At 41.1% G+C, this 57,671-nt stretch carries 40 protein-coding genes and 1 pseudogene (2 of these 41 cut by a window edge); 10 read left to right on the top strand and 31 right to left on the bottom strand.

The features are described 5' to 3' along the window. The 6 genes from HUN01_RS08660 to HUN01_RS08635 all read right to left on the bottom strand — a co-directional run. Window positions 1-646 carry the beginning of a right-handed parallel beta-helix repeat-containing protein gene (locus HUN01_RS08660; protein ID WP_181930925.1) on the bottom strand. 770 nt of this gene lie to the left of the window's left edge, so the window shows 646 of its 1,416 coding nt (coding positions 1-646); its start codon is at window positions 644-646; its stop codon lies beyond the left edge, outside the window. A 100-nt stretch (window positions 647-746) separates the two neighbouring features. Next, the gene (locus HUN01_RS08655) at window positions 747-1,376 is read right to left on the bottom strand and encodes a precorrin-8X methylmutase (protein WP_181930924.1); all 630 of its coding nucleotides are present in this window, start codon (window positions 1,374-1,376) and stop codon (window positions 747-749) included. A gap of 97 nt (window positions 1,377-1,473) precedes the next feature. Beyond that, on the bottom strand, window positions 1,474-2,283 hold the full coding sequence (locus HUN01_RS08650; RefSeq protein ID WP_069071856.1) for a TPM domain-containing protein: 810 nt from the start codon (window positions 2,281-2,283) through the stop codon (window positions 1,474-1,476). Window positions 2,284-2,471: 188 nt separating this feature from the next. Continuing rightward, window positions 2,472-3,011 (bottom strand): DUF948 domain-containing protein, encoded by a 540-nt coding sequence (locus tag HUN01_RS08645; protein ID WP_181930923.1) that lies wholly within the window; start codon window positions 3,009-3,011, stop codon window positions 2,472-2,474. A gap of 11 nt (window positions 3,012-3,022) precedes the next feature. Next, entirely contained in the window at window positions 3,023-3,373 is a 351-nt protein-coding gene (locus tag HUN01_RS08640) for a YtxH domain-containing protein (RefSeq protein ID WP_181930922.1), read from the bottom strand. A 317-nt stretch (window positions 3,374-3,690) separates the two neighbouring features. Continuing rightward, entirely contained in the window at window positions 3,691-4,026 is a 336-nt protein-coding gene (locus HUN01_RS08635; protein ID WP_181930921.1) for a hypothetical protein, read from the bottom strand. Window positions 4,027-4,698: 672 nt separating this feature from the next. On the opposite strand from HUN01_RS08635, the gene HUN01_RS08630 reads away from it, so the two are divergent. After that, window positions 4,699-5,691: a metal ABC transporter solute-binding protein, Zn/Mn family gene (locus HUN01_RS08630; protein WP_181930920.1), complete on the top strand. Its 993-nt coding sequence runs from the start codon at window positions 4,699-4,701 to the stop codon at window positions 5,689-5,691. Between the two features lie 320 nt (window positions 5,692-6,011). Continuing rightward, window positions 6,012-7,038, top strand: a pseudogene (locus tag HUN01_RS08625) (IS4 family transposase). A gap of 537 nt (window positions 7,039-7,575) precedes the next feature. Here the strand turns inward: HUN01_RS08625 and HUN01_RS08620 are convergent. From HUN01_RS08620 to HUN01_RS36005, 12 genes are all read right to left on the bottom strand, one after another. Further along, entirely contained in the window at window positions 7,576-8,076 is a 501-nt protein-coding gene (locus tag HUN01_RS08620) for a GrpB family protein (protein ID WP_181930919.1), read from the bottom strand. Between the two features lie 65 nt (window positions 8,077-8,141). Further along, window positions 8,142-8,639 (bottom strand): DUF427 domain-containing protein, encoded by a 498-nt coding sequence (locus tag HUN01_RS08615; protein WP_181930918.1) that lies wholly within the window; start codon window positions 8,637-8,639, stop codon window positions 8,142-8,144. 103 nt (window positions 8,640-8,742) lie between these two features. After that, a complete protein-coding gene (locus tag HUN01_RS08610) occupies window positions 8,743-10,326 on the bottom strand; it encodes a beta-barrel domain-containing protein (protein WP_181930917.1) in 1,584 nt (527 codons plus the stop codon). A 96-nt stretch (window positions 10,327-10,422) separates the two neighbouring features. Further along, complete coding sequence (locus HUN01_RS08605; protein ID WP_181930916.1) at window positions 10,423-13,431, bottom strand: peptidase domain-containing ABC transporter; 3,009 nt, start codon at window positions 13,429-13,431, stop codon at window positions 10,423-10,425. 824 nt (window positions 13,432-14,255) lie between these two features. Then, the gene (locus HUN01_RS08600) at window positions 14,256-16,718 is read right to left on the bottom strand and encodes a beta-propeller fold lactonase family protein (protein ID WP_181930915.1); all 2,463 of its coding nucleotides are present in this window, start codon (window positions 16,716-16,718) and stop codon (window positions 14,256-14,258) included. Window positions 16,719-17,262: 544 nt separating this feature from the next. Further along, window positions 17,263-21,552: a non-ribosomal peptide synthetase gene (locus HUN01_RS08595; protein ID WP_181930914.1), complete on the bottom strand. Its 4,290-nt coding sequence runs from the start codon at window positions 21,550-21,552 to the stop codon at window positions 17,263-17,265. After that, complete coding sequence (locus HUN01_RS08590) at window positions 21,549-24,830, bottom strand: non-ribosomal peptide synthetase (RefSeq protein WP_181930913.1); 3,282 nt, start codon at window positions 24,828-24,830, stop codon at window positions 21,549-21,551. Before HUN01_RS08590 ends, HUN01_RS08595 begins: the two co-directional genes overlap by 4 nt. Window positions 24,831-24,905: 75 nt before the next feature. Then, the gene (locus HUN01_RS08585) at window positions 24,906-26,042 is read right to left on the bottom strand and encodes an acyltransferase family protein (protein WP_181930912.1); all 1,137 of its coding nucleotides are present in this window, start codon (window positions 26,040-26,042) and stop codon (window positions 24,906-24,908) included. Between the two features lie 278 nt (window positions 26,043-26,320). Further along, a complete protein-coding gene (locus HUN01_RS08580) occupies window positions 26,321-31,252 on the bottom strand; it encodes a type I polyketide synthase (RefSeq protein WP_181930911.1) in 4,932 nt (1,643 codons plus the stop codon). After that, window positions 31,246-33,282, bottom strand: coding sequence for a non-ribosomal peptide synthetase (locus tag HUN01_RS08575; protein WP_181930910.1), 2,037 nt, complete (start codon window positions 33,280-33,282; stop codon window positions 31,246-31,248). The genes HUN01_RS08580 and HUN01_RS08575 overlap by 7 nt, the downstream gene beginning before the upstream one ends. A gap of 564 nt (window positions 33,283-33,846) precedes the next feature. Next, entirely contained in the window at window positions 33,847-34,014 is a 168-nt protein-coding gene (locus HUN01_RS36010) for a hypothetical protein (protein WP_257798586.1), read from the bottom strand. 10 nt (window positions 34,015-34,024) lie between these two features. Then, window positions 34,025-34,213: a CHAT domain-containing protein gene (locus HUN01_RS36005; RefSeq protein ID WP_203219530.1), complete on the bottom strand. Its 189-nt coding sequence runs from the start codon at window positions 34,211-34,213 to the stop codon at window positions 34,025-34,027. 338 nt (window positions 34,214-34,551) lie between these two features. Between HUN01_RS36005 and HUN01_RS08565 the strand changes: the two genes are divergently transcribed. After that, window positions 34,552-37,560, top strand: coding sequence for a UPF0182 family protein (locus tag HUN01_RS08565; RefSeq protein ID WP_181930909.1), 3,009 nt, complete (start codon window positions 34,552-34,554; stop codon window positions 37,558-37,560). Between the two features lie 118 nt (window positions 37,561-37,678). Continuing rightward, a complete protein-coding gene (locus HUN01_RS08560) occupies window positions 37,679-37,861 on the top strand; it encodes a hypothetical protein (protein WP_069071843.1) in 183 nt (60 codons plus the stop codon). A 170-nt stretch (window positions 37,862-38,031) separates the two neighbouring features. Here HUN01_RS08560 and HUN01_RS08555 read toward each other — a convergent pair whose 3' ends face one another. The 7 genes from HUN01_RS08555 to HUN01_RS08525 form a co-directional block, all read right to left on the bottom strand. Then, window positions 38,032-38,499, bottom strand: coding sequence for a hypothetical protein (locus HUN01_RS08555; protein WP_181930908.1), 468 nt, complete (start codon window positions 38,497-38,499; stop codon window positions 38,032-38,034). A 104-nt stretch (window positions 38,500-38,603) separates the two neighbouring features. After that, complete coding sequence (locus tag HUN01_RS08550; RefSeq protein ID WP_181930907.1) at window positions 38,604-38,906, bottom strand: hypothetical protein; 303 nt, start codon at window positions 38,904-38,906, stop codon at window positions 38,604-38,606. Between the two features lie 260 nt (window positions 38,907-39,166). Next, window positions 39,167-40,570: a glycoside hydrolase 100 family protein gene (locus tag HUN01_RS08545; RefSeq protein WP_181930906.1), complete on the bottom strand. Its 1,404-nt coding sequence runs from the start codon at window positions 40,568-40,570 to the stop codon at window positions 39,167-39,169. A gap of 63 nt (window positions 40,571-40,633) precedes the next feature. Beyond that, a complete protein-coding gene (locus tag HUN01_RS08540; protein ID WP_181930905.1) occupies window positions 40,634-41,443 on the bottom strand; it encodes an SDR family oxidoreductase in 810 nt (269 codons plus the stop codon). A 271-nt stretch (window positions 41,444-41,714) separates the two neighbouring features. Continuing rightward, window positions 41,715-42,374, bottom strand: a complete 660-nt coding sequence (locus HUN01_RS08535; RefSeq protein WP_181930904.1) for an SAM-dependent methyltransferase — start codon at window positions 42,372-42,374, stop codon at window positions 41,715-41,717. A 121-nt stretch (window positions 42,375-42,495) separates the two neighbouring features. Beyond that, window positions 42,496-43,854: an APC family permease gene (locus tag HUN01_RS08530; protein WP_181930903.1), complete on the bottom strand. Its 1,359-nt coding sequence runs from the start codon at window positions 43,852-43,854 to the stop codon at window positions 42,496-42,498. 616 nt (window positions 43,855-44,470) lie between these two features. Continuing rightward, window positions 44,471-44,899 (bottom strand): hypothetical protein, encoded by a 429-nt coding sequence (locus HUN01_RS08525; RefSeq protein WP_181930902.1) that lies wholly within the window; start codon window positions 44,897-44,899, stop codon window positions 44,471-44,473. 1,099 nt (window positions 44,900-45,998) lie between these two features. Between HUN01_RS08525 and HUN01_RS08520 the strand changes: the two genes are divergently transcribed. Both HUN01_RS08520 and HUN01_RS08515 read left to right on the top strand, forming a co-directional pair. Then, window positions 45,999-46,640, top strand: a complete 642-nt coding sequence (locus HUN01_RS08520; protein ID WP_181930901.1) for a type 1 periplasmic-binding domain-containing protein — start codon at window positions 45,999-46,001, stop codon at window positions 46,638-46,640. A 146-nt stretch (window positions 46,641-46,786) separates the two neighbouring features. Next, window positions 46,787-48,106, top strand: a complete 1,320-nt coding sequence (locus HUN01_RS08515) for a hypothetical protein (protein WP_238846093.1) — start codon at window positions 46,787-46,789, stop codon at window positions 48,104-48,106. A 307-nt stretch (window positions 48,107-48,413) separates the two neighbouring features. Here HUN01_RS08515 and HUN01_RS08510 read toward each other — a convergent pair whose 3' ends face one another. Together HUN01_RS08510 and HUN01_RS08505 are read right to left on the bottom strand one after the other, a co-directional pair. Beyond that, entirely contained in the window at window positions 48,414-49,217 is an 804-nt protein-coding gene (locus HUN01_RS08510; RefSeq protein WP_275944580.1) for a superoxide dismutase, read from the bottom strand. Between the two features lie 101 nt (window positions 49,218-49,318). After that, window positions 49,319-49,588 (bottom strand): phage holin family protein, encoded by a 270-nt coding sequence (locus HUN01_RS08505; protein ID WP_338044551.1) that lies wholly within the window; start codon window positions 49,586-49,588, stop codon window positions 49,319-49,321. A gap of 688 nt (window positions 49,589-50,276) precedes the next feature. On the opposite strand from HUN01_RS08505, the gene HUN01_RS08500 reads away from it, so the two are divergent. After that, a complete protein-coding gene (locus HUN01_RS08500) occupies window positions 50,277-50,666 on the top strand; it encodes a hypothetical protein (protein ID WP_181930900.1) in 390 nt (129 codons plus the stop codon). A gap of 89 nt (window positions 50,667-50,755) precedes the next feature. Here the strand turns inward: HUN01_RS08500 and HUN01_RS08495 are convergent, their stop codons facing one another. From HUN01_RS08495 to HUN01_RS08480, 4 genes are all read right to left on the bottom strand, one after another. Then, window positions 50,756-51,886, bottom strand: a complete 1,131-nt coding sequence (locus HUN01_RS08495) for a site-2 protease family protein (protein ID WP_181930899.1) — start codon at window positions 51,884-51,886, stop codon at window positions 50,756-50,758. 475 nt (window positions 51,887-52,361) lie between these two features. Then, on the bottom strand, window positions 52,362-52,835 hold the full coding sequence (locus tag HUN01_RS08490) for a TspO/MBR family protein (RefSeq protein ID WP_181930898.1): 474 nt from the start codon (window positions 52,833-52,835) through the stop codon (window positions 52,362-52,364). Between the two features lie 102 nt (window positions 52,836-52,937). After that, on the bottom strand, window positions 52,938-53,501 hold the full coding sequence (locus tag HUN01_RS08485; protein ID WP_181930897.1) for a 3'-5' exonuclease: 564 nt from the start codon (window positions 53,499-53,501) through the stop codon (window positions 52,938-52,940). Between the two features lie 151 nt (window positions 53,502-53,652). Further along, window positions 53,653-54,087 carry a hypothetical protein gene (locus HUN01_RS08480; protein WP_181932615.1) on the bottom strand — a complete coding sequence of 145 codons (435 nt, stop codon included), beginning with the start codon at window positions 54,085-54,087 and terminating at the stop codon, window positions 53,653-53,655. 149 nt (window positions 54,088-54,236) lie between these two features. On the opposite strand from HUN01_RS08480, the gene petN reads away from it, so the two are divergent. The 3 genes from petN to HUN01_RS08465 all read left to right on the top strand — a co-directional run. Further along, a complete protein-coding gene (gene petN / locus HUN01_RS08475; protein WP_012408302.1) occupies window positions 54,237-54,326 on the top strand; it encodes a cytochrome b6-f complex subunit PetN in 90 nt (29 codons plus the stop codon). Window positions 54,327-54,333: 7 nt separating this feature from the next. After that, window positions 54,334-54,495 carry a hypothetical protein gene (locus HUN01_RS08470; protein ID WP_094350864.1) on the top strand — a complete coding sequence of 54 codons (162 nt, stop codon included), beginning with the start codon at window positions 54,334-54,336 and terminating at the stop codon, window positions 54,493-54,495. A 155-nt stretch (window positions 54,496-54,650) separates the two neighbouring features. Then, a protein-coding gene (locus HUN01_RS08465) for a GAF domain-containing protein (protein ID WP_181930896.1) crosses the window boundary here: on the top strand, window positions 54,651-57,671 show its 5' portion. The gene runs 132 nt beyond the window's last position; only the first 3,021 of its 3,153 coding nucleotides appear in the window; it begins with the start codon at window positions 54,651-54,653; its stop codon lies beyond the right edge, outside the window.

Raw genomic sequence — 57,671 nt, 5'->3', positions numbered from 1 at the left:
CTCCTCCACACTTGTGTACCTTGTTATTGACAATACGTATATGGCGGCTATGACCATTTGTTCGTCCATCTACATTGATGCAATTTCCATTCGTCAGCGGGTTTAGTTTGTTAGTTTTCTGACTCATCGCATAATCAAGGGTTATATTGGCATTGTTTCCTATGACTTCTAGCCCGTTGATCTCGATATATGAAGCTCCATTTGAAACTAAGATACCGTTCCATGTATTGTGCTGAATTTTTGGTAAATGCCCAGGATATGCTTTATATTTAATCCATGCTTTTGCAGTTCCAGAACGTTTAATATGTACTACACTCCCAGCCTTTGCTGAATTTGTGTATACTCCATTCATAATCAATACTGTATCGCCAGGATTAGTTAGATTTGCTGCCCTTTGAATAGTTCTAAAAGCGGATGAAGTAGAGAGTCCGCTATTTTGGTCGTTTCCAGCACCACTCACATAGTATGTTTTCGGTGTTGCTTGAGCGCTGATTAGCTCACGGCTGGATAGGAGCATTTCCTTCTTAGTGGATATCTGATGGACGTTTTCAACTAAAGGTACTTTTATACTTTCTCCCTCAGCTAAAAGACTTAATAATACAGGAATTGCAAGATATGCGCTTAAACTGAAACCTTGAATTACCACAACAAAAGGCTCCTTGATATGCACTACTTAACAAAAATATCAGGATATCCAGTGATTTTGAATACTCTTTTGGATACAGAATACAATTGAGCCGACCTGACTAGCTTCCCCGATTTCCATCTTGTCCATAGGCTTGCCAAGCCAAGTCTACCAATCCATCAACGATCGCAGCTGCTACAACTGCATTCCCTTTGCGACTGTCAATTGTAATATGAGGCACTAGAGAGTCTTGTAAACGCTCCTTAGCTTCATCAGCATTTGCAAATCCGACTGGAGTCGCAATTATTAAAGCAGGTCTAATTTCCTCAGCTTCAATTAAATCTACCAGTGCAGTCAGTGCCGTTTGTGCTTGACCCACCACAAAAATACCCTCTGGATAACGCTTTGCTAAGGTTTCTATTCCCCATGCTGCGCGAGTTTTTTCTTTTTGGGGGCGTGTTAAAGCTTCCATGCTGCAATACAGCGGATTAGCAAAGGTGTTTTGAATATCAGATGCAATACCTACTTGTACCATCGGCACATCTACCACAATCGTGGTACGCGCGGCTAGTGCTGCGGCTCCAGCTTGCAAGGCACGCTCAGAAAAGCGAATCAAAGACTTATACTCAAAGTCAGCCGTGGCATAGATTACCCGACGCACAATCTCATACTCTGCGGGTGAAAAGACATGATCACCAATTTCACTATCAATAATTGCTAAACTTTGAGCATCAGTTACGTGCCATTCCATTTTTGTTGAGCTTCTCAAATATTAGCTTTCAGCTTATCAGCTTCAGAGAGTTAAGAGTTAGGAGTTATAAGTTAATTAAAAACTCCTAACTGCTCACTCATAACTCATTACTGGAAGAAGGCCGACTGAAAATAGGAGATAAGTAGGCAACCAAGACGCCAATGAGAAACCCAGAGATATTGCGAACTAGAGGTAACCAGTCACTTGTGCGTGTCACCACTGGCCCAATGCCAAAGGCAATAAACAAGATTCCCCACAAAGGTGAGAAAATTAAAGCCCATTGCCAAGCAAAAACTTGTCCTTTCTCGCGGGGTTGAGCTGCAAATCCACAAATCACCCCACCAATAACTGAGGTAATCAAGGTGAGAATCCACTGTTCTCGTGGCAGTCCGGGGACAACATTGCAACCACCCTTAATTAAACAGCCTTTAACCGATTCTAAAGCTTGCAGAATGGCTTGGTCTTCGCCTTGTTCGCGGACAAAGTACAAATTACCAAAACGGGTTTGCAATTCTATCCAGAAAGTCCGTGGTAAAAGCTTATAAACAGCATCGCCGACACTAAAACTGAGAATGTTACCGCCACGAGAATCGGCAACTAGTAAAATACTTTTGTCATCCAAGCCCCAATATTTTATAACTGCGCGACCTGGGGTGCGATCGTACTGAGTCAATACTCGCAGTTTCCAGCCCGTATCGGCTTCAAACTGCTCTAAATCTTTGACAAGCTTTTCTTCTTGCAGCACAGGCAGAGATTTAGCTAAGTCTACAACTGGCGTAAAGGTGTTAGGAAGTAACTCAGGATTGTCATAAGCCAGTGCTGGGGGAGAATGCATGACCCAAATTGACCCAGCCAGGAAAAATATTGCAATAGATACGAGAATTCGTCGCCAAAAACAAGATTGCATGGACGTTTTTATACAAATATCAACGGTAAAAGCGAACAGGTTGTTTTAAAAGAGTACTAGAAAAATGATAGTTCTTTACACTTGTTTACTTTACTCTAATCTAGGGGATCAAAGCAAAGGGTTTTTGGGGAGTGGGGAAGATGAGGGAACAAGGAGAATAACCAATGCCCCATGCCCCATCCCCTAATTCAATCTTTATCATCGAAATTGGTTTCCCAGCTAACAGCGTCGTTATAACCGTCATTAGCACGGTACACTTCTGTGTTTATCCGGCGATTTTCTTGCCTGGGCACTTCTCGTTCTCGCAACGTTAGTGGTGGTTTTTCATTGCTTGATAAGCGATCGCCTGTTCGCCTCGCAGCTTTTTGGCGCGTGAAATTTCTCCAAGCAGCTTTCACGCCAACAAAAATAGTACGTGTACCTACTTGCAGATTTTGAGCCTGTTTTCTGGCACTATCAAGACTTTGGTCAACTTGTTTCACTACTTGACTAGCACTTTTTACACCTTCGCCCACATCATCCGTTAAGTCAGTGATTTCTAAGCCAGTTACGCGGATGGCTTCTAGGGTGGGCGGTAATTCCCGTGAGAGGGTATCAAATAGCTTTTCTGCACTGCGAGCAGCGCGTGCTAACTCCTGCAAAGCCGGTATTGCCGCCACTAAAACCGCAGTCAAGCTTGTGGCGACTAAAAGTAAGGAAAGTCCCAACCAAAACAGGGGTTCAATCACGGTTGTATCATTTATGAGCGTTCTAATTCCTGGGGAAGCGAATCTGAGTCTTCAACAGATGTTTGTCGCTTCAAGACTTGGCTTTCTCGCTGACTGGCATCTACACCTGCTGCGATCGCTTCCCGTAATCTATCTAAAGTCTCATCCCAGTTTCGTAGTGCGCTAGCAGAAAGACGATCTGCCTGGATTTGCACACTCGTTGATAAATCTTCTGCCAATTCTGGGATAGCATTAGCAGATTTTTTCAAAATTTTACGCGTTTCGCGCCCTGTGCGTGGAGCGGCAAGCAAACCGGTCAAAGCACCGATAGTAGCCCCCAGCATCAAACCGCCAATAAATACTCCAGAACGGTTATTAGACATCTTGTTATTTCTCTCCTTACACCCATTTTAGGTGGGTTGTCTCCCCTTGCAAGACTCAACCGGTTTTATCCAGTTAATCTATCGTGACAAAATATCAGCCAGAAATGTTGCTTTTACTCATTAGTTCTGTAACCTTCTGCTGACGGAGACGCTCTTGCTAGCAAACTTAAAGAGTAAGGTATGAGAAGGGGGAGCGACGCCTGCGGCAGGCTATGCCTACACCAGAAGCTAATGCACCCTATGGGATCTTACTACGGACTTCTCTCAGTGTCCTTCGTCAGCCCTAATTATAAATGTTCATGTGAACCTGACATAACTCATTTTGCAACTGTTTTTTTCCCGGTTATTAACTCTAGCTTCGGAAAATAACGCTGCCAGATTTGCTTTCCTAGCAAAAGTAGACTGATAATTTGCCGCACTTGTTGAATTTGTATTTGTAGCGCTTGATTTCTCTGCCGTAAGTTATGGATATTCTGCTGACTGAGATAAATATTTTCGGGTGCTTTATTCAGTGCTGTATGGGTACAACTTTCATAGGCGGTTAATCTATCTGCTATGTATGCTAACTGCTGCTTGAGTTGCCACACCCGCCAAGCCACATACAGTAGTGTCATCGAAATGAGGGTGTTAATTATGACAACTAAAATTACCATTGTTTATCTTCAATATTAGCTTTGAGGAATTGTTATATATACTTTATTTGGCTCTTATTTAATGATTAAGAAACTAGATGGTGAAAATTTAGTGTAACAAAGGCTGATGGCTAAAAAAACGCCAATTTGCCAATTTTGCAACAACTATATGTCCACACCTCGCAAAACCACAGCTACAATTACTTTAGATTCACGACTCGGTTTGCGAAATCAACCCGTATGCTCAATAAGCCTCATCATTACTACGTCCCACTCCTTAGCCTGATAACCCTATTCAATTTGCGATCTTTGTGGTGTGTAAGCACAATGGTATAGCCCCTTCAACAGACGGTGATAACTACACTACACTCCTTGAAGGCTTACCAGCATCGTCTTTATTATTGTGCTCCTACCTCTACCAGTTTTCCAGCCTATTGCGTGAAGTTAACTAAATATTTTGCCTGTAAAAACCTCACTAATGGTTCACCAACCAAAAATTGCTGGGTGTGGGCTGAGGAAAAGGGAAAAGAGAGAGTCTATTAATTCCTCCTCCCTTAAGCTTTACCCTTTTCTCAGCCGAAGGCTTACCTGTCTCCCCTTAACCTCTTCCCTGCTGAAGACTTCCTCTTGCTATTTCACTAATACTTTACCGATAATGATTATCTTTTTTTATACATCCAGTAGGAGTTGAGGATGTCAAAAAAATCACCATTGAATAATTTCTTCCGAGCTATTTTTGTTACTTTGACAATTGGATTTGTTGGGTGTGGAAATCAAGCTGCAAGAACCACATTCACTCAGACTACCACCCAGGTAGACGAGAATCTTCCTCAAGTCGTAGCGACTACAAGCGTACTATGTGACTTGACCAGACAGGTTGCCGGAAATACAGTTAACCTCACCTGCTTAATTCCTCCTGCTGCCAACCCCAAATTTTATAAACCAAAACCGGAAGATCGTAAAGCCATTGAGCAAGCTAATCTTATTCTTTATACTGGTTATAATTTTGAACCAAATCTGATCAAATTAATTAAAGCGACTAAAAACCCTGCACCAAAAATAGCCGTTGGTCAACTGGCAGTGCCTAAGCCACAAAAACTTCAGACAGCCTCTAAGACTGTCACAGATCCTCATCTTTGGCACAATGCCAAAAGTGCTATCAAAATGGTGGAGGTAATTAATAGTAACTTGAGAAAATTAGAATCTAGTGATGCAGAGGCTTATACTAGCAATACCAAAAAAATTACCAATGAACTCACTCAACTAGATAGCTGGATTAAGTCAAGAATTGCCAGTATTCCTGCCAAACAACGCAAGTTAGTTACAACCTATGATGGACTGGGTTATTACGCCAAAGCATACGGTATTCCATTAGCAGGGGGATTACAAAGTATTAGTACTAACGAAAAACTGACAGCCGCACGAGTCAAAAATTTAGCTACAAATATTAAACGGGCTAGAGTACCAACAGTTTTTGCTAAGGTAGAAATTAATCCTAATTTGATTGAATCTGTAGCCACAGAAGCTGAAGTGAAAGTTTCTAACAGAAACCTGTATTCTGAGGGACTTGGAGAAGCAGGAAGCGACGGGGACACTTATCAAAAAATGATGATTGCCAATACACGCACAATTGTGGAAGGTCTTGGAGGGACATATTTGATGTTTCAAGCGAAAGCTACTAGATAGCAATAACATCAATTTAGTAATCCTATAAACCAATACAGTTCAGATAAGACCAAAACACTTGTAGAGACGGCGATTTATCGCATCTCGAAAACCCACAATTTTGTACACTTAGCCCTTAACTGAACCGTATTGGTTTTTAAATCTATTTTTGAAGATAAAATTCGGATTTTAAACGTTAAAAAAGATTGTTTTATTTAGACTTATCAAGTTTACATCACAATACTTCTCGGTCAGAAGTGTTGAACGGTAAGAAAAATCCGATAAAAATAGCCCAAAATATGGTATTTTTGGGCGAAGGCTTAAACTATATTAGTTTGATTGTGATTATAAATTCATTTCCCAAAATTGTCAAAGATATCTTGAAAAGCCTGCCAAAAAATGATTATCCAGTATTGAATAGTCGTCTATTCTTTGAGTGCTGGCTATCCTATGCTCTGGATAATAGCTTAACAAGTATGCGAGATTTATTTAAGAGATTAAACAATACAGGATTTGAGGTAGATATTTCTACTTTTTCTAAAGCAAATTTACATCGAAGCCAAAAAACAATTTCAAGGAATTTACCAAAAATTAAATGAATTAGTACAGAAGAAAATTCACAAAAAAATTACACGATAAATATGCTATTTGTCCTATTGATTCAACAATTATTACCCTGACAAGTAAATTGTTATGGGTTTTGGGTCATCATCAAGTCAAACTTTTTAGTTCTTTGAATTTAGCTACAGGTAGCCCAGAAGATAACTTGATCAATTTTGGACATGATCATGATTATAAATTTGGTTCCAAGATGATGTCTAGTCTCCCAACTAATGCTGTAGGGGTAATGGATAGAGGCTTTGCGGGATTAAAATTCATTCAAGAATTGGTACAAGAAAACAAATATTTTGTTTTGCGGATTAAAAAACAATTTCGTTACTAGAATTTGAGGATGCAACTGGATTAGTCAAAGTAGGTGCATCTGATGAGGCTATTGCCTATAGAGTCATTAATTTTTGTGATTTAGAAACGAAAACTGAGTTCCGCTTAGTGACTAATTTACCAAAGTCGGGAGATGCAGCTGTTAATGATGATGAAATTAGGGATATTTATCGATTACGTTGGGGAGTTGAACTCTTGTGGAAGTTTTTAAAGATGCACTTAAAACTTGACAAATTAATTACCAAAAACGTCAACGGTATCACCATACAAATTTACGTTAGTTTAATAGCTTATCTGATTTTACAGCTTTTATCTATTCCCGCACAATGGGGACATACACTATTAGATAAATTCCGCTATTTGCAATCTTGTATGTGTCAGAAAATCAGCTATGTTCATTGGTTTGAGGAGATGATGTTATGTTGACTAATTTAGCCTTTTTAGAGTTAGTGTAACTATCTATGTAAAGTTTTGTATCAGCATTCAACATTTCTGCTTCTCGGTTAATCACTTTTAACTCGGAATCGGGTTTGGGGAAAAGGTTAAAGGTTAAGGGGTAAAGGTTTTTTCTTTTCCCTTTCCCATTCCCCTTTTACCCTTAACCGAGAAGTATTGGTTTACACCACACCAATGCTTTCTTTTGCATCTCTTTGATTTCTACAAGCCGCACACTCGTGACTTATAGTCATGAGTTAGGCGCTCCATATTCTGTTAAAATTAATATATAGCGAAAACCAAGCTAACCTGAACCACGGCAACTAAAGATATGGGGTTCTACCGGGAAATAGATACTTTTGTATCGATCCTCTGGTGGGTAAAATCTTTAAGGTACAGAGGTTAAACATACTTAACTTTTTAGGTACTTGTTTAAAAGTCGCCATCGGTGCGCCGGAGACTTCAAAAATGCCTGTGGAGAACTTGTAAGACCTGGAGCAATTCAGGCATAGATCGTTGAAGCAGGAATCACGCGACTTCAAGTCGTGTGAGGTTCAAAAAACCATCTTTACCATCCATATATCCGATGATATCTTTAGGATAATGCTTCCCTAACTTACATTTTAATTCACTATATTTCTGTGCATCTTCGGGATGTGCAATCATGTAATCCCGAAACGCTAAGTGTCGTTCTACTTCCGATGATTTGGCTTTGAAGGTGTGGACATGATGCGTTCTTGTACCTGTTTCATTATCTTTACGGAAGAAACGGCGACCTGGAATACCAAACTCGCCCATTGCTTCATAACCTAATGCCTCCATGCCCAAAATACAATTATCTACTTTGGTGATGTTTTCAACTTCAATCAACAAATCAATAATGGGTTTCGCGTAGATATTTGGAATTGCTGTGCTGCCAATATGGTGAATAGCAACTACATTTTCACCTAGTATGAGCGCAACATCCTTTGATTCTTCCTCAAATTTACTGTGCCATGTGGAATCATGCGGCACTACTTCTACTTTCATCAGGATTTAGAAACAACTTTCTTGAATTTGAATCCAAAATTTACAATCCAAAATCTAAAATTGACTCACCATCCCCAAGTACCAGGAGCGCCTTTAAATGGCCCAACAATATCACTGGTTATCCAACCGCCGTAGAAGTTACCGGGTTGTGGTTGCACCTCTTCACTATTCACGTAGCATTTATCCATTAAATGAGCGTAAAAAGCTACGTAGTCTTTGATAGATTCAAAGGCTGGTGTGGGGTTGGGATAGAACCAACAAGCATTATGAACTTCTTTGTCACCCACTTGAATTTTGTAGTAAAAAGCACCTCCCTTCCACTCGCAAAAACTAGATTGTGGTGTCATCTGTAGATATTCCATTTTGATATCCGCAGGAGGAATGTAGTAAGAAGGAGGATGACTAGTTTCTAAAACACGTTTGGCGTTGTGGGTATCTACAATTATTACGCTATTAAAGATTATTTGGATATGTTTGCTTGTGTCCTCCAGACGAGGAGGACGGGGGTAATCCCAAACTGATTCTTGTCCGGGAGCGGGTTCGATGCGTTGAGAATTAACCATTTTAGATATCAGCAATTAGTAATGGCTTATATTTTTTAATATAAACCATTACTAATGCATTACTTATTTTCCAGTTTTTCACAATTTCCAATCTCAAATTTGTTTAACGCACCTCTTTAAGAGTATCAATTTGCTTGGTAAACAACTCAGTGAACAAACTAAGCACAGTCCGTTCTTCACGCACTTTTATATTGGCGCTGATAGACATACCTGATTGCAAAGTAACATTTTTACCCTTAATCACTAAGGATTGCTTATCTAATGAGATTTTTGCCGGGAATCTATAAAACTGATGGGTTTGGTCTGGCGGTAATGCGTCTGACCCTATGTCACTCACTTCCCCTTTGATATCGCCAAACTCGCTGTAAGGAAAGGAGTCAATTCTGACATCTACCTTCATGCCTTTCCGTACAAAACCGATATCTTTGTTGGTGATGAAAACTTCAGCTATATAGTTTTCATTGGGGACAATTTGCAGCAGTTTCGTAGTCGGATTCGCTACAAAACCAGGGTTTTTTGCTTGCAAATCAAAAACTGTTCCAGCTACAGGTGCGCGGAGTTCTTGATATCTAACGTTTAACTGTGTTTGAGATATTTTACTATTGACATCTGCTAAACGCTGTTCATTATCTAGAAGAACTTTCGTGAATTGACTATCGATTTCGGCAATGCGTTTTTTGTTATTAGCTATACTGTCTACAATGTTTTTATCAGAAACAGCTACAGTATTACTTAGCTCTTGCCGTCCTTTTTGAATATCAAACTGGAGGCGTTTTTGTTCTTCACCTAGTTGTGCTACTTCCGCCGCGAGTGTTTGTACTTGTTGTTGTTGGTTGAGATATTGAAGCTGAGAAATACCGCCTTCTTCTGCTAATATTTTAAGTTTATCTAAAATCTGCTGTTGGATTGCTAAACCTGCTTTAGTATCTTCTAGTTTGACTTGGTTTTGAGAAAGTTGTTTCTTGGTTTTCTCTATTTCTAATTCTGCCGCAGCTGATCGAGAATCTAACTCTCTTTTGGCAACTTCTAGACGTTGCTGTTCATCAATACCTAGTCTAGAATCTTGACCAGAATTTTTGAATTGAGTTCGCAATAGGTCATTTTCTGCTACTAGTGCTGCCCGACTTTTCAGCAGAAAAGCAGTTTCTTGTGGCAAATTACCGCGCAAAAATAACAGTTCTGATCCTGTAGCGTTACTCGCTCCCATTAATCGGCGATAAATCTGGTTTTCTTTAATTAATGCAATGCGAATCTGGTTCAAAGAATTTAATTCAGCAACAGGGGCTATGGAATCAAAGGTCAGCAGCAAATCTCCTGGCTTTACCTCTTGTCCATCTTTGACATTAACTGTTTTTACTACTCCACTAACAGGAGCCTGAACTTCTTTGATTGTTCCTTGTGGCTTTAATTGCCCTGTTGCTGGCACTACTTGCTCAATTTTCGCAAAATAAGCCCAAGTAATTCCAAAGCAGGCTAAGGCCATAAGAGTAACCATGATTGTACGCGACCAAATTGGAGATTGGCGCAAGACAACAGATTGCTCAAATTCTTGAGCACTTGAGTTAATTAAAGACTCTTGATCAGCTTTCTGTTGTTTTGTAAGTATCGGTGAATCTTGTTTAGATCCATTTTTCTGATTGCCGTTTTTTTGATTACCGTTGAGATGATTCCCATTAAGTTGAGTCATAACGATTTTGGATTTTGGATTTTAGATTTTAGATTTTTTTGTAGGGTGGGCAATGTTTACCGATGCCAAAAACTTTTGCCCACAACTAATGACTAATTACAAGTTCACATCTTGTTGCTGATATAGATAATAATAATGACCTTTAGTAGCCATTAATTCTTGATGGCTGCCTTGTTCTATAACCCTGCTATTATCCATTACGACAATCATATCTGCGTTACTCACGGTGTTCAGGCGGTGAGTAATAAAAAATACTGTATCACCCTTAAATGCTTTGGCTAAATTCAGACAGATTTGCCGTTCTGTGGGGTAATCTAGGGCGCTAGTTGCTTCATCTAAAACTAATAATTTTGGTCGTTGTAAAACTGAGCGAGCGATCGCAATTCTTTGTCGTTGTCCACCTGAAAGTGCCGAACCGCGTTCTCCCACGCGTGTGTTGTAACCGTTGGGCAAGTTCATGATAAACTCATGGGCGCAAGCAACCTGAGCCGCTTCGATAATTTCTTCGGTTGTCGCATCGGGATTAGTTAGAGCAATATTTTCCTGAACACTGCCATCAAACAACAACGTTTCTTGGGGAACTACACCAATTTGTCGTCGCAGTGAATAAAGCTCCACTTTGGCGATATCATAACCATCAATCAAGATTCTGCCAGACTCAGTTTCGTAAAGTCTCAGCAGTAATTTCATCATCGTACTTTTACCAGATCCACTTTGCCCGACGATGCCGATAAATTTCCCTGGTGCAAATTCGAGATTGACATTAGAAAGTTGCAGAGGGCCACTTGTACCAAAACGGAAGGAAACATTTTCATATTTCACTGCTCCCTTAATCGCAGGTAAGGGTATGTTGTAGCGGTCTGTTTCTCCTTCTTGTGGTGTATCGACAATATCGCTTAAACGCTCTAGGGACAAGGCAGTTTCTTGGAAGCTTTGCCAGAGTTGAGCTAAACGCAATATGGGGCTGGTGACGTAACCCGATATGATTCTAAAAGCAATTAATTCACCTAAAGTTAATTCCCCTTGAAGTACTAGATAAGCTCCTACCCACAAAACTAGTAAACTGCTGAGTTTGTTGAGAAAGTTACTGGTAGAGTTCGCGAGGGTAGAAGTTACAACTGTTTTAAAACCAGCGGCGACAAACCGAGCATAACGCTCTTGCCAGGAAAAGCGCGATCGCAATTCGATATTTTGCGCTTTAACTGTTTGAATTCCTGACATCACCTCCACTAAATAAGATTGTGTTTCGGCGTTGCGTTCGGCTTTGGCGCGTAACTGTCTACTAATTGTGGGAGAAGCAATTAAGGTGATCACGATAAACACAGGAATTGTGCTTAAGCCTACCAAGGTGAGTTGCCAACTGTAAATCAGCATTACACCGATATAAACCACCGAGAACAGAGCATCTAACCCCACCGTTAAGGCAGTACCTGTCAGGAATTGGCGGATATTTTCTAGTTCGTTGATACGAGTAGAAAGTTCACCCACCGGTCGGCGTTCAAAATAACGCAGCGGTAAACGTAGTAAGTGGTCGATGATTTGTGACCCTAACCCCATATCGATCCGGTTAGTGGTATCTACAAATAAGTAGGTTCGTAAGGTAGTCAGGACTGCTTCAAATAGCCCGACTACTAATAGTAAAATCCCCAAAATATGTAGTGTACCAATACTATTTTGAGTGATAACTTTGTCGATAATTAACTGGACAACTAGCGGATTTGCCAACGCCGCCAACTGCACGAAAAAGGAAGCAATAAAAACCTCTATTAAGACTCGCCGATGCTTTGACAAATAGGGAATAAACCACCGTAAACTAAAGCGTTCTTGGGGTGTTTGGTTGGTAGCAGTAAGCAGTAATACTCTCGCTTGGGGTGGAAAGTTGGTTGGATCAACATCTAATTGTTCAACCAATTGAGCAGGTTTACAACGCACAATTCCTTTAGATGGGACACCCACTACCACGGTATTTGCATCCGCTGCATATAAAACTGCAAAATTATCACCATAGCGAATCAATGCTGGTGTAGGAATGCGGGTCACTGAAGCAACTGGTATATCTACTAACTGCGCCTTAAGTCCGATTAACTCCGCCAGGTAAGCAGTAACTTGAAACGATATGGTACCCTGACGTTTGACTTGCTCGGTCAAGATGCGGCGAACCACCTCTCGGCGAAACGGCATTTCTAGGTGCTTTGCGACCATTTGGAAACAGGCGAAGGCTGTATTTAGTTCTCCCTTACCACCAAAAAACGGGTATTTCTGTTTTGACGAAATATTTGAGGTCTGGGGGGCTGTCTGTGGAACTATTTCGTCTGATGCATAAGGTATATCTAATTCATCTTCATCTTGGGTATCTAATTGGGTGTTACTTACCGCAAGTACTATCTCATGGCTATCTTCCAAGATCAAATCTGAGGGATGTATACCAAGCAAGCGTGCGGGATTTTGACCTATGACTTGAATTTTGTCTCTGTCATCATCCGATTCTACGCGATCGCCAGGTGATAAATTTGTGACTGTCCCACCGCCACTTACAAACCAGACGCCTTCGCTATCCAGTTGGTTAAATGAAGTTTTCCCTGGGGGTAAATATTGTACTTTCGCCTGTGGTAAAGCTTTTTCTGCCAGTTCTCTGAGGTTTAAAGTCGCGATCGCTTGTTTTTGCCAATAGGAACCGAGAATATCGAAAACTTCTACCAAATAACTGCGGTTCTTACGAGCTTCGGCAAAAGCTGGGTATGAAGCCAGAAAGCTAAAATATGCTGATGCACTCAAGGTTAAACAGACTACTTCGGTAGAAGCGATCGCTGTTTCACAGGCGATATCGCGCAACAAACCAATTTCGCCAATAATTTCCCCTGGTTGCAGTAATTTTAGGGTAATTGGCATTTGCGTCTGGGGGTCGTATCCTAACAGGCGCACTTGTCCCTCATAAATAATGGTGATGCGTTCTGGAAGACTTTCTTTACCGATGATTTTCTGACCTATGCGATATCGCCAAGCTTGCAGCTGTTCTGATAAATTAGCGATCGCTCCATCTGGTAACTGCTCAAACCCTTCTAGGGTGGTAAGAAATTCGGGAAAAGTGTTCTTAATATAAGTCATATAAAACAAGTTGAAGGTAAAAGTGAGGAATAAAGTCGAAAATATTAGGGAGTATCTCTTTTACTAACAGTGGCAGTGTTTGGTTTTATGCCAGCAGCAGCAAGACTTTTGTGGTATTCAGTGTGACTAAATATGTAAAAGCACGGTGGTTAGTTTCGTCTAATTAAATACCTGCTTTCACATCACAAAGTTCCTACTGCTATGCATTGTTCAAAACCAAGGATAGTATAACTAGATCGAGGACAAGTTATTACTTGGTTAACACTACAGAATTTATACAAGTTTAAAATCAATATTTAGCATTGCAAGTATGCAAGATGGATACTTATCATCAAACCAAGATACAGAAACGCGGTTGTTAAACTTAGCGTTGCTTATTTTAATTTATGATAATCAACATGAAAATATCACAGATATTTTCCTAAGTAAATACCCTAGTCAAGAATTATGTAATAAAAAAAACTTTAAATTTCTGAATTATTTTTTACAAATTCTTGGATAGTAGGGATTAACAGTATCACCTATGGCAAAAGACAGTGAGCTTTCCTTGATAAACACTGCTATACCCGATTATGAAAGAATTCTCCATCACTTTTTTGCTAGCTTAATTTAATAAAAATTAACTGAAAAAGTAAAGGTGAAGATTTTTTGTCACCCTAGAGGAATCAACCATTAAATTTATGAAGGAAAGACAATAACTGCCTTCAGTAAATTCACTAGTTTAATTAATATCAAGCCAATTTAATTGCTGTACATAAAACAACCCCACCCCGCAACCGGGATGAGGTTGTTTGATTTTACTAAGTAATTACTCGTGTTTAATACTAGGCAGGATTAACACTCAATTTTACCTGCACAATCACATCGTTGTAATCTTTGTCACCACCATTTGGCAAATCCTCAAAACCAAAGGTATTATTTCCCAACAGTCGAATGTGATCTACTTTATCTGAGTTAGCGCCCAAGAATGAGAAGTAAACCTTCTTATTGCCATTGCCATTGAGAATAGCATCGGGTTTACCATCCACAATAATAAATGGTGCAAACAAAGAATTCGGACCGAAAGTGCCAGTGTAATTTGCAGTACCTTGGTTGTCCGCTACCAAGTCAATGCCTGTAACACGCCCACGCACAGCGGCTTGGGCGTAACCAGCCTGACCAACGAGAATATCTGCTTTGCCATCACCATTGGTATCAATACCACCATTCTCATCAGCCACCTGATAGAAGCCGACAAAGTTGTTGTAAGCTGCTTCTCTGTTGACTGTAAACTCGGCTGTTACTAACTGCGTCACACTTCGTAAATCAATCAGTTCACCTTGATATTTGCCTTGCAAACCAGTACCTAAAGATACCTCTTCTTCTGTTGTCTGAACTGTCACAGTGAAATCCTTGAAGTTGAGAGAAAATCCTTCCTCTTCTGTGTTGTTACTTGTAGCTGAAGAAAAAACCACACTTGAGAAAGAACTTTTTCCAGACAGTACAGCCTGAGTAGTACTGTTGGATATCAGATAGAATCTGAGCTTCGTACCAGACTCGAATTCTAAGATATTTTTCAGATCGGCGTTCTTAAAACCCTTGGGAAGTTTAGCAATGGAGGAGAAAATTACCTTTGAACGCTCTAGAGCCACTCGCGTATAACCCTCTGCACCAGGGGCTATGCCGTTAATTCTACCTTCATCATCGTCAACAGCAAATACACACAGTTCATTCACCTCTTTAGAATTGTTGTTTTTAATCTTAAGAGAGAGCTTTCCTTTACGACCCTTAACTTTACTGTTGACGATAAAGATATTCTGAGTAATATTGACTAGTTGGAAAATTGTTGTTATTTGGGTATTTGTAGTAGACCCAAAGTCATCAATATCATTTTTAGCGATCGCAAGTTTAAACACATCACTGGCTTGATCTCCAGTAATATCTTTGGCGGTAACTTTGATACTTAAACTACCCACATCTTTATTTGTCGGAGTGCCACTAAAGCTATTGGTAGCAGGATTGAAGTTCAACCAAGTGGGTAGTAGTTCATCATTTTCCAGGGTTGCAGTGTAGCTGAGAATATCTTCGACATCCACATCCGTGAACGTGTCATCTGGGATAGTGAAGTTGAAAACACTATTTTCACTAACTTCTTGGTCAGCGATCGCCTTGGACAAGACTGGCACATTGTTAGGAAGGCTATTAAACACCGCAACTGCCGAGTCATAATATCCAGCTGCATAGACGAATTTGCTGTCGGGGCTAACAGTGACGAAGTAAGCACCATCAACACCATCAACACCATCAACACCATCTTTTTGAACTTTTAGGAAACTCAGCTTGCCTGTTTTTGCATCCCGTCCAAACACCGCTACTGCCGAGTCATTAAATCCGGCTGCATAGAGGAATTTACCGTCGGGACTGACTGTGACAGACTCAACATTAGCAAGCCCATCAACACCGTCTATGCCATCTTGTTTAAATTCTACGAAACTCAGTTTGCCTGTTTGGGAATTCCGTGCAAACACTGCTACTGCCGATTCATTATATCCAGTGGCATAGAGGAATTTACCGTCGGGGCTGACTGTGACGGACTCGGCACCATCAAGCCCATCAACACCGTCTATGCCATCTTGTTTGAATTCTACGAAACTCAGTTTGCCTGTTTCTGCATCCCGTCCAAACACCCCTACTGCCGAGTCATCATATCCAGCTGCATAGAGGAATTTACCGTCGGGACTAACTGTGACGGAGTAGACACCACCAAGCCCATCAACACCGTCTGTGCCATCTTGTTTGAATTCTACGAAACTCAGCTTGCCTGTTTGGGCATCCCGTGCAAACACTGCTACTGCCGAGTCATCATATCCAGATGCATAGAGGAATTTACCGTCGGGAGTCACTATGACGGATCTAGCACCACCAATCCCATCAACACCGTCTGTGTCATCTTGTTTGAATTCTACGAAACTCAGTTTGCCTGTTTGGGCATCCCGTGCAAACACTGCTACTGCCGAGTCGTCATATCCAACTGCATAGAGAAATTTACCGTCGGGGCTGACTGTGAGGGACTCAGCACCAGCAAGTCCATCAACACCATCTATGCCATCTTTTTGAAATTCCACAAAACTCAGCTTGCCTGTTTGGGCATTTCGCGCAAACACCGCTATTGCCGAGTCATTATATCCAGATGCATAAAGAAATTTACCGTCGGGAGTCACTATAACGGATCTAGTACCAGCAAGCCCATCAACACCGTCTATGCCATCTTTTTGAACTTCTACGAAATCTGGAATTTTGTCTGCCATATTCTTAACTGATTAATACTTACTATTTGTTCGCCCTAATTTATGAGATCAAATCAGTATTTGACTTCAGTATATTCACTAACTTAGTTAATATTTAAGTTCAGTCTAATAGCCCAGAATTAAACAATCCTACCCTTGACTAGAATGAGGTTATTTTATTTGGTTAAGTGATTCTTTAAATTTAGTTTCTGCTAGTAAAAATAAAATTTTTTGTTAGCAAAGTAGGAATGCACAATACAACTTATTGTCTAAATCAGGGTGATCTCTCAATAGATTGAGTAAAGCCCAGCTTATGGTTTATGCAAAGGCTTCATTGGCGATCGCATCTATATATATATGGTTGAAGTTATTACCCGCAAATGAAACAACCCCATCCCGCAAGCGAGATGAGGTTGGAAAGCTATCACTAAAGGACAATTCAGAAATAACTTTGATAGTCTACTTAAATTCGGAGATTCAGAAGCAAAACAGGCTTTATATCTGGCTTAGAAATTTAAGTTTTGTACCTCACTGAATTACATATTTCCTATAAGTATAGAAATATTCAGCTTTCTGCAATAATTTGATCTATGCAAGCCTTCATTTTTTCGGACACAGATCGTACATGGGGTTCTTTAAAAATGGAATTATGAATCCCAGAAATATCATAGATATCCACTCCCCCTAATGCCAATTTACCCCAACCCATTTTGGCATCAGCCTCTCGTTGTCCAACTACAAGACCATCTTCTGTTCGGAATACGGTTGCTCGACCGGAGTAAACTTGTAGAACATATTTTCTGAGCGCTTGTATGGTAGCATTTTCCACCATGTATTTCCGGTTGGAGTAAGGTAAGGGGCGTCCGAGAATCAGGTGAAAGTGAAAGACAATCCGCCACAGTATCTCTTTGATTTGATACTTAAGCCGCTCTGTATTTCCTTTTACCTGCTCAATAAGACTGTTATATGCAATTGCTAAAAGACTCTTCCAATGACGAGAGGCTGGCTTTTGCAATGGCACAGATTCAATATTTTTTGAACCGTAGGTATCAAATAAAACTAGTAAAGCTACTTTCTTACCTTGCATGGCCAATTGCCGAGCCATCTCATAAGCAATGATACCCCCAGAGGAGTATCCGCCGATTAAATAAGGCTCATGGGGCTGAATAGTCTGAATTTTTTGAATGTAGTGCGCTGCCATATCTTCTATTCGGGTATAAGGAAGTTGCTTTCCATCTAACCCTTGTGGTTGCAGTCCATAAAATGGTTGATCTGAACCTAAATGCACTGCCAATTCCCGGAAACGCAGAACTTCTCCACCCAAACCATGTACACAGAAAAAAGGAGGCTTAGAACCGTTGGGCTGAATAGGTACCAAAGATGACCAAGGAATTGATATTTCAGGCTTGACATCAGCTGTTGCTGTCGCAGCAACCCCAGATTTTGAGGATTTTTCTCGCTCAACAATATTAGCTAATTGCTCAATAGTTGGGGCTTGCAAGAGGATAGAGAGAGCTAAGTTTTTGCCTACAATCTTTTCAATCTCAGAAAACAGACGGACTGCCAGCAGTGAGTGTCCACCCAAATCAAAAAAGTTGTCTGTTATTCCAATCGGATGAATTCCTAAAACATTTTCCCAGATTTCTGTTAATTGAAGTTGTAAAGGGTTTTCTGCTGTAGCAAATATTTTTTCTATTTTAGAATTAGTTGGATTGAGCGCAGGTAAAGCTTTACGATCAACTTGGCCATTAGCATTCAATGCTAGAGAATCGACTATGACAAAGGCAGAAGGTAATAAATGCTCAGGCAACTTTTGCTGGAGAAAACTCAGTAGTTGCTCACTTCCAAAAGTCTCCCCTTCTTTGGGGACAAGATAAGCAACTAAATGTTTATCCCCAGGAACATCTTCTCTGGCAATCACCACAGTTTTTTGCACGCCTGGAAATTGACCTAAAATTGTCTCAATTTCAGTCAACTCAACGCGAAAGCCGCGAATTTTAGCCTGATTGTCTAGGCGGCCAATAAACTCAATATTGCCGTCACTTAAGTAGCGTCCTAAGTCACCACTTCTGTAAAGGTATGACCCAGATTCGCTGCTAAAAGGATTGGGGATAAATTTCTCAGATGTTAATTCGAGACGGTTAAAGTAGCCTTGTGCAATACCAATACCACTGATGTAGATTTCGCCAGTAACGCCAACTGGCAGGGGTTGCGATCGCCGATCGAGAATGTAGATTTGGGTGTTAGCGATCGCTTTTCCGATAGGAATTTCTGGCCGAGTGTTACTGGCTTCACTGGCAGTTGCCGGATCGTAAACCGTGGCGGTTAAAGTCGTTTCTAGCGATCCATAGCCATTAAGCCAACGTACTTGCTTGCCAACTTTTTCTACCCAAGTTAAATAAGCATTACGTGAGACTTTTTCACCACCAACCACGACTAAGCGCAAGCTGACTGGCAAGGTTTGTGGAGATAGAGACGGCTCTTTAACTAACTGATGCCAAAAATAAGTAGGTAGATTAACAACGGTAATCTGTTGTTGAGCAATGAATGGGAAAAATTGCGCTGTCGATTGTAACTCTTGAGACTGGATAATTGCAGTAGCACCAGCAATCCAAGTGGGGAACAATGATTCTATAAAAGAATTGCAAGTTATACTAGGTAAGAGTAAGAGGCGATCGCTTTGGGTCAACTCCCAAGTGTCACTGATTGCTAGGCTGTGGGTGACGAGATTACGGTGAGTAATGGCTATACCATTGGGTTTTCCATTGCCGCCGGATACATACATCACACAGGCGAGAGTCTGATCTGTGGTATAGTAATCTTGATTTTCTGTTGTGTGTAGTGCGATCGCTTCCCAATCATTATCCAAACAGATAACTTGTACCTGATGCTCAGAGAACTTCTCAACCAATGAGCTTTGGCTTAACACTATGGGTATTTGGGCATCTTTTAAAATGAAAGACAGACTATCTTGCCCGGATGTCGGAGCTATGGATACGTAAGTTCCCCCAGCTTTCAAAATACCCAACAGCCCCACAATCATCTCTAGCGAAGGCTCTACATAAAGACCGACCAGTACCCCAGATTTTACCCCTAGAGTTTGCAAATAGTCGGCTAATTGATTTGCACGCTGGTTGAGTTCCTGATAGGTTAGTTGCTGATTTTCAAAACTTACGGCAATATTATCTGGAGTTCGTTTAGTTTGAGCCTCAAACCACTGATGAATACAAGTATTCTGCGGATAATCAGCCTGTTTGCTATTCCAGTCAACCAATAATTGATGCTCAGGTGCTGTCAACAGAGGTAATTCAGATATCGGCTGATCGGGATTAGCAACAATACCTTCGAGTAAAGTTTTGAAGTGTCCCAACATTCGCTCTATGGTACTGGCATCAAACATCTCGGCATTGTAATCAAATACCATGCCCAAACCATTATCCTGTTCCCGCAAGACTAACGTTAGATCGTATTTGGTTTTACCATGATAGATGTAACCAAATAGAGAATTAATAGTCAAATCAGGTAGTTGCAATGCTCCCATCCCCCGACCATTTGACCAAGGAGGATTGAGGGAGAACTTTACTTGAAATAAAGGCGAACTGTTCCGACTTTGTTGTTCTGGTCTAAGTTCTTCAATTAGTCTCTCAAATGGTAAGTCTTGATGGGTATAAGCCTCTAAGCAATCCTTACGCACGCGGTCTAACAATTGTCGGAAAGTTGGATTTCCTGCTAAGTTACCCCGCATTACAAGAGTATTAGAGAAAAATCCAATCAGCCGCTCGGTTTCTACTTGTCCCCGACTTGCACTTGCAAAGCTAATCAGTAGGTCTTCTTGTCCAGAATAACGGTAGAGCAATAGCTCAAACACTGTCAGGAGAGTCATGAAGAGGGTAACACCCCATTTTTGACTCAGGTCTGTCAGAGCATGGTTCAGCGTCTTTGATAGCAGCAGGGCAGCGCGATCGCCTCGATATGTCTGCACACCATGAGGACGGGGATGATCGTAAGGTAACTCAATGATCGGTAAATTGCCTTCTAGCTTTTGCTTCCAGTAGTTTACCTGTGACTCTAAAACCTCTCCTTGGAGCCACTGATATTGCCAATTGGTAAAATCGGCATACTGCACTGGTAAGGGAGTTAAGGGAGAAGCATTTCCCGCCGACAATGCTTTATAGATGGTAGTGAAGTCTTGATAAAATATATCGGAAGAAGCTCCATCACAAACTATGCAGTGCATATTCCAGATTAGCAGATGCTCGCGATCGCTCAACCGGAGTAGCAGCAACCGCAAAATCGGCCCATTGGCGAGATCAAAAGGTTGATGAGCTTCTTTAGTTGCCAGTAGGAGAGCTTCAGCCTCTCTTTTTTCATCTGGTATTTGCCGCAAGTCAATTATTGGCAGCGTCAAGGAAACATCGGTGGCAATGACTTGAGTGGGTTTTCCATTCACGGCTGGAAAAGTTGTCCGCAGAACTTCATGGCGGCGGACGACTTCTCTCAAACTTTCCTCTAAGACTGCAACATTGAGATTCCCCGTAAAACGCACCACAACGGGCATATTATTTGAGGAACTATTAGGTTCAAATTGATGCAGGAACCATATCCGTTGCTGACCAAAGGAAAGCGGCAAGTTGCCATTCCGTTCACAAGCGACAATTGGGGGAATCTGTGAACTGGCAGCTGTAGTAATTTGTCGGAGAAAGTTGGTGATTTCGGCTTTTTGAGTTTTTAACTCGGTGAGCAATTCCGGTGTGAGACTATCTTTTGCTGCCCGATAGCGTAAGCGATCGCCCTCTAACCAAAGTTTGACATCGCGCTGACGTAGTTCAGAGAGTAGTTCATCTAATGTTTTCATAGCTCACCTTCCTCATAATCATCAGCGCTTTCACTATCAGCAGCCTGAACACCTTGGGTTGCCCAACGCAGAGTTTCCACTCGTTCAGCCAAATCTGCTACCGTTGGCAATTCAAATAAATTGGACATGAGAATTTCTACTTGCAAGGCTTGGCGCAGTCGAGAAACCACTTGAATTCCTAGTAGAGAATATCCACCCAATTCAAAAAAGTTGTCGTAAATCCCAACCTGTCTGACATTTAAAACCTGTGTCCAGATATCTGCAATCTGCTGCTCAATGGGAGTGCGGGGCGCTACATAATTTGCTTCCAGTTCTGGACGGAAAGAATCAGGCTTTGGTAGTGCCCGACGATCAACTTTGCCGTTAGCATTTAGCGGCAAGGCTTCCAGTGCCATAAAAATCTTAGGCACCATATACTCAGGAAGCTGCTGTTTTAAGAATCGACGTAACTCGGAGATTATTTGTGAGCTATCTTGGCTAATTTCTGCGACAAAATAACCAACCAGCACTTTCTCACCAGGAGCATCTTCTCGAACAATTACTACCGCTTCTTTTACTGCCGGATATTGCAAAAGTGCAATTTCAATTTCACCCAACTCTATGCGGAAACCGCTTACTTTTACCTGATTGTCAATCCGACCCAGGTATTCAATCTTTCCATCTGGCAAATAGCGAGCTAAGTCTCCACTTTTATATAAGCGTGATTGAGTATCTGAGCTAAAGGGATTGGCAATAAATCTTTCAGCCGTCAGATCCGGGCGATTGAAATATTCTCGTGCTAAACCATCGCCACCAATATACAACTCACCTGTGATGCCAATTGGGACGGGTTGTAAATGGGAGTCTAAAATATAAACTTGGGTATTAGCAATGGGGCGACCAATAGGAATAGAAGCCCCTGGCTTTAGTGGTGCTGTAATCTCATAACAGCAGGTAAAAGTTGTACTTTCTGTTGGCCCGTAACCATTAATTAGTTTACAGTTTTCTACTGTGTTGATAAATTTCTGGACATGGGTAACGGATAAAACATCACCACCTGCTAACAGTTGACGCAAGGGTTTTAAAGCATCAATTTTTTCATCGACTATGAGATGGAATAAACCCGCCGTTAGCCATAATGTTGTCACCTGATATTGCTGAATAAATTGCCCTAATTCGTCTAAAGATGGCGTATGAGGAGGGAATATTATTAGTTTTCCACCGTTAAGCAAACAACCCCAAATTTCAAAAGTTGAAGCGTCAAAGGAGATCGGACTAATTTGCAGAAATACTTCTTCGGCAGTAAGGTTTACATAGTTAGTTTCTTTGACTAATCTAACTACACCTTGATGGATAACACTAACACCTTTGGGCTGACCTGTAGAACCAGATGTGTACATTACATAAGCTAAGTTGTCAGCCTTAACATTACTAATTAAATTCTCTGGCGTTGCTTGGTTGATAGTATCCCAGTCAGTATCTAGACAAATTACACTTGCTGCGTGAGCAGGTAGTTTGTCAATTAGCTGTTTTTGAGTCAAGAGTAATTTGATCTGGGTGTCTGAAAGCATGAAAGCTAAACGTTCTTGCGGATACCCCGGATCTAGGGGGATGTAAGCTCCACCTGCTTTCAGAATCCCTAAAAGACCTACTACCATTTCTAAGGAGCGATCAACGCAGATTCCCACAAGCACATCTGCACCCACTCCTAATGTTTGCAGGTATTGCGCTAATTGGTTGGCGCGAATATCTAACTCTCGATAAGTAAGTTGTTGTTCTTGAAATACCAACGCCACAGCATCAGGGGTGCGTTCTACTTGCTCCTCAAATAACTGATGAATAGATTTATCTTGGGGATAGTCTGTTTTTGTCTGGTTCCATGTTGCTAATAACTGTTGCTCTACTGCTGGTAAAATTGGTAATTTAGCAATACTTTGATTAGGGTTAGCAACTATACCCAATAACAAAGTTTCAAACTCTGCCATGCGGTGGCGAATAGTGTCAGCGTCAAATAAATTAGTGTTGTACTGACATTCCAGGGTCATTTGACCATGTAATTCTGTAGCGTTGATGAACAGTTCAAAATTCTCGAAGGAACGGGGGTTAGAGAAAAATTCTACTTCTAACCCAGTGAAGGGGAGTTTATCACTGTCTAAACCCTGATCGATATTAAATGTAATGGGAACTAAGGGAATACGGCTAGAATCCCGCGCCAAAACTAATTTTTTGACCAGACTGCCAAAGGTAAATTGTTGATGATCGTAAGCATCTAAGACAACCGATCGCCGCGATCGCAAATAGTCGCTGAAAGATTTTTCACCATCAATCTGGCTACGCAATGGTAATAAGTTTACACAGTGCCCTACGAGATTGTATTGCCCCAAAGCGGCTTGTCCGGCGGCTGGAATACCAACAACCAAGTCGTTTTGTCCCGTCAGACGGTGCAACCAAACCTCAAATCCTCCCAGGATAGTAGTCATAAAGCTACAACCGAGTTTTGTCCCTAGTTGTTTGAGGTTGGCAACTAGTTCGGGACTTAAATGCCAATCTTCGCGGGCAGCATTAAAGGTTCTAAGTGGTGGACGGGGGCGATCGCTGGGGAAATCTACTACAGGTACAGAATCAGCAAATTGTTGTAACCAATATTGTTCTGTGGCGATCGCTTCTGGACTATCCGCCTCTTCTTCCTGCAAAGTCGCATATTCACTTAAATTGTCTGGTTCTTCTAATTCAGGAACAATACCCTGTTGCAAGCCAGAATAAAGTTTACCCAAATCTGGCATCAGCACTGCCCAAGACCAACCATCACAAATAATATGATGGGCTGTCAAAATAGCTAGATGCTCCTGCGGCTGCAATTTGACAATTTTTGCCCGAAATAGGGGGCCATGTTCCAAATCAAAAGGTTGCTCTACCTCTTGTCGCAAGATACTAGCTAATTTGTCCTGTTTTTCCTCTGGTTCCAGGTTAGAAAGATTAATAATAGGGATTTCAATTTGCCGAGAAGCAACAATGCAGAGTGTATTGCCATCGGTGCTAAAAGTTGTTCGTAATGCTTCATGACGTTGTACTAACTCTTCAATCGCAGACTGGAGAACTTTGACATCAAGTTCGCCTTTGAGTCTTAGAGATTGGGATTCGTTATAAGCACAATTGGCAGCATCCCCCATTTGCACAGAAGCCCAAATTTCTTTTTGTGATTCTGTGGCAGGGGCGGTTAGAAGTAATTCTCCATTTGCAAAAGGATCAAAATCAACCGCAGTTAATCTGGATTGGTAATCTACAGGTGATAAACTCATAAAACTCTATTATTTTCTCAGTTTGTTGAATGTGGTTAAATTTAAATCAGTCTTGATAAACTACTAACGTTCAATTCATTGTTTAGCAAAGATTGTAGATTTTAAATAATTACGGGCAGGAACTTCTACAAATCTATATGTCAATGATGCAGTCAATAATACAATCATAAGAAATGCTCCTAAAGATGTCAATATTTCATATTCTGTGAACCCTTTGCCAAAAGCCTTGTGGAATTCATAAAACCAAAATATTTTTAACAATTCTTGAAGAAACCAATGAATCATATAAATTGAGTAAGATATAGTGCCGAGATATAGCATTAACCGTGAACTTAAAAACTTTGATATCACACCATTATTGTTGACAGACAAAGCTAAAATCAGTAGACAAAAAGCTGGCAAAACTAGCCAGTCGTGAAGGCTACGCCAATAAGACCAGTAGTAATTCATAATCAGAATTATCCAAGTTATAGCTATAATTGCCAGTAGATTAAGATTGAAATACTTTTTATAATTACCTCTATGATATACTTTGTAAGTTATAATACCGAGTACACACTCTAGCCCACATCTAGCTATCGAAGGTATGCCAATAATACTATCTAAATTACCACGGGAAAAGGCAATTAGTAGTAATATACTGAAGAGAGTAAAACTATAAATTATTAAATCTTTTTTGGGACTATTTCTTAATAAGAAGAATAATAAAAATGGAAATATACAGTAAATAACAAACTCTACGCTAATTGACCAAGCAGGTTCATTCCAGTAAGTATCACACCAAAATAAAGGTGGGCAATTTAAGTCGAAGGCTTGTAGAAGAAAAACGTTAGCAAAAAGGGCAGTTAAGTTAAATTTACCCGTGAAGGCAGAAGTAGGTAGTAAAAATATTTTTATGATTTCTAATCCAACAAACAGAGACAAAATAAATATATGTAGAGGATAAATTCTAGCAAAACGTGATAATAAGTATGAACGATAGTTAGACGAATTAACCTTTAATGAAAAGTCCCCAACATAAACATGGGTCATGATAAAACCACTCAAAATAAAGAAAAAATCAACCCACAGATATCCATTTCTAAAAAAATCGCTATAGGCTAATAAAGTTGAACCAGTTTTAGGTAAAGTGTAATAAGAGAAATGGTGTATAACAACAAATAAAGCTGCTATACCGCGCAGAGAAGTAAGAGGCTTAATGTGTTTATACATTGATTATTTTTAAGTTTAATCATGAGTGAAATGTAAGTATTTGGCTATTATTTACTTGTTTCCTGAATATACTTCTCACCAGTTACTTATGTTTTGGTCAGGGCAAGCTGACCAAAACAAAGGAATGTAACAGGTACGACCTCATGTCCAACTATCAATTAATTCATAGCCAAGTGAGGTAGATTTTTATCAAAGGAAGCTCTCAAATTCATATCAAAAGCTTAGTGTCTGAAGATTTTTGGCTCCTTTCTTGAAGAAAATTGCTGTTTCAAAACACTTCAGGAAACACTTGCAACTTGTAGATATTTCCCAGGACGCTCGGTATCGGGGATATACCAGGCGGGGTTGCCTTGGGGATCTCGTCCTAATTTGGCATTAGGTTGCGGAGGACGATTGCGTAGGCTGTTATTGGTAATTTCTGCTCCATTGCGATCGCAGTTCGTTACTTCTATAGGCGGTGCAGACAAGAAGTCAGCAGACTGCATTTCGGCAATACTTTCTTTAAAGGCTGCCATTACAAAAGCCAGATCAGCTTCGGAATGGGCTGTCGTCAAGAAGCAAGGACGGTGATCCCAAGTATGCACTCCTTTATTCCGCAGCAAGTAAAACAGTAAATCACCGTAGACAAATTCTGGTGCAGATTTCACCATGAACAGGGAGCCAAAATTATAAGCTGTAAACGGAGCCTGAACTTGCTGGAAATAACCCATGAGTTCCGCTACAAACTTATCGGTTCTTGCGTTAAGATTTTGCTGCAAGCTGGGGCCACTCTCTTTTAAATGCTGAAGTACTGCTTTCGCGGCTGCTAATGCTAAAGGATGGCGGACGAAAGTGCCGGCAAAGTAAGTCACGCCTACCTCTGGAACGGAGTCATCGCCAAACTGCCAAAACCCGCCATCCAAAGCGTCCATATATTGTGATTTGCCAGCAATGACTCCAATTGGTAGCCCACCGCCCACAATCTTGCCGTAGGTTGCTATATCAGCTTTGATACCGAAATGTGCTTGAGCGCCACCAGGATGAATTCTGAATCCGGTAACGATTTCATCAAAAATTAGAGCAATACCAGCTTCTTCCGTGAAATCACGCAATTGCTGGAGGAATTCTTTGGGCTGGTATTCAGGGCGACGGCTTTGCACAGATTCCACCATCACTGCTGCTAACTCATCAGCCCGACTTCTGAGAATTTCTAGAGACTCAGGCGAATCATAGTCCACCACCAAAATATTCTCTACCATTTCGGGTGGGATACCAGGAGCAGCAGGAATTGACCGGAGTTTCTTTGTACCCCGAACAATTACTTCATCCAAAATACCGTGATAAGCTCCAGAAAAGATAGCGATTAAGTTACGCCCTGTAATGGTGCGTGCCATCCGCATCGCTCCCAGAACCGCTTCCGAACCTGTGTTGCAAAAGGCTGCTCGGTCAAAGTTGGTCAACTCACACATTAACTTGGCCACTTCTCCAACTAAGGGAGTTTGCGGCCCAATTTCCATACCGAGTTTGAGTTGTGCTTCAATTGCTTCGGTAATAAAAGGTGGCGACCAACCAAACAAATTCAAGCCAAAACCATTGCTTAAATCGACATATTCATTACCATCAACATCCCAAAGTTTAGAACCAGATGAACGAGACACCACGATGGGGTAAACCATCTCTTTCATCGTCGGGTTAAACCCAGAAACAGTTCTTGGGTCTGCCAAATAAGGGCGATGAGTTTGAGTATATTCTTTCGATTTTTGAGTTCGTTGTGTATATCTTTGGATAATTTTGTCTAAATGAGTGCGTTGTTGCGCTGTTAGACTTTTAGTTTGGGTCTTTTCAATTCGAGCCGCCGCACCAAATGCCTTTTTAGCACCATTTGACTCTGTGTCTACCGATGCTGATTCTTTGCTGGTTTGGGTTGGGGGGATAGATACAGCATTTTGTGGCTTGACACCATTATTTTGAGATGTCGCCGCAGGTACAACTGGGATTGTTACAGATTGACTGTTGTTACCCAATAGTGCCAATTGCTGAGTCATAATTTGTAACTGCTGATTAATCACATTTTCCAGGAAACTGGATGCAGCAGGTTGGGGGGAAATCTGAGGTGCAGATCCATTTGTATGAACTTCATGCACTACCGATGTGGGTGATGTGGTTATGGGTGCTGGTAATGGTATTTCTGGAATCGGTTCTGCAACGGTTTCTGTTAATCCTAATGCAGAGAGAGTTTCGGGAGACAAAGCTGAATTGATAAAGTCTGCCAGTGTTCCTAAATTGGGGTAAATTTCTAGTAACTGCCTAAGTGTGACTTTGACTTTAAATTTTTTCTTTAACGCTAGTCCGACTTGGGTCAGAGATAAAGAATCTAATCCCATTTCTAAAAACGTTGTCGAGTCGTCAACACTAGCGATTTCCAATCCTGAAGTTTCTTCAATAATTTCTTTGAGTAGAGGAATAAGCTTTTGCTGAGGAGATTTTGTCATAGTTTGGGTATTTTCTAATAACTGGGGATTTGGAAGTTTGGGAGTTGCTGCACGATTGGGGTGAGGTGGAGGATCAATCCAGAAGCGTTGGCGCTCAAAGGGATAGGTAGGCAGAGGAATTCGTTGTCGCGTTTCCCTTTGATAGAAGTTGCTCCAGTCAATAGATACCCCTGCTAACCACAGTTGTCCTACTGCCTTGAGTAATGCCGTCCATTCGGCTTCGTTCTCGGCGTTATCACCCAGAGAAGGAATGGCTATCTGTTGTTTAATATCTTTTGCTTGTTGGCGGGCTAAGGTCGTAGTTGTAATTCGCGGCCCAACTTCTAACAGTACGCGTTCTGGTTGCTGCCATAAGGTTTGTATGCCCTCTGCAAATCGCACAGTCTGACGTAGATGTGTAGCCCAATACATCGGATCAGTTGCTTGCTGGGCTGTAATCCAGTCGCCGGTAACTGTGGAAACAAAGGGAACTTGAGGAGGTGATAATTTAACTTTCCTAACTACCTCAGCAAAGGGGGCTATGATGTCATCCATCATTGGGGAATGGAAAGCGTGGGAAGTGTGTAAAGGGCGACAGACAACTTCTTGGCTTTCTAGTTGTTTTTGCAGAGTCGCGATCGCTTCTGTTGGCCCAGAAACTACACACAGGGAAGGGCCGTTAATTGCGGCGATCGCTAATTCTGGACTCAATCGCGGCTCTACCTCTTTAGCTGGTAAGCGTACTGAGAGCATGGCCCCTTGTGGTAAGTCCCACATGAAGCGACCGCGATTTGCAACCAACATCAGTGCATCTTCTAAAGTGAATACACCCGCAATACAGGCGGCGACAAATTCGCCAATGCTGTGACCAATCATCGCTTGGGGCTTGACTCCCCAACTTTGCCACAGTTGTGCTAAAGCGTATTCAATGACGAATAATGCTGGTTGAGTAAAGCAGGTTTGCTTTAGGGCGATAGCCGCAGTTTCGCGATCGCTTGGCGCGGGATATATAATTTTTCGTAAATCCCCGCCCAGTAATGGTTTAAGGATTTCTGCACATTCATCTACTACCTCCTGAAACACAGGTTCACGGTTGTAGAGATTCAGTCCCATATCCACATATTGCGACCCTTGTCCGGGAAACATGAAGGCAACGGCTGGATTACGGATTTCTGTATGGCGGGTATTTACTTGATTGGGATCTAAAGATTGTAACGCTGCGATCGCATCTGTGATGTCGTGACAAACTATACTACGTCGATAATTTAAGGCTTTGCGCCCTCGCTGTAGGGTATAAGCTACATCGGCTAAGTTAATTTCAGCATTGTACTGGAGATGTTGCTGCAAATTTGCTGTTGCAGCTTCTAAGGCTGTACTAGTTTTTGCCGAGAGCAACAATAGCTGCTGTGGACGAGAAGATCCAGAATTTTGAATTTGTGGCGCTTCTTCCAGCACAATATGAGCATTAGTCCCGCCGACACCAAAAGAACTTACACCGGCTCGTCGCGGAGTTTCACCTTCTGGCCATTCAGCTAGTTTGGTATTTACATAGAAGGGGCTATTGGCAAAGTCAATCTTAGGGTTGGGAGCCTCAAAATTTAAGCTAGGTGGAATCTTTTTATAATGCAGAGCAAGAGCAGTTTTAATTAACCCTGCTACCCCAGCCGCCGCAACTAAATGTCCGACATTGCTTTTCAGAGAGCCGATCGCACAAAATTGTTTAGCATCTGTATGCACACGAAATGCTTGCGTCAGCGCTTCAATTTCAATCGGGTCGCCTAAAGGTGTAGCTGTACCGTGAGCTTCAATATAAGAGATGGTTTCTGGATGGAAGTTGGCATAAGCTTGAGCCATTGCAACGGCTTCTGCTTGTCCGTCTACGCTAGGAGCCGTAAAGCTTACTTTATCAGCGCCGTCATTATTAATACCTGAACCACGAATTACGGCATAGATGCGATCGCCATCATTGAGTGCATCTTCTAAACGCTTGAGGACAACTACTCCTGCACCACTATTGAACATTGTGCCCTGAGCGCTGGCATCAAATGGACGACAATGCCCATCTCCAGAGAGCATACTGCCTTCTTGAGCCATATAACCGCTGTTTTGAGGTGTAGTCATAGATACACCACCAGACAAAGCCAAATCGCACTGATAGCTGGTTAAGGCTTGACAAGCTTGAATGACTGCTACCAAAGAAGTGGAACAGGCTGTATTGACGCTGACGGCTGGGCCTTTGAGGTTGAGTTTGTAAGCAGCGCGGGTTGTTAAAAAGTCTTTTTCATTTGCTAGCATCGTCTGGAACTCGCCGATGCGATCGACAATTTCCATGCGTCCAGAAATGTGGTTAGCAAAATAAGTATTTTGACCACAACCAGCATATAAACCAATCAAACCCTCAAAAGACTCTGATTCATAACCAGCATTTTCTAGGGCTTCATAAACCAACTCTAGGAAAACTCTAGCTTGTGGGTCCATAACCACAGCTTCTAGAGGATTAATGCCAAAGAAGGCAGCATCAAAGGTTTCCCCCCCAGGAATAATTCCTCTAGCTTTTACGTAGCTAGGATCTTTACAAAGGTTCGGATCAATACTAGGGTCTAGTTCTTCATCTTGAAAAAAAGTCGTTGATTCTAATCCCTCACATAGATTGCGCCAAAACTCATCAACATTTCCAGCGCCAGGAAATCTTCCTACCATGCCAATAATGGCAACACCATCACTAGGATCTTGGTTATCGGATGCTTGCATATTTACCATTGCTTAACACCTTGTTGATGATTACGACGACGAGTCCGAGCTGCTTGTTGGCGTTGGGCGCGATTTTGCAGTTTGTCAGAAGACGGTTGGCTATTCTGGTTGGAATGCAAATAGTTTGCTAAAGAGCCAATCGTTGAATACTGAAATAGTTTCACAGCAGACAGATCAATACCAAGTTCCTGTTGCACTCGCGCAGCAACTTGTAGAATTGAGATTGAAGTTGCTCCCAAATCAAAGAAATTATCATCAATCCCAACGCGATCAATTTTGAGCAGTTCAGATAAAATACCTGCAAGCAAACGTTCTAAGTCTGTTTGCGGAGCAATGTACGCTTGTTCGAGTTGTGGACGTTCTCTACTTGGTGCTGGCAATTTATGTCTATCTACTTTGCCATTTGCAGTCAAAGGGAGTGATTCTAACATCACAAACGCTGATGGCATCATGTAATTAGGTAATCTCTGTTGCAAGAAACCACGTAATTTATTGTGCGTATATCCACTGTTATATTGAGGAACAATATAAGCCGTCAACTGTTTTTCACCTGTTTCATCTTGACGAGCTAAAACTACAATTTCCCTAACGTCAGGATGTTGTGCAATTTCTCGCTCAATTTCACCTAGTTCAATTCTGAAACCGCGAATTTTTACCTGATTGTCAATCCGACCTAAGAATTCGATTTTGCCATCTGGAAGATAACGAGCTAAATCTCCAGTCTTGTAAAGGCGCGTTTCTAAATTGCTATCAAATGAGTGAAAAATAAATTTTTCGGCAGTCAAATCGGGACGGTTTAAATAGCCTCTAGCTAATCCGTCACCACCAATGTACAATTCCCCAGCTTCTCCTATTGATACTGGTTGGAGGTTTTTATCTAATATATAAACTTGGGTATTAGCAATTGGGCGACCAATAGGAATAGAAACATCTGATTGCAATGGCGCTGTTATAGGATGGCAACAGGTAAAAGTTGTATTCTCCGTTGGCCCATAACCATTAATTAGCTGACAGTTGTCCACTGTTTGCAGAAACTTCTGCACATGTGGAACAGATAAGACATCACCACCCGCTAAAAGTTGACGCAAGGATTTCAAAGCATCTATTTTTTCATCCACTATCAGGTGGAATAAACCGGCTGTCAGCCAAAGAGTAGTAACTTGATATTGCTGAATAATCTGTCCTAATTCTTCTAAAGATGGTGTATGAGGAGGATAGATTATTAGTTGCCCACCGTTCAGTAAGCAACCCCAAATTTCAAAAGTTGAAGCATCGAAGGAAATAGGAGCAAGTTGCAGAATGATTTCTTCAGCCGTGAGGTGAGCATAATTAGTTTCTTTGACTAATCTAACTACACCACGATGAATAACGCTAACACCTTTGGGTGTACCTGTAGAACCTGATGTATACATGACATAAGCCAAGTTATCAGCAGTGACACTAGTGCTTAGGTTCTCTTTTTTATTTTGGGCGATTGTATTCCAATCTGTATCTAGACAAATTACAAATGCTGTATGAGTAGGTAATTTTGCAACTAGTTCTTTTTGAGTTAATAGTATTGATACCTGGGTATCTGATAGCATGAAAGCTAAACGTTCTTGTGGATAACCTGGATCTAATGGTACATACGCTCCACCTGCTTTGAGGATAGCTAAAAGTGCTATAACCATTTCTAAGGAGCGCTCTATGCAGATTCCTACAAGAATTTCTGTTCCTACCCCTAGTGATTGCAGATGTTGTGCTAGTTGATTAGCACGACTATTCAAATCTCTATAGGTGAGATGCTGATTATTAAAGATTAGTGCTACAGCATCAGGTGTTTTCTCTACTTGTGCTTCAAATAGCTGATGAATACACCCTTGCTGAGGATAATTAGTTTGAGTATTATTCCACTCGTTCAGTAGGTATTTTTCGGATTCTTTCAAGATCGGTAATTTAAAATTATCTAGTTCTAAATTATTTTCTGATAATAAGGGTTGACACTCAGTTGCCAGCAATTTATTTTTGTTTTGAGCTAATGAATCAGTTATTGATTTCATATTTAATTTCCACAAAAAATATATTTTTTTTGCAATCCATGTGATTTTTAATTAGTGCTGCATTTTTAACTTAGCAAATTTATGTGTTAGCGATGCAGTTAATGTAACTACTAAAATATACAAAATTCAGAATGATTACTGAGTAAAATATTAAAATTTGTTCTAAAATTTACATTAAAGATACTTTTGTATATTAATGATATAGATTTCTGGATAAACCAGTGAGCTATATAAATCGAGTACGATATGGTTTTGAGATAAATGAGTAACAAAGTGTACTGACTTTTGTTTAAAAATCAAATAGGAGTCCTATATTAAAAGACTAATTTCACAACAAATCTTGCCGCAATCCAACAATATTTGTGGGAAAGGGCACTGACTCTAAGATTTAGTTCTCTTATTCTGACCTATTTCCTAAAAATCGTAGTTATTTTCAATACATCTTCATTGAAAATTAAAACTTGAGAGATGGTTTGCAATGGGATTATTAACTGTACGTTCGCTCATTTTGAGAGGACAAGAAGAATAAATACTTGAGGAACTTCTCTTACCACGGACTAGCAATCATGTGAATGGTGCCCAATAAAACGGATGGGAGGGATTACCAACGATATTTTGTTGTAAGTAGGTTACCATTTGTGCTGGCAAAGATACGCCTTGATTTGTGCCAGTTAATTGATTGCCTTCAATTCGCACCTTCCCCTGAATCATTACTAACTGTGCTTGTTGCAGTGCTTCTGCTTTAATCGTTGCAGTCTTTAATTGGCTGTAAAACTCCCGTCATTAGCCCTAGAGTTCCGGCATCCGAGACATACCACAAACTGGCAATAGCCGACTTCAAACCCGTCTGTATTGCTAACCCCGCAAAACCCAACTTTGCTTGTTCATCCCCAAAAGCTGATTTACAAGTCCGACCTTTAGATTCATACAAAGCCGTCTAATTAAGTTTGGTCAAGATTATGTCCGACGGGATATAAAAGGTGCATCGGCTTTGCGAAATTCAGCTATTGTAGAAAGTAGTGATAATTTTTGGAAAAGTATTAACGAGTCACATCGAAGAGTCTCCCACCAACGAGTAAGTATGGTGAGGGAGAAAGACCGCTCTGGGACTGGGTATTGAGGACTGGGAAAACATTCCAAAATATGTTCGGGATTAGAGCCAATTTCATAATTTTTCGTTTGAAAACCCAATCCCTAGTCCCCAATCCCTTTTACTACTTTCCTTAATGCGGTAAGGTTGACTTTGCAGATAGTTTGGCTGCCACTAGAATGTATTGGAAATGGGGCTTTAGACTATTAATCGGATTCTTGGGGCTGTGGCTACTATTGGATCTGGGTTCTCGCGTGGGAGCAGAGATTTTGTGGTTTCAGGAAGTTGGCTACCTCCAAATATTTCTGTTGAGGGTGGTGACTCGTGGTGTTTTGTGGATAGTGGTGGCTGGAATAACTGCTGCCTATCTACTACTAAATCTGTCTCTAGCACAACGGCTAAAATATTCCCAGTCTCTGAAGATTGAGGAATTCAGGCGTGAGGAAGCAAAACTCACCAGTGAATTAACAAATTTTCTCAGCCCTCATAATCCAAGACACAACGAAACTCGGATACTTTCGCCGCAACGCTTTAAAAAATTGAGATTGCGCGGGTTATTACCCCTAAGTCTTGTACTGAGTTTGTTAATTGGTTTGATACTGGCTCATTATGGTCAAATTGCTCTTTCCTACTGGAATTATCCAGTTAATCAGGCTAGTCTACCTATTCCCACCCTATTCCGACCAGAGACAATCTGGCAACTCTTGAGGCAGATTGTCTCTCATGTCTGGTATCTCGGTTTAATTGGGGGAGTAGCGATCGCAATCTTAATTTATCCCCAATTTTTATTAACTGCGATCGCAATTGTATTCAGTCCCATATTTGGGTTCATCTTATTCCAACACTGGCCAAAGGTGCTGCAATATTTCCAGCCCACTCTTTTCAACAGCACTGAGCCTTTATTTGGTAAAGATATCAGCTTCTACGTCTTTTCTTTACCTGTTTGGGAACTCCTAGAACTCTGGCTGATGGGATTATGTTTGTATGGCTTCGTCGCCGTTACTCTCACTTATCTCCTGTCAGGGGATAGTTTGAGTCAGGGCATTTTCCCTGGTTTTTCTCCCCGGCAGCAGCGTCATTTATACGGTATGGGTGGCTTGTTGATGCTAGTAGTGGCTCTAAGTTACTGGCTGAGTCGTTATGAACTCGTGTATTCTAACCGTGGTGTTAGTTATGGTGCCAGCTACACGGATGTGATAGCCCAGTTGCCAGCTTATACCGTTTTGTGCATTGTGGCAGTAGCGATCGCAACTTACCTACTTTGGCGAACGTTTTTCTGGAAACCCAAATCCCAGTATCGTCGCTTAGTATTTTACGGATTAGGGGTTTATCTAGTACTAGTTGTAGCAGCTGATGTTGTTTTACCTGCTGTGGTGCAATATTTAATTGTCCTACCTAATGAGTTGCAACGAGAGCAACCCTACATTCAGCGGACTATCGCCTTGACTCGCCAAGCATTTGATTTAGAGGCGATCGATTCCAGAGGCTTTAACCCTCAAGGAACACTGACTGAAGCTGATATTCAAAAGAATGACTTGACAATTCGGAATATTCGCCTTTGGGATCAGCGACCACTGTTAGAAACTAACCGTCAGCTGCAACAAATTCGGCCATATTATCGGTTCCCCGATGCCGATATTGATCGGTATACTTTGAAAACAGATGTAACTTCCCGCCGACCATCTGCCCCTCGAAAACCACCAGAACCTCAGCAGGAACCAAGTGAGTCAACAGAACGGCGGCAGGTACTGATTGCTGCACGAGAGTTAGACTACACTGGCGTACCACAGGAAGCTCAAACATGGGTTAACCGCCATTTAATTTATACCCACGGTTTTGGGTTTACTGTTAGCCCAGTTAATACAGTTGGGCCGGGTGGGCTACCAGAATATTTTGTCAAAGATATTAGCGGTGATAGTAGCGCTTTGACAACTTCCAGTGAAGCCATTCGTGACAGTATTCCCATTGGGCAACCCCGAATTTATTACGGTGAAATCGCTAATACCTATGTAATGACTGGCACAAGAGTTCGAGAATTAGATTACCCCAGTGGTAGTGACAACGTTTATAACTCTTACAATGGTCTGGGTGGTGTTGAAATCGGTTCAGCATGGCGACGGTGGTTATTTGCCATGTATTTGAAAGATTGGCAGATGGTGCTGACGCGGAACTTTTTGCCAGATACAAGGGTACTATTGCGGCGAAATGTCAAGCAAAGAATTCGAGCGATCGCACCTTTTCTCAAATTTGACAGTGACCCTTATTTAGTAGCTGCTGCGGCTAATGAAGATTTCCCCAAAAATCCTAGTTATCTTTACTGGATTGTTGATGCCTACACAACAAGCGATCGCTATCCTTACTCAGATGCTGGTAGCGATAATATCAACTACATTCGTAACTCGATCAAGGTAGTGATTGATGCTTATAACGGCAGCGTGAATTTTTATATTGCCGATCCCAGCGATCCAATCATTGTTACTTGGTCAAAAATATTTCCCAACACCTTCAAACCGCTCAACGCTATGCCAGTTAGTCTCCACAGTCATATCCGGTATCCTGTGGACTTCTTTAAAATTCAATCTGAGCGGTTGATGACTTACCACATGACCGATCCCCAGGTATTTTACAACCGGGAAGACCAGTGGCAGATTCCTAACGAAATCTATGGCAGTGAAACTCGTCCGGTAGAGCCGTATTATTTGATTACTAGTCTACCCACCGTACCTTTTGAGGAATTTATTCTGCTTCTACCCTACACTCCCAGACAGCGAACTAATTTAATCGCTTGGTTAGCGGCGCGATCGGATGGTGAAAACTACGGTAAATTATTTTTATATACTTTTCCCAAAGAAAGACTAGTTTACGGGACAGAGCAAATCGAGGCGCGGATCAATCAAGACCCAGTAATTTCTCAGCAAATTTCCCTGTGGAATCGCCAAGGGTCGAAAGCCATTCAAGGCAATCTACTAGTAATTCCCATTGAAGAATCGCTGCTGTATGTCGAGCCAATCTATCTAGAAGCCACACAGAATAGTCTGCCAACCTTAGTGCGGGTAGTGGTGGCTTACGAAAACCGGATTGTCATGGCCCAAACCTTGGAACAAGCATTGCAGGGAATTTTTCAACCAGAAGTGACACCAGCCCCGGCGATTATCCGTCCCTTTGAAGAAGCAGCCCCGCCTGGTTAAGCGATTTTAAGACTAAATAGTTACATAATAGGTGACAGTGAGCGATCGCTATTAACAAAATTTATTGCAACAGCCATAGTTTAATAGTTCAACATAATGTCATAGACACTAAAAGTTAATGAACATGGTACAAAGTAACCAACTAGAGATTCGCCACATTAGTCCGAAAGTGAGGCAGTTGATTAAAATGTACGCCGATGTTAATAACTGTACGCAATCTGAGATGCTGGAGCGCATTGTTTTGGAGTGGAACGCCCAACAAAGCGAAAGCGAAAGACCGCCAGGAGACGAAGATGAATAGCTTTTTGCTACAACCTCTAATTCGCTTCGAGCGAAAGGTTTTCATTAACTAATTCTGACAGTTTAACTTGCATAGCAACTAACAAACGGACAGTTTTGTGACTGGGTTTAGATACCAGTTACAAAACTTAATTACGAATTACAAATTACGAATTATTCTAACCTGGCTCTCTAGCTCAAGAAAAATTTTCCAGACATTGGGTCTTGTTTGAGGGATTGAATAAAATCCCTTAAAGTCATCATACTGCCCGTTAAGGTGAATTTAGGAGTACCATTTTGGGCAACGATTCTCACTTCACCATCTTGGATCTGAATCTTATTCTTAATACTATCCCATAGAGTATCGAAGCTTTCATCATCCTTGCAACCATTCGCTTCAAGGAATCTTTGACGTACTTCTGTTTTTAGTGCTAGTGCTTCTGCTGCTTGAGTTCGCGCCTCAAAGTGTTTAATTACATCTTCGTAAGCACTCTCCCTCAGAGTTTTGTTTTCAACCTGAACTTGCTCTAACTGAGTTTTTATAGCTTGCAGTTGGGATGCTAAAGCGGTTGATTTCTGGTATTCAAGTTTTAAGGCTTGCTTTGCATTGGCTAACAAAACTTTATAATCTAGCTGATCTTGATTTTTTTCGGATTGCATTTTTATCTCTTGATCAACAGATTTAAGGCGATAAACTCTCGTCAGTTATCTGACAAGAACTGGCGAGAGTTTAGTAAATATTATGTGGGTTATCTAAGTATTAGTTATTTCACCAATAATGGTGTTTCAGAGGTAGGATTTTCCTGGATACTACTTAAACAAGAACTAATATGCAAACGAATAGCTCGCTCATAAACACTAGTCTGCTGAGTGCGTACCCCTACAGCCTGATATATTAAGTTCACTTCTGGAAATTCAGACCAATACATCAAAAAAATGTCTTTAGCTGGAGTAATAATTTCATAATTATTCTCTTGTCTTTTCTTTCTGAGTTTACAATTATTTAGTTGTAATTTTTGTCTGAATAGTTTTTCAAATTCTGGAATTAAATCTGAAGTAGTTTTCATGTGTTATCCACGTTAAAACGTGCTAATTATGCAAAGACTATCTGGTGATATTACTAAGTATGACACTTCAGATACCTCTTACAATATAGTGTATCAGTTATCGAGTCTTTGAGAATTTGAGGTTACTTGTCCGTTCTGAGGAGCGAGGACTGGGGACTGGGGACTAGGGATTGGGAAAATAGTTAGCAGAGACACCCTGATAATTACACTGCTAAATATAAATAATCTTCCGGGTCGCAGCCCTGGAGGGCATTGAATACCTACACACTACAGCCTGGGACTTCAAGACCCTCTGCAAAGCTGATTAATTCCAAGTGATCTGGATTTTCCAGCAACTTTTTGGCTGCTAACAATCCAGCAATGCTCCAAGTTTGATAAATTCTGGCTTCTTTGCCAATCAAACGAGCATTGTGTCCATCGTAGTATTCCGGGAATTTATCCTTAAATAAACGTTTTTCGGCAATGGCGATCGCTGCTTGGGCAAGTTCTGTTCGATCTGCTTTCAGTGCCGCAGCCGTAAATAACCACAGCAAAACGGGCCAGTTACCGCCATTGTGATAAGACCAAGCCCTGTTCTTAGAATCACATCCTGTCACAATTCTCCACTCTAAACCTTCTAAAGCTGGAAAGCAGATTTTAACAGGCATATAGCCGATCAAGTCTTGCCAACGTTGGGCAAATAAGTTCATAATGCTTTGAGATTCTTTTTCGCTTGCTAAGGAAGCTAAGATTGCCATCAGATTTCCCAGAGCAAAAAAGCGAAAATCTATCCGTCCCGGCCCCAGATTTCCCGCTAAATATCCTCCAGTTTCGGGCAACCACTCGGTCAACCAACTAGGAATTGATTCTGAGTTGATGTTGAATTTATTAACAATTTCTTTACCAAATTCGTTATCTTTGTAACGATAAATTTCACCCAATCGCTTCAGGTCTAGCCAGTAATAGTTGCGGATATGATATTTCAAAGATCCCAATCGCCTATTGACTTTGCCGAGGTAGCTATCGCCATCCCCATCTGGTAAAAGCAATTCAGTAGCAGCCCTGAGAGACGCATAGAATAACACCTGAATTTCTAGAGGATGTTCGTAGACTCCCATGCGACGGTCAATCATAAACGCGCCATCGGGAACTAACATTGTTGGGAACATGGAAAAGCGATGTACCAGGCAAAGATCCAAAATTAACTTGATTCCTGCTTGAAAATCTGGCTGACGCGCTAGGGTTAAATCGCCTGTAGCTTTTTCATAAGCCCGTAGCAGGAGAACCCACCACATACAAGAATCAATTGGGGAAACACGAGCGATCGCCAGTTCACCAAAATCAGCGACCAAAAATTCCTCATTCCCCTTGGAATGTACTTTGAAACTTGCAGGCATTAATCCCGCTCCTGGTTCAAAGCAGTCTATCTGCTTTTCATGACTTTGTAATTTCAGTGTTTCTACTAAGAAGTTACGCACAATTTCTGCTTTGCCGTACATCAGAAACACTAAGGCAGAAGGGACAAAATCGCGGAGGAAGCACTGGTCATAATTGAGTGCATCTGACTCCGGATCGTGGGCGGCTACAGTCCCAATGGGTTTTCCCTGGTAATAAATTATCGACTCTTCCAACAATTCCCAGGCTTCTGCTTCCAGTTGACTGTTCTTTTCGATCGCGCTAGTCATGGGCGTTTAATTCCACTAATAATTATGTATCGGCTCAATTGTGGAAAGTACGCCAGCCTTACCTCAAGCTGACCAGGTTTCCCGGAAGTCGGCGTACAGAGTCAATCCACCATCTACAAATAGCGTTTGTCCGGTGATGTAGGCGGCTTCATCCGAAGCTAAAAAAGCTACTGCGGCTGCCATCTCCTCTGAGGTGCCAGCACGCCCCATTGGAATGTGACTTTCCACGATCGCCTTTTTTTCGAGGTCATCTATCCAGTCTTGATTTATTGGAGTGATTGTTGCTCCGGGGGCAATGGAGTTGACACGAATACCTCGGTTAGCATATTCCAATGCTAAGGTTTTGGTCAGGTTTTCCATCCCGCCTTTGCTAATGGAATAGCTAATGTACATCGGTCGCGGAATAATTTCATGAACGCTGGAAATATTAATAATCACTCCCGAACGATTCAGAGACAGGAGGTGTTTAATAGTTTCACGGGCGCAGAGATAAGCACCCCGGAGATTAACTGCAATTACCCGGTCAAAGTCTGCTGTGGTAACTTCGTGGGATGGACTTTCTGTTTGAATGCCAGCATTGTTAACTAGAATATCTAGACTGCCAAATTCCTTTACTACGGTGTTGACCATCTCAACAATGTCTGATTCTTGGGAGACATCTCCTTGAACCAGCAGTGATTTAACACCACAATTTTCGATATTTCCGCAGGCTTTTTGCAATGCCATCTCTTCTGTGTCTACCGCAGCTTCAGGGCTTTTGCGGTAATTGATAGCGATGTTGCACCCTTCTTGAGCGAGTTTGATAGCGATCGCCTGACCGATTCCTGAAGTTGCACCTGTAATTAAAGCATTCTTCCCTTTTAACCCTATCATATTTCCTCCCTAAGCTGCCTTTGCTTGAATTTGCGCTCAGTCAAAGAATTTTGGATGTTAGATTTTAGATTAATCTTTCTCATATCTAAAGTTGTTACTGTCAACCCCCATTGGAGGTAATTGAAAATTCAAAAATAGGTCTTTGATTATTTTGAATTTCTGATATTTTTTGGCGAAATCCCTGTTAAAAATAAATGTGTAAGGGCATACAGTTGTACACCCCTACAGCCGATTTACTTGTTACAAGAATTGTTGAAAATGCTATTAGTCTCTAGCGTAAATTCGCTGGTACTTGTTCAGGAACTACCCAATAGTAAATAGTTTTTCCATCTACATTTAGAGTCTGCTCTGGTTTCCAATCACCCATATCAAAAGCGTGGGAGACAATGCGAGTCCCAGGTTTGAGGTCACTCAATAGCTTGGGACGGAGTTTGACGTTTACCTCTGGCAGTAAGTAAAGTGTAACTACTGTTGCTTCACTAAAGTCAGTGGTGAACAAGTCTTGTTGGACAAACTTGACGCGATCGGTGACTCCTGCTTTCTGGGCATTATCATTAGCTTCTTGGATGCGTTCGGGGTTAATATCTATGCCGACACCGCGCGTACCAAACTTTTGTGCCGCAGTATTGACAATTCTCCCATCACCGCTACCAAGGTCGTAAAGCACATCATTCTTACCCACTTTTGCCACTTTCAACATTGCATCTACAACTGGCTGTGGTGTAGGTACATAGGGAACATCACCGGGGCGTTCTTGTGGTTGAGTTGTGGGAGTTGTTGCAGATGGTGTTTCGGTTTCGGTCTGACCGGTTAAAGTAGAAGGTTGCGTCCCGGCTTCCAAATCTTGCTGTTGCGGTGTACACCCAGCAATTCCCAAGCTGGTAACACTAACACCTGTAGCCAGTAAAAACAGAATTTTTTTGAAGTTCATGAATTTTCTCCTTGATTCAGTAGCTTGTGGTCAGTAGTTAGGAAAACAACTGATAGTCATAGAATTTTGAATTGCTTACTGTGTGAGGTTTGGTTTACACAATCCAAAATCAAAAATCGTATTAAGTCCTACGTTGACGGTAGTTATTCCAGAACAACACGGGGATACCTGCTGCGACAACTAAAACACCAGCAACTGCTCCCACACCTGTATAGGCCAAGCTGGAGTAGAGCAAGTAACCACAGACGGCGCAAAAGAGTAATGGTGTGAAAGGATAAAATGGCACACGGAATGGTCGCACTATGTGGGGTTCGCGGATTCGCAATACCATCAGTGATATGCCGGAAAGTAAGAAGAAGAACCAAAATATGGGGGCGGTGTAATCCACCATTGTTTCAAAGCCTTTGCGGGTGAGCGTGCCTAAAAAAACCAGTGCTAAGGCGATCGCTGCTTGCAAAAATAAGGCATAGGTAGGACTGCTAGGACGTTGTTGCCAGCGTCCCATAAAACCAAATAGGGCAAAATCCTGTCCCAGTGCGTAGTTAGTACGCGCTCCAGTAAATATTGTAGCGTTGGTTGCTCCCAAAGTAGCGATCGCAATCAATACACTAATGAACAAGGCTCCCGGTGCGCCCCAAATAGAGCGCATTAAATCTGCGGCTACTGCTTCTGACTGTGACATATTTGCTAATCCCAGTCCTCGCAAGTAAGCCAGATTGATTAGCAAGTAAATGGCGGTAATAATGCCAATACTCCACATTAGCGATCGCAGAATATTACGTCGCCCATTTTGAATTTCTGCGGAGATGTAAGCCGCTTCATTCCAGCCGCCGTAAGATAGCAACACAAACACCATCGCCAGTCCCCAGGTTCCTGATGATGCAGGTTCCACAGGGGGGGCAGAATTAGGAATGGCCGTAAGCCCAAGAATTACTACCAGCAACAAACCTAGAACTTTGGCAGCACTTAGCAAGTTTTGCGTCCATTTACCCTGCTGTAAACCGACAATATTCAAAGCAGTTAAAAGTGCGATCGCTATAGCTGCATAAATAGAAGACGAAAACGTTCCTAGCCGCCATATTTGAGAAACATAATCGCCAAAAACAAATGCCAAAAGAGCAATGGAACCAGTTTGAATCACTGTCATCCGCGCCCAGGCAAATAAAAAGGCGACTCCCCGCCCGAATGCACGTTTCAAATAGTAGTAGACACCGCCGACGTCGGGATAGACAGTCGCTAACTCTGCATAGCACAAGGCTCCTACCAGAGATACCACACCACCCATTAGCCAAAGAAACATTACAGCAAGATCACTGCCTGCTTGACTTGCCACTAGAGCCGGAGTTTGAAAAATCCCTGCCCCGATAACAATACCCACAATCAGAGCTACTGCGTCTGATAATGTTAGGGATGGCTTAGGTACTCCTACTTCAGTTGATGTTGTCTGCTCAAGCAAACTGTAGTCTTTAGGTCTACTCACATTACTCCGTTATTTAGTGTTGAGTTGGGACTCTTGGCTTGGTTTCATAGTCTTTATTCAACAAAGGAATTATCTTATGTACTCCAAATTTGGGAACTCACGATTTACCAAGACCTTTGAGCTTGTGAACTACTAGCCCAAAAGCTAGCCTTCGGGTAGGTCAATTTTTAATCACTGTTTTACTCATACCCACTATGGTAAAAAACAAATGTGACGGGAAAGTGACAGTCATCTGTGAGATGTCCTCAAATTATTTGGTAACATTCAGATTAATTTCCCTGCGTAGCTTGCCACCGTAGGCATTGCTCTAAATTATTTTGCTAGACAACATCGCGATGACAATAGCATAGAAAATCTGACTCGGTAACACTTCTTCCACGAGTGAGATTTTTAGTAATCTAGAGAATGATTGACTAATAACAGGTAATCGTGCTTTCTTTGGTCATAAAGCTCGTAATTCCCATACCACAAACGTTTCATTGATTTAGAATGGGTGGTTTATTTAAATTCTGCTGTACTAGAGACAGCGATCGCTCAAGATTTCAGATTAAGTAGAAATTCACATCTATACGCTTCTACTTAATAAATAGTATATAGACTTTTTATCCCTAATTCTTTAGTATCGGCTACTGGGAAAAAGTAAAATATCTATTAATTCACCTACTACCAGACCCAAGACAGCTAGGACTGTTATAATCCAAAATGAATCTAGTTTGTTTAAGCCAGAAAAGCGCATTTCCAAATCAGCTAAAAGCGTAGTGGCTAAGGGAATGATAAAGAGCCTTAATAATATCGACCAAGTTGCTACTAAAGCAATTGATATACTTAAAAATAAGATGACAACTAAAATTTTAGAGCCAAATTCAATTAAACGTTCTAACCAATAAATACTTTTTCGCACTACAGCTATAACCATAGCAGCGACAAAAGCCCCCACCAACCAAATAATATGATGAGCCGCAAGATACCATCCCAAGAGAGTATAAGCCAATAAGAGTAATACTAAAGGCATCAAAGGAATCCTGTTAAAAAATTCCACATTCATACTGCCAATACTTGTAAAAATACCAAGTTATTTTCTTAATTTTAGTCACAAGTTGTTACTAATCAAACTTGTCAATATACCAGCTTTGCTCAGGATACTTATCTATCTACAGAGCAAATTTAAGGACGTATTTTTTCATCATGACAATATATAGCTCTACTTAATCATTTGTACAAAACAATAGAAATCGGGAATCTGAGCTTAGACGCTTATCAGGTCTGTAGCAACAACAGCATATTAAATCGCAAATTTTAGATTTGTAATCTAATTTAACTTTGTTTGATACGATTGCTTTGCAGCATAAACAGGAACTTGGGTTAGCGATCGGAGTAGATTGCTTATACGTATTGAGATTATAAGTAAGTTATATTTAAGACGTACATTTATTAGTTGAAGAACAATAGTATTGGATAATCTAAGACTAGTGAGGTCTAAATAGATTGCTTTGGCTCTTACCTATTTGCCATGAAATTTAATGAAGAGGTGGTTCCAATTCACCGTGTACAACTTTGACAACTGTCCACAATACTGTTGCATGTCTCAAGCTCATGGTAATATTATTTTACCGTCAGGAGATATTATTTTATACATTAAGTTGCAACCATGCGGAAACAGTTAGTTAGGTGTGCTACCTCCAAAAAACAAAAAACTATTCGATCCACCCAGGAAATCAACAAAAGCCCCAACGTGCAAAGCACAGAGCTTTTGAGAATCTGCTTATATAAGCTAATAAAGAGCTAAAAAAATCTTGTTTTAGTAATCTTAACAGCTAGTTAAGAAGGCATAAAACCCTCTTCCAATGGCAAAAAATTAGACAAGAGTAAATAGAAAAGTTTTGACATAGAGTCAATTGTTTTTTGTATATGTAAAAATATCAAAAAGCCCAATTTGTCTTGCGAACAAGACATTATTATTGTGTATTTTATTTAGATTTAGTTACCTATATATAAAAGTCCTATTTGATTGGTGAAAACTTCAGCTATCCTCAACCAAATGAGGCAAGCTCTTAAATTTAGCAAATGATTTAGGACTGCTAGATCAATCTCGATTTAGTAAACACTCGATTATTGACAACGCAAATCAGAGTAACAGGAAAAACATGAATATCATTGTTCGTTTGTTTGGAGCGATCGCTCTCCAAATATCTGTGTTGGCTGCGATGTCTAGCATGGCAATGTCTGATGACAAGCCCTTGCGCGTCAATACCCAGCAAACTCCTGCTGTTTCTCAACGGAAAACAACACAGAGGATTTGCTCTTTAGATCCCATTGAGGATTTATTACCTCCACCACAAACTAAAGCAAGTAATTCTTTGCTTTCTTATCTTGCTGAACAGGGTTTTACACAGAATCAAGAGGGTTCCTGGGTCTGTTATGCGAATGATCCTAAAAAAGAAGGGCGTTACTTTACTCTGTTTAAGGTTAAACAAGTTAATGGCAGGCTTATAGCTAGTTCTTTCCTAGATGAGGGCAGCCTGATTCAGGGGCAGGAAAATCGTAGTTTGGACTTCTTTATGATGCTGGTTGAGCGTCATATGAATCCTAATCAAGAAAACCGTCAAGGTATACGTAGATATTTAGAAGCCTTTGTTTCCTTAGTCAAGCAAGGGAAAATCAAACCCACGCGTCGTGGCTTTCTTTTTGACCAACCAAACCGAGCATTGGTCTTATATCACACACTCTCATCAGGAAATCTTAAAGGTACGGGAATCACAATCAACATTCATTTACCTAAGAGTTGAATTGGGGAGTGGGGAGTGTTGAGTGCTGAGTGCTGAGTGCTGAGTCATGAGTGCTGAAGAACTGTTTTGCCTATGCCCCATGCCCCATGCCCAATCCCCCATGCCCAATTCCCAATTAAATTGCTGTCGTTTAGTGGAGGTGCATCTTGCCTAAATCAATTGTTCAAAGAATTGTGATATCGAAGGCGGTTCGCTTTGCAGCGATCGCATTTTCATCTGTTGCAGTAGTACTCACTACATGTCAGTCTGCTTTTGCACAGTTAAATGTTGGACGCTATGGCATCCAACAAGGACTAGAGTCTGAGTATCTCCAGTACCAAATTAATAACCAGAATTTGAGCCGGATGCGAGTCATTCCTGCATGTGATGTGGGATTTGGTCTGACCTGCAATAAGACTGGATCGGTAATCCAACAATTAGTGGAGTTAAACAATGGAACTAGTTATCAAAACCTTCTGATCCGAGCAGCCGGTGGGGAGAAAAACTTCCAGAATTTCGCTAGCTTCTACGGCAATAATCCCAATCTCTCTGGCGTGCCTTACGCCTCATTTTGGAGAAATGCATCCCCCACAATCATGGATGGATCTCAATACCTTCTAGGACAACCTTTTGGTCGCAATCCAGTAGAAGGACTCGGACTTGTAACCAAGCAGTTCTACTGGGCACCATACTCAGGAGTCAATGACTCTGTTAGCCCCCGCAATGGATTACTAGACCTGAAATTGTCATACGGACGACTGCTGTTTGAAGAGGCCTCAAAAATTTCTAACATTCAAGAGCAGATTCAGTCTCTAGGTCTGTCGCCAGAGATGACAAATTTCTATGTAAATAAAATCTCTACAGGCTTGGATGCATTGAATTCTGGAGATCAGAACCAACTCCAACAGAAGATTTTTGAAGTACTATCCTTTCCATACTCCGAAGATGGTGGGGAACTCGGACGGCCCAATAATGCGATTCCACAGGAATTGAATCAGCTCTTGGGAGAAGATATCGCAGGAGATATTTTGCTAAGTGATAATCCACTAGCCTTGGATGGAGAAACAATAGCTTTTGATGCTTTCCCTGGCTCTGCGGGAGATGTCTTGGTACCAGACAGTCCACTCCCACTCTGGCCAATAATGGCAGTTGGTGGTCTTGGTTTGCTTCTGCTTCTACTACTGGATGGGGATAGTTCTTCACCCCAACCACCTGTTTCTTCAGTTCAACCACCTGCACCTATTTCTCCTGGAAATGTACCTTTGTCTCTCACCAACAAAGGCGAATGCGATCTGACTCCCAGTGGTAATGGTTCTGATCACACACAGATAATTGAAATTCCGTGTAATGTGACTCCTAAAACTCCCACAGAAGTGAAGAGGGTAGTGGAGCCATCAATGATCAAAGCGCTTGTGTTGCTAATTGTTCTACTATGTATAGTCCGTCACAAACAGAGGGCTTTGAAAATTCGTAATTATGTTACATAAGCCCGTGATTACCTACGGTGTACACACAAGTCCTAAAAACCTAGCTTAAAAAGACTTTCCTCGTTCCCAGTCGGAGACTGGGAATGCATTCATTGAGTCTCTGATTCAATGCCTCACTAGAGTTAAGCAGCCTCTAGTCAGACATTCTCATCCTCTGCATGGGAACAAGATAAACGAGAGAACAAAGGGAAATCGAGCTTTTTTAGACTTGTGTGTACACCGTAGCCCGTGATTACAGAAACTCCTAGTTGAGCCGTAAGCAACTAGGAGTAGTTCACACATCCGAAATCACCCTTCACATAGCGGTTCAGTTCACAGAGCGTTCCGTAGAAAAGGAAAGGTATCGCCTGTTAATCTGCGGCCAATTCACCACATTCCACCAATTATTCAAATACTCAGCCCGACGGTTGCGATATTTTAGGTAATAAGCATGTTCCCACAGATCATTACCCATAATCGGATATGAACCCTCCATAATTGGGTTATCCTGATTTGCTGTGGTGACAATCTGGAGTTGATTTTGGGGATTACGTACTAGCCAAACCCAACCACTACCGAAACGAGCTGCACCCGCTGCATTAAACTGTTTTTTAAAGGCATCAAAGCTGCCAAAAGTTTTGTTAATTTCTTGAGCGATCGCTCCCGATGGTTGTCCACCACCTTCAGGACTCATCAGTTGCCAAAAAATTGTGTGGTTGAGATGCCCACCAGCGTTATTACGTACCTTTGTCCGAATATCTTCAGGTACGCTGTTCAAATTCACCAGTAAAGCTTCAACACTTCTTTTTTGCAAATCTGGATATTGCTTCAATGCATCATTTAAGTTCTTGACGTAGCTAGCATGGTGTGCATCATGATGCAATTTCATCGTTTCAGCATCAATAGCTTTTCCTAATGCCCCATAAGCATAAGGCAATGGTGGTAGCTGTGCAGGAGAAGCACTTAGTGCCCTATTAGGATAGGCTACAGGGGGAAATGATCTAGCAGGCGTTGGTATTGGTGTAGAAGATTGTGCCTCAGCTATTGGTACTGGTTCATGAGAAATCAGCAGAATTGCCAGCAAAATTGTTGTGAAGAAAAAAACTATTGTTTTTCGCCAAAACTTTATCATAAATTGTAGCCTCAAAATCAATATTATTGGCTTGTAATCCGATCATGGAATGTTGTTTTGCAGCCAAATAAAGCCAAATATTATATATATTACCTTAGTTATCAGGTAATTCGAGGCAAAATACTCAAGAGAATAGAATTAATCACGGTCAACGCAGTGGAGGCATTTAAAGCACTCCAAAAGCACCATCTTAAGCGAAAATGCTCTACTACATAAGCTGTCAATGCAAAAATAATTGTATTTAAAATAAACAAGAATAAGCCCAGAGTCAGGATAATCAAGCGAAATCTAAAAAAACTGAGTATTGAGAGCAGAATTGCATTTGAAATTCCGTAAACAACACCATATATCGCTTTAATAAAAGTATCAATTTTAATAAAGAAAGGTAGCTTAAAAATAATTAAAAAACTGATAGTGATAAGTAATCAAGTGAATATAACACCAAACATCATAATTCCTTATTTTATTCATCTGAGTCGATAAGTTTAACTATAGATTCAGTTGTAGTGATAAAGATGACATAGTTTTAATGTCTATAAAAGTTTGATAAATTATTTCCACATATTATAACATATAAATAAACATCTATGTCTCTCTTACTTAATTTATTCCCTTGGGTATATAAGGACAAATAACAAGCAAAACTCTTGACAGATATAGCTAAAAATTTATTTTGCTAAACCTATAATTAAGAACTTGTAAGCATTAGAATCTGATCTACTGACAACTTGACAACTGTGTAGTGATTTTTAGTTAATTAAAATACACATGACTCAAGCTAATCCATAAATACCCTTATTTCCTGATCGGCTTTGAGCGTTACACCTCTAATATGGACGTTTTTCAACTTTTCTACGATCAACCTAAAATTCAGTACTTGTTTATAAGCATTTTCTGAATTTATTTGCTTACTAAACGTCTATATATTTCAAATTTAAGAGTGTTATCAACCTAATTCTGATAAAACAGGAATAGATCATGTATTTTCACAAATTACTAGTTAATTACCCGGCGATCAAAAGTCAAAGCAATAAAGACATATAGCAAAAGGTAAATAATATGTATCCTAATCAAATCAGGCAAAAAACTGTAGTAGTCAATAGTAATTTAGAGCAAGGAATCCGGAGTGAAGTCAAAATTGATCAAGCACAAATGCATGAAATAACTATCCGTGATCTAGCGATATCTTTATCTCCTGTTGGCTTTATAATTGGTTGGATAGGGTTTTTTCTCATATTGCAAAAAATCCGAGCATTTTTAGATGAAAAGATGGTTTTATCCATCAACAGTGCACACAAGCTTCCCTGTAAAAACTGCCGCTTTTATTCCAATAATCATTATCTAAAATGTGCAGTAAACCCTTCTGTTGTTCTCACTGAAGAAGCGATGAGTTGCGCTGAGTACTCATCCAGTAAGAAAAATTTTTCTTCTAAAAATCCCTTTAGCTAAGAATAATAATTATCAATCTTAGGGCATAAGATTTTCACATTTTGATTTGCGGCTAAATATCAAAGCTGGTGCTAATTTTTTCCATTTATTTATCCCATCTGGTTGCCTAAGTCTCGCTGTCGCCGTAACCAATGTGCGACATCGTTAGCGGTAATAATGCCTTTGAGTGAACCATTCTGAGTCACCAGTACCCGACGAACTCCCGATTCTTGCATTTTTTCCAATACCTGCGACATCTGCTCTTCCGGACGAGCAGTAACTCCTGTGTCTGTGGGAATCATGGCATCTCTAACAGTACGATAAATCCATTCTTCGCGCGGGATATCCTTGACCTGATTTAAGGTAATAATCCCTATAGGATGACTATCTTCCGTTACTGGGAAAGACTGGTAGCGACGACTGAGGAAATATTTATCCACTAAATCTTGCAGCGTCAGGTCAGCATTTACCGTTTCTGGATGGGGAGTCATGATTTCCTGTGCCTTTACTCCTTCCAGGCTTGTGCGGATCAAAAGCTCCTCGTAACCAGCTTCTGCGGCATTATATAAGAACCAACCAATCAGGATTAACCAGAGTCCACTCAACAAGGCTGAACCGAACAACTCCCAGAAACCAAGGGCAATAAGCAAATAAGCTAACCATTTACCGCTCGTCGAGGCAATTTTGGTAGCCTTTTTCTGATTGCCAGTATACTTCCAGATTAGCGAGCGAAAAACACGACCGCCATCTAGAGGAAACCCAGGCAGCATATTGAATATGGCTAAAATGAGGTTAATTGTTCCGAGGTAAGATGCGACACCCGTAACTACTACACTCCATCCAGCATTTGTACCGATATACGCAATTAAACCGAAGAAAGCAGCCAGTACTAAACTGGTAAAGGGCCCAATGATCGCAATCTGAAACTCATCATCAGGATGTTCGGCATCCATACGAGTGCGCGACACCCCACCAAAGATAAAGAGGGTGATGCCTTCGACGGGAATTCCTTTTGTCCTAGCCACCAAGGAATGAGAAAGCTCATGAGCCAGTAGCGAGGCAAAGAAGAGAAATGTTGCTACTAGGCCCATACCAAAATAAGTTGCATTGGAAAGTCCCGGATAGTTGGCTGGAAATAGACCTGCACTTAATGTCCACAGGATGAGGAAGACAATTAATAGCCAAGACAAGTCTATTCGGATTTCAAACCCGAAAATGGAACCTAAGCGAAAACCCTGCATATATTCCTCTTTTTCTAAAGCAGTTTTTGTCTAGAAATGCTGTTGCTGAAAAAAATTAGAGTGAAAATATAGGACTCAATACTTCTCGGTTAAGGGTAAAAGGGGAATGGGAAAGGGAAAAGAAAAAACCTTTACCCCTTAACCTTTAACCTTTTCCCCAAACCCGATTCCGAGTTAAAAGTGATTAACCGAGAAGTATTGATATAGGACTAGTATTTGATTTTTGAAATTACTCGTATAGAGAAAGAACTCTTAACAAGAAAGAACGAAATTAGAGGTGTACAGATTTTTTTCAGAAATCAAACCGGATTCCTATAGGTGAGCGATACTAAATCACCAAAAGCATAGAAAATCACAATCATTGCTTCCTCTAGCAAACGATAGATATTGCCAAATCTCAATAGTGGTTTGTTACATTAATTTTGTGAGGTTTGTAGTTAGCGATCAATCGCTTAATTTTCAGTGTCGAAGTCTTTTATCTGCCTGTGCCCTGATTAAGTTGAATTAATAGCCAAGTGAGATAAGTACCGAAAGGGCCCCAGAGAGCATAAGGTAGGAACAGCCACGAGGCTTTTTGGGAAATTGGCTTAACCAAAAATGCCAAAATATAGACGAGAAGTGTTGCCAAGCCACCGACAATCATTCCACCTGTTAGGCTGCGAAGTTCTACCACAATGGGACTGTAAACGGAGGTCAAAAGAGCGATCGCTGCGTACAAACCCATCAACAGCCAAGGACGAGGCTGTTTTGAGCTTCTCTCCCAGACAATAATTGCTGAAATTGTCAGACAGATCCAAATGAATGTCCAGATAAATGGGATGAGGAATTCAAAGGTTAACCAGTCGGGACGCTGCAAGTTCTGAAACCAAGGGTCACGCAATGATGTGAGCAGGCTACCGCCGAAAAATAGTGCTGCCGAAACTGCTGTGATAATCCATCTAGCTTTCACAAAGGTTTCCTGCCATAGTTAGGATTACACTTATAGTCTAGTTCAGGGCTGCGTTAGCGTTCGCAAAGCGTCTTGATTGCTGAATTCTGTATTCTTCTTCAATCAGCTTAATTTTTTAGTTTTAATCTGTCTGTAGATAGATGCAATGTTATGGGCATCATCAATTCCACGATGATGTTTGCCTTTCAATTCTATTCCTAGCTTATTGAGAGCCTCTGCCATACCAAATTTTTTGGATACGCCAAGATATTCTGAAAATTCCTCTTTGATATTTATGTGCTCTGAAGTAAAAGGATAAGGGAAATTATGAAACGCGCAATCTTGAATAAATTGCTTTTTGTCGTAACTGCCCCAAGAACAAAAAATATAATTTGGAAATAAATCAATCCATTCTTTGAATCGAGAAATTACCTCTAAAAATTTGGGTGCTTCGTCAACATCTTGCTGCCGAATGCTAGTCAATTCGGTGCAAAAACTTGTCAGTTGTGGATGTCTCACAGGTTGGATGAATTGCTGAAACTCTGAATCAATTACCCACGTTGTTCGATTGAGCATCACTGCACCGATTTCGATGATTTCCATTTCGTGACGAGGAATAGTCTTACTGTTACAGCACGTAGCCTCCAAATCGACTATTAGATAGTAGTGGGATATTTGAGATTTCATATTAGGTAATAAAAATATTATTTAATAATAGTGGTTGTTTATACGTATTTTTTAAGGCTGACATAATTAATCTGTAATTTATTGTAATTAATGTGCTACAAAAATGCGATATTTACAACCTTTTTCATGTGTTTGAACTACAACCCCCTGTTTAGATTGATGAAAAAGGTTTAACCCAACGCAGTTGAATAGCAACATCAAGAGCGATCGCAGCTATTCCAAACCACAATACACTTTCAAAAGCCAAGACCACAAAAGGCCAAATTGTGCTATGAGAATTCCACCCAAGTTCTATTTGAGTTAATCCCCGCACCAAGCCAAAGGCTAGCACACCACCAGCTTTGAGTTGAGGGTTTTTATCTGAGCGGATGATGTAGCGGTAGGTGACACCAAATAGCAAACCAGCAAAAGTTGCGATCGCACCACTCACCCACCAATACCAATTAACATTACTTTGCAGACTTGCGAGTGCTGGAAAATACTTTGCCAGAACTAAAGTATTCAACAAACTAGCGATCGCAAAAGCGAAACACACAGATAAACCCCCAATTATTCCAGCTTTCAGGGATTCTAGGCGTTCTGCCATCAGTTGAACATCTGAAGTTTCGTTCACTTTGCGTCCTTGAGTAAAATTTAAGAGTGCAGCGATCGCACCAACACTGCTGAAGGATTAACCGCCCTTTCCCAGTATGATAAATATTAGAAACCTTTTGTAATTATTTGAAAAGTGGGACTATGGAGATTTTGACACTAGGTTGGGTATCACTGTTAGTTGTGTTTACTTGGTCAATTGCAATGGTAGTGTGGGGACGTAACGGACTGTAGAGGCATTGTGGAAAGTCCATTTTTGAGTATTTTGGCTTTATTTGCTGTAGTGCTACTCGTAGTAGTCACTGGTGGTATTGGTTATTTGACCCTGGCAGACTGGCGCGATCGCCGTCGTCGAGATGAAGAGAAACGCACCACCCGCAGCGCCACTCCTAAGCGGCGATAGTTTTCTCGTGGTTGAAAAATCTTTGTGTAGGGACGCGATAAATATCGTGTCCCTACATTGTTTTTTCTGGCATTTAAAGGAAATAACTGTTACGTTTGCGATCGCAACGGGAATCATGAGATAGAAGACTTTCAATATTTAAAGTCCCACTGGGAATGGAAAACTCCTCTACTACTCAACCCATAGAACCAAATTCAGAACAGCAAGAGTCTCATTCAGATGTGACAACAGCCTCCCTGTGTCAGAATGAGCAACAAAAAGCCTTGTCTGGAGTGATTGCCCACATTCGCGAGTCTCTAGACATAGAAACTATCTTCAAAATTACAGTCACTGAAGTCCGCCAACTTTTAAAAAGCGATCGGGTTGGCGTGTTTCGTTTTGATCCTGATTTGGCATGGGAAGGGGAATTTATCTATGAAGATGTGGCAACCGAATGGGATTCGGCACTAGCAGCCAAACTACGCGACCACTGCTTTAGTGAAAAATTTGCAGAACTATATCAGCAAGGTCGGATTAGAGCAATAGCTGATATTTATCAAGTTAATGCTAGTGATTGCTACATCCAGATTCTAGAAAGATTTCAGGTACGTGCCAATATAACTGCCCCTTTGATGAAAGGTAAAGATTTATGGGGATTGCTGTGTATTCATCAGTGTAGTAGTCCTCGGCAATGGGAAGCATCAGAAATTGAGTTTGTGCAACTCATTGCTGAACATCTAGGAGTTGCTTTGCAGCAAGCAGATTACTTAGAACAAGTAAAACTGCAATCAGCACAACTAGCACAAGCAAAAGCTAGAGAAAAAGCAGCCCAATGGCAAAAAACCATAGCCATAACCATTGAGAAAATTCGTCAATTCCTAGACTTGGAAAGCATTTTCCACACAAGCACCGCAGAACTTAGGCAACTGCTAAATGCTGACCGTGTGGCTATTTATCGCTTCAATCCCGATTGGAGTGGTGAATTCGTGTTTGAATCAGTGGCAGAGGGTTGGATCTCCCTGATCGATGAACAATTGCAGCGACCGGAATTGAGTGAAAATGTCAGTGAATGCAGCGCCAAAGATTTAGCTAACCCCCCAGTCGCCGATACCTACTTACAAGATACAAAGGGTGGTAGCTTTAGTCGGTGTGAAGTGTATCGTGTTTGTAATGATATTTACAATTCCGGCTTTAGTGACTGCTACATTAAAATATTAGAAATTTATCAAGCAAGAGCTTATGTGATCATTGCCATTTACCACGGTCAGAAGCTCTGGGGCTTGCTAGCAGTATACCAGAACGCCAGAACCCGTGATTGGCAAAAAGATGAGGTTTACTTGCTTACCCAAGTGGGTACACAACTAGGTGTGGCTTTGCAACAAGCGGAATTTATCCAACAAATGCAAATCCAAGCAGCAGAGATTAGTAAAGCTGCTGAAAGGCAAAGGGCATTGGCGAACACCGTAGAAAAAATTCGTCAGTCACTTGAAATTGAAGCCATCTTTAAAACCACAACTCAAGAAGTTCGTCGGTTATTAGAAGTGGAACGAGTCGCAATTTACCGCTTCTATCCTGATTGGAGTGGCGAATTTGTCGCCGATTCCATTGTTGATGGTTGGACACCAATAGTTAAACCGCAACCTGTAACAGAAGGCGTTCTTGTGCAAAAAAAGCAAGCGGGTAAGTATGCACGGAATGAAATTTTTGTACCAATTTCTCAGGGCGAAAAATTGTGGGGATTGCTAGTAGCTTATCAAAACTCCCAACCTCGTTATTGGCAAGATGAGGAAATCAACTTGCTAGCACAAGTTGGCGTCCAATTGGGGGTAGCATTACAGCAAGCCGAGTCATTGAAACAGATGCAGGTGCAAGCCCAAAAACTCGCTAAAGCCGCCGAACGAGAACGCAAAGCCGCCGAAAGGGAGAAGGCCTTAGCCGCAACTGTGGAGAAAATTCGCCAGTCTCTTGATATTGACACCATCTTTGCTACCAGTACAGAAGAAGTTCGGCGGTTATTGGAAGTTGATCGAGTGACAATCTATCGATTCCGGGCTGATTGGAGTGGCGAATTCGTAGCTGAGTCTTTAGTTCAAGGTTGGACACCAGTAAAGACAATTGTACCTGCGATGTCTACGACGGGCTACGCCTACGTAGATGATTACTTGCAAAAAAACCAAGTAGGAGACTTTGCTAATGGTAAAACTCTTGTCATTAAGGATATTTACAGCACCGATGATTCTATTCCTTATATTGCCTTGATTGAGCTAATGGAGGCTAGGGCATATATGATTGTGCCGATTTTTCAAGGTGAGAAACTCTGGGGATTATTAGCAGCTTATCAAAATATCAAACCCCGTGATTGGCAAGAAGATGAGGTAGATTTGCTGATGCAGATTGGTACTCAGTTAGGGGTAGGGCTTCAGCAGGCGGAATTACTCGAACAAACTCAACGTCAGAAAGAAGAACTCACCCAGACTCTTAAAGAATTACAGCACACTCAGAGCCAGTTAATTCAAAGTGAGAAAATGGCAGGCTTAGGGCAGTTAGTTGCTGGTGTAGCCCATGAAATTAACAACCCAATTAGTTTTATTTATGGCAACATCACTTACGTTACTGAACATGCCGAAAATTTATTGAAATTACTGCGCCTCTATCAGAAACAGTATCCTAAGACAACAGGAGAAGTGCAAAAGCAAGTAGCAGCACTTGATTTAGATTTCATTAGTGATGACTTGCCCAAAATTCTCATTTCAATGAAAATGGGGGCAGATCGGATCTCTAAATTAGTTTTGTCGTTGCGAAGTTTTTCTCGACTTGATGAAACAGGAATGAAGCCTGTAGATATTCATGAAGGCATCGACAGTACTTTGCTAATTTTACAACATCGGCTGCAACCAGAGACTAATGCTTTTGCTATTGAGGTAATTAAAGAATATGGGGAATTGCCTCCAGTAGTCTGCTATGCAGCCCAGATGAATCAAGTATTTATGAATATTCTCAACAATGCGATCGATGCACTGGAAAACTTAGCAACTAGTGGAAAAATAATTGACAATCCTAAAATTTGGATTCGGACAGGAGTCATAGAAGGGAATACGATTCTGATTTGGATTGCCGATAATGGTTGTGGGATTCCAGAGATGGTGCGATCGCGCATTTTTGAACCTTTCTTTACCACCAAGCAACCTGGACAAGGT

Origin of the sequence: Nostoc edaphicum CCNP1411, from assembly GCF_014023275.1 — a bacterium.
Taxonomy (GTDB): domain Bacteria; phylum Cyanobacteriota; class Cyanobacteriia; order Cyanobacteriales; family Nostocaceae; genus Nostoc; species Nostoc edaphicum_A.
This window is presented reverse-complemented; position numbering and strand designations above follow the sequence as displayed.

Bases quoted from the DNA above. Each gene is read 5' to 3' on its own strand.
- HUN01_RS08655 (WP_181930924.1), bottom strand. From the start codon at position 1,376: ATGGAATGGCACGTAACTGATGCTCAAAGTTTAGCAATTATTGATAGT.
- HUN01_RS08650 (WP_069071856.1), bottom strand. From the start codon at position 2,283: ATGCAATCTTGTTTTTGGCGACGAATTCTCGTATCTATTGCAATATTT.
- HUN01_RS08640 (WP_181930922.1), bottom strand. From the start codon at position 3,373: ATGTCTAATAACCGTTCTGGAGTATTTATTGGCGGTTTGATGCTGGGG.
- HUN01_RS08635 (WP_181930921.1), bottom strand. From the start codon at position 4,026: ATGGTAATTTTAGTTGTCATAATTAACACCCTCATTTCGATGACACTA.
- HUN01_RS08630 (WP_181930920.1), top strand. From the start codon at position 4,699: ATGTCAAAAAAATCACCATTGAATAATTTCTTCCGAGCTATTTTTGTT.
- HUN01_RS08620 (WP_181930919.1), bottom strand. From the start codon at position 8,076: ATGAAAGTAGAAGTAGTGCCGCATGATTCCACATGGCACAGTAAATTT.
- HUN01_RS08615 (WP_181930918.1), bottom strand. From the start codon at position 8,639: ATGGTTAATTCTCAACGCATCGAACCCGCTCCCGGACAAGAATCAGTT.
- HUN01_RS08610 (WP_181930917.1), bottom strand. From the start codon at position 10,326: ATGACTCAACTTAATGGGAATCATCTCAACGGTAATCAAAAAAACGGC.
- HUN01_RS08605 (WP_181930916.1), bottom strand. From the start codon at position 13,431: ATGACTTATATTAAGAACACTTTTCCCGAATTTCTTACCACCCTAGAA.
- HUN01_RS08600 (WP_181930915.1), bottom strand. From the start codon at position 16,718: ATGGCAGACAAAATTCCAGATTTCGTAGAAGTTCAAAAAGATGGCATA.
- HUN01_RS08595 (WP_181930914.1), bottom strand. From the start codon at position 21,552: ATGAAAACATTAGATGAACTACTCTCTGAACTACGTCAGCGCGATGTC.
- HUN01_RS08590 (WP_181930913.1), bottom strand. From the start codon at position 24,830: ATGAGTTTATCACCTGTAGATTACCAATCCAGATTAACTGCGGTTGAT.
- HUN01_RS08585 (WP_181930912.1), bottom strand. From the start codon at position 26,042: ATGTATAAACACATTAAGCCTCTTACTTCTCTGCGCGGTATAGCAGCT.
- HUN01_RS08580 (WP_181930911.1), bottom strand. From the start codon at position 31,252: ATGGTAAATATGCAAGCATCCGATAACCAAGATCCTAGTGATGGTGTT.
- HUN01_RS08575 (WP_181930910.1), bottom strand. From the start codon at position 33,282: ATGAAATCAATAACTGATTCATTAGCTCAAAACAAAAATAAATTGCTG.
- HUN01_RS08565 (WP_181930909.1), top strand. From the start codon at position 34,552: ATGTATTGGAAATGGGGCTTTAGACTATTAATCGGATTCTTGGGGCTG.
- HUN01_RS08560 (WP_069071843.1), top strand. From the start codon at position 37,679: ATGAACATGGTACAAAGTAACCAACTAGAGATTCGCCACATTAGTCCG.
- HUN01_RS08555 (WP_181930908.1), bottom strand. From the start codon at position 38,499: ATGCAATCCGAAAAAAATCAAGATCAGCTAGATTATAAAGTTTTGTTA.
- HUN01_RS08550 (WP_181930907.1), bottom strand. From the start codon at position 38,906: ATGAAAACTACTTCAGATTTAATTCCAGAATTTGAAAAACTATTCAGA.
- HUN01_RS08545 (WP_181930906.1), bottom strand. From the start codon at position 40,570: ATGACTAGCGCGATCGAAAAGAACAGTCAACTGGAAGCAGAAGCCTGG.
- HUN01_RS08540 (WP_181930905.1), bottom strand. From the start codon at position 41,443: ATGATAGGGTTAAAAGGGAAGAATGCTTTAATTACAGGTGCAACTTCA.
- HUN01_RS08535 (WP_181930904.1), bottom strand. From the start codon at position 42,374: ATGAACTTCAAAAAAATTCTGTTTTTACTGGCTACAGGTGTTAGTGTT.
- HUN01_RS08525 (WP_181930902.1), bottom strand. From the start codon at position 44,899: ATGAATGTGGAATTTTTTAACAGGATTCCTTTGATGCCTTTAGTATTA.
- HUN01_RS08520 (WP_181930901.1), top strand. From the start codon at position 45,999: ATGAATATCATTGTTCGTTTGTTTGGAGCGATCGCTCTCCAAATATCT.
- HUN01_RS08510 (WP_275944580.1), bottom strand. From the start codon at position 49,217: ATGATAAAGTTTTGGCGAAAAACAATAGTTTTTTTCTTCACAACAATT.
- HUN01_RS08500 (WP_181930900.1), top strand. From the start codon at position 50,277: ATGTATCCTAATCAAATCAGGCAAAAAACTGTAGTAGTCAATAGTAAT.
- HUN01_RS08495 (WP_181930899.1), bottom strand. From the start codon at position 51,886: ATGCAGGGTTTTCGCTTAGGTTCCATTTTCGGGTTTGAAATCCGAATA.
- HUN01_RS08485 (WP_181930897.1), bottom strand. From the start codon at position 53,501: ATGAAATCTCAAATATCCCACTACTATCTAATAGTCGATTTGGAGGCT.
- HUN01_RS08480 (WP_181932615.1), bottom strand. From the start codon at position 54,087: ATGGCAGAACGCCTAGAATCCCTGAAAGCTGGAATAATTGGGGGTTTA.
- petN (WP_012408302.1), top strand. From the start codon at position 54,237: ATGGAGATTTTGACACTAGGTTGGGTATCACTGTTAGTTGTGTTTACT.